The sequence below is a fragment of the Shewanella canadensis genome, assembly GCF_003966225.1.
Lineage (GTDB): Bacteria > Pseudomonadota > Gammaproteobacteria > Enterobacterales > Shewanellaceae > Shewanella > Shewanella canadensis.
The window spans coordinates 288,358-346,028 of the sequence record NZ_RXNU01000006.1; the positions used below are offsets into that span (position 1 = coordinate 288,358).

At 44.9% G+C, this 57,671-nt stretch carries 46 protein-coding genes, 3 tRNA genes and 1 other RNA gene (1 of these 50 running past the window's edge); 27 read left to right on the plus strand and 23 right to left on the minus strand.

Translation table 11 applies throughout. From position 1 onward, the window contains the following. The 4 genes from EKG38_RS13705 to EKG38_RS13720 all read right to left on the minus strand — a co-directional run. A protein-coding gene (locus tag EKG38_RS13705) for an OmcA/MtrC family decaheme c-type cytochrome (protein ID WP_185826854.1) crosses the window boundary here: on the minus strand, positions 1–2,086 show its 5' portion. It extends 68 nt beyond the left edge of the window; 2,086 of the gene's 2,154 nt are visible here — the first part of the coding sequence; it begins with the start codon at positions 2,084–2,086; its stop codon lies off the left edge, out of view. Positions 2,087–2,167: 81 nt separating this feature from the next. Further along, positions 2,168–4,090, minus strand: coding sequence for an OmcA/MtrC family decaheme c-type cytochrome (locus EKG38_RS13710; protein WP_185826855.1), 1,923 nt, complete (start codon positions 4,088–4,090; stop codon positions 2,168–2,170). A 122-nt stretch (positions 4,091–4,212) separates the two neighbouring features. Then, positions 4,213–6,336, minus strand: coding sequence for an MtrB/PioB family decaheme-associated outer membrane protein (locus EKG38_RS13715; protein ID WP_126520799.1), 2,124 nt, complete (start codon positions 6,334–6,336; stop codon positions 4,213–4,215). Between the two features lie 15 nt (positions 6,337–6,351). Then, positions 6,352–7,317 carry a DmsE family decaheme c-type cytochrome gene (locus EKG38_RS13720; RefSeq protein WP_439332661.1) on the minus strand — a complete coding sequence of 322 codons (966 nt, stop codon included), beginning with the start codon at positions 7,315–7,317 and terminating at the stop codon, positions 6,352–6,354. A gap of 425 nt (positions 7,318–7,742) precedes the next feature. Between EKG38_RS13720 and EKG38_RS13725 the strand changes: the two genes are divergently transcribed. From EKG38_RS13725 to glnS, 3 genes are all read left to right on the plus strand, one after another. Then, positions 7,743–7,997, plus strand: a complete 255-nt coding sequence (locus EKG38_RS13725) for a FeoA family protein (protein WP_126520800.1) — start codon at positions 7,743–7,745, stop codon at positions 7,995–7,997. Further along, positions 7,990–10,284, plus strand: coding sequence for a Fe(2+) transporter permease subunit FeoB (gene feoB / locus EKG38_RS13730; RefSeq protein WP_126520801.1), 2,295 nt, complete (start codon positions 7,990–7,992; stop codon positions 10,282–10,284). The genes EKG38_RS13725 and feoB overlap by 8 nt, the downstream gene beginning before the upstream one ends. Before the next feature lie 162 nt (positions 10,285–10,446). After that, entirely contained in the window at positions 10,447–12,117 is a 1,671-nt protein-coding gene (gene glnS / locus EKG38_RS13735; protein WP_126520802.1) for a glutamine--tRNA ligase, read from the plus strand. 206 nt (positions 12,118–12,323) lie between these two features. Here glnS and EKG38_RS13740 read toward each other — a convergent pair whose 3' ends face one another. Continuing rightward, positions 12,324–12,920: a Yip1 family protein gene (locus EKG38_RS13740; RefSeq protein ID WP_126520803.1), complete on the minus strand. Its 597-nt coding sequence runs from the start codon at positions 12,918–12,920 to the stop codon at positions 12,324–12,326. A gap of 390 nt (positions 12,921–13,310) precedes the next feature. Here EKG38_RS13740 and miaE point away from each other — a divergent pair, with 390 nt between their 5' ends. After that, entirely contained in the window at positions 13,311–14,087 is a 777-nt protein-coding gene (miaE, locus tag EKG38_RS13745) for a tRNA isopentenyl-2-thiomethyl-A-37 hydroxylase MiaE (protein ID WP_126520804.1), read from the plus strand. 31 nt (positions 14,088–14,118) lie between these two features. On the opposite strand, the gene EKG38_RS13750 is transcribed toward miaE, so the two are convergent. Continuing rightward, on the minus strand, positions 14,119–14,847 hold the full coding sequence (locus EKG38_RS13750) for a UDP-2,3-diacylglucosamine diphosphatase (RefSeq protein ID WP_126520805.1): 729 nt from the start codon (positions 14,845–14,847) through the stop codon (positions 14,119–14,121). 9 nt (positions 14,848–14,856) lie between these two features. Further along, entirely contained in the window at positions 14,857–15,351 is a 495-nt protein-coding gene (locus EKG38_RS13755) for a peptidylprolyl isomerase (protein ID WP_126520806.1), read from the minus strand. A gap of 316 nt (positions 15,352–15,667) precedes the next feature. On the opposite strand from EKG38_RS13755, the gene cysS reads away from it, so the two are divergent. Beyond that, positions 15,668–17,047 (plus strand): cysteine--tRNA ligase, encoded by a 1,380-nt coding sequence (cysS, locus tag EKG38_RS13760; protein WP_126520807.1) that lies wholly within the window; start codon positions 15,668–15,670, stop codon positions 17,045–17,047. A gap of 147 nt (positions 17,048–17,194) precedes the next feature. Here cysS and folD read toward each other — a convergent pair whose 3' ends face one another. After that, positions 17,195–18,055: a bifunctional methylenetetrahydrofolate dehydrogenase/methenyltetrahydrofolate cyclohydrolase FolD gene (folD, locus tag EKG38_RS13765; RefSeq protein ID WP_126520808.1), complete on the minus strand. Its 861-nt coding sequence runs from the start codon at positions 18,053–18,055 to the stop codon at positions 17,195–17,197. A 546-nt stretch (positions 18,056–18,601) separates the two neighbouring features. Between folD and EKG38_RS13770 the strand changes: the two genes are divergently transcribed. The 9 genes from EKG38_RS13770 (at position 18,602) to EKG38_RS13810 (ending at position 27,665) form a co-directional block, all read left to right on the plus strand. Then, positions 18,602–18,678: transfer RNA gene (locus tag EKG38_RS13770), tRNA-Pro, on the plus strand. Between the two features lie 90 nt (positions 18,679–18,768). Next, positions 18,769–18,845, plus strand: a tRNA-Arg gene (locus EKG38_RS13775). Between the two features lie 8 nt (positions 18,846–18,853). Further along, positions 18,854–18,929, plus strand: a tRNA-His gene (locus EKG38_RS13780). Between the two features lie 253 nt (positions 18,930–19,182). Then, entirely contained in the window at positions 19,183–20,487 is a 1,305-nt protein-coding gene (tig, locus tag EKG38_RS13785) for a trigger factor (RefSeq protein WP_126520809.1), read from the plus strand. Between the two features lie 90 nt (positions 20,488–20,577). Continuing rightward, positions 20,578–21,189: an ATP-dependent Clp endopeptidase proteolytic subunit ClpP gene (gene clpP / locus EKG38_RS13790; RefSeq protein ID WP_126520810.1), complete on the plus strand. Its 612-nt coding sequence runs from the start codon at positions 20,578–20,580 to the stop codon at positions 21,187–21,189. A gap of 83 nt (positions 21,190–21,272) precedes the next feature. Beyond that, the gene (gene clpX, locus EKG38_RS13795; protein ID WP_126520811.1) at positions 21,273–22,550 is read left to right on the plus strand and encodes an ATP-dependent protease ATP-binding subunit ClpX; all 1,278 of its coding nucleotides are present in this window, start codon (positions 21,273–21,275) and stop codon (positions 22,548–22,550) included. A gap of 150 nt (positions 22,551–22,700) precedes the next feature. Further along, the gene (gene lon / locus EKG38_RS13800) at positions 22,701–25,046 is read left to right on the plus strand and encodes an endopeptidase La (RefSeq protein ID WP_126520812.1); all 2,346 of its coding nucleotides are present in this window, start codon (positions 22,701–22,703) and stop codon (positions 25,044–25,046) included. 272 nt (positions 25,047–25,318) lie between these two features. Beyond that, positions 25,319–25,591: a non-specific DNA-binding protein Hbs gene (hbs, locus tag EKG38_RS13805; protein WP_012141891.1), complete on the plus strand. Its 273-nt coding sequence runs from the start codon at positions 25,319–25,321 to the stop codon at positions 25,589–25,591. 208 nt (positions 25,592–25,799) lie between these two features. Further along, entirely contained in the window at positions 25,800–27,665 is a 1,866-nt protein-coding gene (locus tag EKG38_RS13810; protein WP_126520813.1) for a SurA N-terminal domain-containing protein, read from the plus strand. Between the two features lie 316 nt (positions 27,666–27,981). On the opposite strand, the gene EKG38_RS13815 is transcribed toward EKG38_RS13810, so the two are convergent. The 8 genes from EKG38_RS13815 to pspF form a co-directional block, all read right to left on the minus strand. After that, positions 27,982–28,191, minus strand: a complete 210-nt coding sequence (locus EKG38_RS13815) for a TOBE domain-containing protein (RefSeq protein ID WP_012141893.1) — start codon at positions 28,189–28,191, stop codon at positions 27,982–27,984. Between the two features lie 152 nt (positions 28,192–28,343). Continuing rightward, complete coding sequence (gene fabV, locus EKG38_RS13820; RefSeq protein WP_126520814.1) at positions 28,344–29,546, minus strand: enoyl-ACP reductase FabV; 1,203 nt, start codon at positions 29,544–29,546, stop codon at positions 28,344–28,346. 125 nt (positions 29,547–29,671) lie between these two features. Beyond that, complete coding sequence (locus EKG38_RS13825) at positions 29,672–30,457, minus strand: peptide ABC transporter ATP-binding protein (RefSeq protein WP_126520815.1); 786 nt, start codon at positions 30,455–30,457, stop codon at positions 29,672–29,674. Then, complete coding sequence (locus EKG38_RS13830) at positions 30,432–31,445, minus strand: peptide ABC transporter ATP-binding protein (RefSeq protein ID WP_126520816.1); 1,014 nt, start codon at positions 31,443–31,445, stop codon at positions 30,432–30,434. The genes EKG38_RS13825 and EKG38_RS13830 overlap by 26 nt, the downstream gene beginning before the upstream one ends. A 17-nt stretch (positions 31,446–31,462) precedes the next feature. Beyond that, a complete protein-coding gene (locus EKG38_RS13835; protein ID WP_012141897.1) occupies positions 31,463–32,353 on the minus strand; it encodes an ABC transporter permease subunit in 891 nt (296 codons plus the stop codon). Next, positions 32,340–33,371 carry an ABC transporter permease gene (locus EKG38_RS13840; protein WP_012141898.1) on the minus strand — a complete coding sequence of 344 codons (1,032 nt, stop codon included), beginning with the start codon at positions 33,369–33,371 and terminating at the stop codon, positions 32,340–32,342. The genes EKG38_RS13835 and EKG38_RS13840 overlap by 14 nt, the downstream gene beginning before the upstream one ends. Further along, positions 33,371–35,014 carry an ABC transporter substrate-binding protein gene (locus EKG38_RS13845; protein WP_126520817.1) on the minus strand — a complete coding sequence of 548 codons (1,644 nt, stop codon included), beginning with the start codon at positions 35,012–35,014 and terminating at the stop codon, positions 33,371–33,373. Before EKG38_RS13845 ends, EKG38_RS13840 begins: the two co-directional genes overlap by 1 nt. An 85-nt stretch (positions 35,015–35,099) precedes the next feature. Beyond that, positions 35,100–36,167, minus strand: a complete 1,068-nt coding sequence (pspF, locus tag EKG38_RS13850; protein WP_126520818.1) for a phage shock protein operon transcriptional activator — start codon at positions 36,165–36,167, stop codon at positions 35,100–35,102. Positions 36,168–36,344: 177 nt separating this feature from the next. Between pspF and pspA the strand changes: the two genes are divergently transcribed. The 6 genes from pspA (at position 36,345) to EKG38_RS13880 (ending at position 41,725) form a co-directional block, all read left to right on the plus strand. Then, entirely contained in the window at positions 36,345–37,028 is a 684-nt protein-coding gene (gene pspA, locus EKG38_RS13855) for a phage shock protein PspA (protein ID WP_126520819.1), read from the plus strand. Positions 37,029–37,048: 20 nt separating this feature from the next. After that, entirely contained in the window at positions 37,049–37,282 is a 234-nt protein-coding gene (gene pspB / locus EKG38_RS13860; protein WP_012141902.1) for an envelope stress response membrane protein PspB, read from the plus strand. Beyond that, positions 37,275–37,670, plus strand: a complete 396-nt coding sequence (pspC, locus tag EKG38_RS13865) for an envelope stress response membrane protein PspC (RefSeq protein ID WP_012141903.1) — start codon at positions 37,275–37,277, stop codon at positions 37,668–37,670. Before pspB ends, pspC begins: the two co-directional genes overlap by 8 nt. 49 nt (positions 37,671–37,719) lie before the next feature. Beyond that, entirely contained in the window at positions 37,720–39,174 is a 1,455-nt protein-coding gene (locus EKG38_RS13870; protein WP_126520820.1) for a YcjX family GTP-binding protein, read from the plus strand. 84 nt (positions 39,175–39,258) lie between these two features. Then, positions 39,259–40,365 (plus strand): TIGR01620 family protein, encoded by a 1,107-nt coding sequence (locus EKG38_RS13875; protein WP_126520821.1) that lies wholly within the window; start codon positions 39,259–39,261, stop codon positions 40,363–40,365. A 181-nt stretch (positions 40,366–40,546) separates the two neighbouring features. Then, positions 40,547–41,725, plus strand: a complete 1,179-nt coding sequence (locus EKG38_RS13880) for a trans-sulfuration enzyme family protein (RefSeq protein ID WP_126520822.1) — start codon at positions 40,547–40,549, stop codon at positions 41,723–41,725. A gap of 88 nt (positions 41,726–41,813) precedes the next feature. Here EKG38_RS13880 and EKG38_RS13885 read toward each other — a convergent pair whose 3' ends face one another. Next, entirely contained in the window at positions 41,814–43,211 is a 1,398-nt protein-coding gene (locus EKG38_RS13885) for an SLC13 family permease (protein WP_126520823.1), read from the minus strand. 397 nt (positions 43,212–43,608) lie between these two features. Here EKG38_RS13885 and EKG38_RS13890 point away from each other — a divergent pair, with 397 nt between their 5' ends. The 3 genes from EKG38_RS13890 (at position 43,609) to EKG38_RS13900 (ending at position 45,508) form a co-directional block, all read left to right on the plus strand. After that, entirely contained in the window at positions 43,609–43,920 is a 312-nt protein-coding gene (locus tag EKG38_RS13890; RefSeq protein ID WP_221767761.1) for a ComEA family DNA-binding protein, read from the plus strand. Between the two features lie 167 nt (positions 43,921–44,087). Then, positions 44,088–44,184, plus strand: an RNA gene (ffs, locus tag EKG38_RS13895) — signal recognition particle sRNA small type. Positions 44,185–44,257: 73 nt separating this feature from the next. After that, complete coding sequence (locus EKG38_RS13900; RefSeq protein ID WP_126520825.1) at positions 44,258–45,508, plus strand: site-specific integrase; 1,251 nt, start codon at positions 44,258–44,260, stop codon at positions 45,506–45,508. 202 nt (positions 45,509–45,710) lie between these two features. On the opposite strand, the gene EKG38_RS13905 is transcribed toward EKG38_RS13900, so the two are convergent. From EKG38_RS13905 to EKG38_RS13915, 3 genes are all read right to left on the minus strand, one after another. Beyond that, the gene (locus tag EKG38_RS13905) at positions 45,711–47,387 is read right to left on the minus strand and encodes an ATP-binding protein (protein ID WP_126520826.1); all 1,677 of its coding nucleotides are present in this window, start codon (positions 47,385–47,387) and stop codon (positions 45,711–45,713) included. 17 nt (positions 47,388–47,404) lie between these two features. Beyond that, positions 47,405–48,628, minus strand: a complete 1,224-nt coding sequence (locus EKG38_RS13910; RefSeq protein ID WP_126520827.1) for a DUF4297 family anti-phage-associated protein — start codon at positions 48,626–48,628, stop codon at positions 47,405–47,407. A 538-nt stretch (positions 48,629–49,166) separates the two neighbouring features. Then, positions 49,167–50,297, minus strand: a complete 1,131-nt coding sequence (locus tag EKG38_RS13915) for a GIY-YIG nuclease family protein (protein ID WP_126520828.1) — start codon at positions 50,295–50,297, stop codon at positions 49,167–49,169. 1,056 nt (positions 50,298–51,353) lie between these two features. Between EKG38_RS13915 and EKG38_RS13925 the strand changes: the two genes are divergently transcribed. The 3 genes from EKG38_RS13925 (at position 51,354) to EKG38_RS13935 (ending at position 52,880) form a co-directional block, all read left to right on the plus strand. Next, positions 51,354–51,794, plus strand: coding sequence for a hypothetical protein (locus tag EKG38_RS13925; RefSeq protein WP_126520829.1), 441 nt, complete (start codon positions 51,354–51,356; stop codon positions 51,792–51,794). An 8-nt stretch (positions 51,795–51,802) separates the two neighbouring features. Continuing rightward, complete coding sequence (locus EKG38_RS13930) at positions 51,803–52,030, plus strand: hypothetical protein (protein WP_126520830.1); 228 nt, start codon at positions 51,803–51,805, stop codon at positions 52,028–52,030. A 70-nt stretch (positions 52,031–52,100) separates the two neighbouring features. After that, positions 52,101–52,880, plus strand: coding sequence for a DNA methyltransferase family protein (locus EKG38_RS13935; RefSeq protein WP_126520831.1), 780 nt, complete (start codon positions 52,101–52,103; stop codon positions 52,878–52,880). 187 nt (positions 52,881–53,067) lie between these two features. Here the strand turns inward: EKG38_RS13935 and EKG38_RS13940 are convergent, their stop codons facing one another. The 3 genes from EKG38_RS13940 to EKG38_RS13950 all read right to left on the minus strand — a co-directional run bounded on the left by EKG38_RS13940 (position 53,068) and on the right by EKG38_RS13950 (position 56,818). After that, on the minus strand, positions 53,068–53,397 hold the full coding sequence (locus tag EKG38_RS13940; RefSeq protein ID WP_126520832.1) for a hypothetical protein: 330 nt from the start codon (positions 53,395–53,397) through the stop codon (positions 53,068–53,070). A 10-nt stretch (positions 53,398–53,407) separates the two neighbouring features. After that, the gene (locus EKG38_RS13945; RefSeq protein ID WP_126520833.1) at positions 53,408–56,191 is read right to left on the minus strand and encodes a DUF927 domain-containing protein; all 2,784 of its coding nucleotides are present in this window, start codon (positions 56,189–56,191) and stop codon (positions 53,408–53,410) included. Between the two features lie 96 nt (positions 56,192–56,287). After that, entirely contained in the window at positions 56,288–56,818 is a 531-nt protein-coding gene (locus EKG38_RS13950) for a hypothetical protein (RefSeq protein WP_126520834.1), read from the minus strand. A 132-nt stretch (positions 56,819–56,950) separates the two neighbouring features. Between EKG38_RS13950 and EKG38_RS13955 the strand changes: the two genes are divergently transcribed. Beyond that, a complete protein-coding gene (locus EKG38_RS13955; RefSeq protein WP_126520835.1) occupies positions 56,951–57,625 on the plus strand; it encodes a hypothetical protein in 675 nt (224 codons plus the stop codon). Positions 57,626–57,671 lie beyond the last annotated feature (46 nt).

Sequence of the window (57,671 nt, forward strand, 5' to 3'; positions counted from 1 at the left end):
TTTGAACATCCTCTTCACTAGTACCATCTAAAATACCGCCGTTAGTGACGATATGGCTGGCCCCGGCATCACTGAGGTACTTTTGATGACAGGAGAGACAGGTTCCCGCATCCGATGAGACCCAGATGTCTTCACCTGTGACTTTATGGCCAAAGCGCCAAACTCTATCGCTCACGCGACCCAATTTTATACCGTCATCTGTGTGACAGGTCAGACAATCCGTTTTTAGCACGGTCCCGGATTCGACGCCTGCATATTTGAGGTAGTGTCCCTCTGCTGCGTGAGCCTTATAGGCGAAACTGGTCGGTTTCTTGCCGCCGGGGTAGCTCTCATCTGATTTAGTGGTTTTGTCCGATGTATGACAGGTCTGACAGTTGACGCCGTTATCGTAATGGAACACCTCTTGATTATGACAAGCCTGACACTTAGTCGTATCTATGATATTGCGCCTTGTGGCGGCCTGAGCGTCGGGATCCATACCCGTACCGGACCATACAAAGTGATAGGGTTCCTCTTTAACCTCGATAGAACGCGTATTGTCGGAACACTCTGTCATCACCACTTCTGCCACGCCATAGCCTCCCTTGTTAAAGCAGACTTCGACGGCAGACCAGAGCTCGAAGGTTTTGCCATCGGCATAGCTCGGCATATCGAAGTTATTGCCTGTGATGGTGAAGGTCTTTGTGTTGGCATCATATGTGCCTTCGCTGAGTTTGATGCGGCGATTGCTGTAGGAGGCATCCATGTACGCCGGATAGTCTTTGTCACTGTCCCATGCTACGACGACTCGAGTCCCTTGGTTGATAAATTCGCCCGCAATAGCGGTGCCAGCAGCATCGAAAATTTGCAGATCAAATTTGATTTTTCCATCGGCAGTTAAACCTATATTACTGAATGCGGCGCCCATCGCGCTGGCATCGTTGTAGGCTTTCATTATATCGCCGTGACGTTTCTCTGCATTGCCGGTTCCGGGGTAAGTATCGGTTGAGTTGTGGCAACCCATGCAGTTAGTACTGCTATGATTTTGCGACGGCTTTTCGGTGTGGCAACCCACGCAAGCGGTATTGCTAAGATCGGCCTTAAACAGAGCCGCATCGGCTGGTGCGCCTTCTCCCTCCACGTGACAGGTGCTGCAATCGGCAGCGGGGCCTTGTGGGAACATCACCTTGCCATAATCATGTATTCCGCCGCCATAACCTATTATTTTATATGGGGCAGGGACCATACCATCGGCTGTGCTGGTCATCCTCTCATTTCCTTTATGAATCGCATGGATCATATAGGTAAATTCGACACTGTTTCCACTCTCCGGATCGCCAGAGGTCGAGGTGTGACAAGATGCGCAGTTTTCAATCGCGATTCTTCGTCCACCGTGAAGCGCCAGGCTTTCGACTTGATGACAGGTATAACAGGCTTCGATGGAGACGACATTTCGGGTTTGAATGCCTTCGCTAGACTCTGACGAGGGTTGCCAATCCAGGAAGGCATTGGCCGTTACCTGAGGAAGCTCAAGTTCCAGTGTCGCCCTTTGAGTCGAGTCGGCGCTGTAAGTAATCGTTAAAGGCTCTGTCACCTCAGCAATATTGACCTGATATGTGTAGGCGTAGCTACCGTCACCATTATCGAGGAAACACTCATCGCAATCGGCAGCTTTCTCAACATTGGCCTGGTATTGGTTCGAGGGATTGATGTGCGATTCACCTTCGGGGATCCAATCCGGGTTAGGTGTCTTCTCGGCATTGATATAGGCCTGCCAATGAAATCCTCTGTCGACCTCTGTTTCACCCATGGTTTCACTGATTCGGGTGAGCTGGGCAATACCAAAGCGCAGGTCATGGTCTTTGGTTAGACCCAGTATCGCGACGCCATTGGCATTAGTCAGGTCAAAATTAATGGTAACCGTGCCATCGGTGACCATGGCTGTAGTGATATTGGCAGACAGTGTCGCCGTGGAATCGATATTGACACCGATCACGCCATCTTTTCCATCTTCCCCGTCTTTACCGTCGCTTCCACAACCCAATAGCAGGGCAGAGCAAGTTAGCGCAATCAGACTAAGCGTCGAACCTTTTCTTTTTATATCCATAATTTTGCGTTCCATTTTTGCATCATCAAGGGGGAGGGCACTCACCAACTCATTGCATAAGTGCCTAATAGTTGATTCTTATTAGTTAATGGGGTGCACTTTTAATATATCTGCCGGAGCACCTACGCCATGACAAGTCGTACAACTTTCTGTACCCGCTGTCACATCGGCCTCACTGCCCATAAATACGGCGCCTTGCTGAGTCATATGACTTTGGGCTGTATCACTGAAGTGACAATCGCTGCAGATGGCTGCGGTTGCGCTCGTAAAGGTGCCGTTATTTATGGCTAATGGTTTAACACCCGAATATAGGGGGAGCGCCGCGCTGAGAAGTCCTGTGTCATTACTGGCGTGGCATTGCGCACAGTTTCCGATCTGTCCCGGATAATTGAGCGTTTCATAACCCTCGCGTTGTGCACTGTGGAGTGAATGGATCAGATGCTTGTAGTCTGCCGTGGAAATTGACGGATTTGATGCAGTAGCGTCTGCCGTCATATTGGGGTTATGACAAAGCTGGCATTGACCTTCTAAATCATTGCGCGAACCGTGGAAGTTCAACTCTTGTACGCCATGACAACTTCCACAAGTCTCGTTGGTCACAACGATTCTTCTTCCTGTGTCCGTTAACTCTGCGGCAGAGAAGAACTGATGACTCGATTTAATGTTTACTGTCGAGAACGTATCCTCTTCGCAATCACCTAGCTCACCTTCCGATGAGCAGAGTTTGCCCTGGATAGCTAAGACTCCCTTGTCTGACTCGGTTCCGGCAGGAATGGTCAAGCCACTAATTGCATAGGTGTAAGTGCCGTTACTTCCTGAAATGGGTGAAGTGTCTTGTAGTTTGATCGATTTAGCAGAAGGCGCATAATCGAAGCTGGTGCCCCAATTACCATAAACGCGAAGATCGTCGATAAAGTCGAGCATATCGGCGCTATCAACATAAACCGTGTTTGTGGCAGGATTGGTTAGCGTAATGCTAAAGGTCACAGTGTTGTCTGTAAGGCTCGCACTCACTATGTTAGCGTTAAATTGTCCCAGCGCCTCATCGTCACCTCCATCATTGTGGACGCTCGCCGTCCAGTCTGAGTTATGACAGGCGACACAGTTACTGTTATCCGTTTGCGCCGGATGTCCCTCGCCTGCGGGGAAATCAATATTGGTATGACAAGAACCACAAGCTTCCATTCCCGGAACTCGTGCCCAATTCATGTTTTCGGTTAAGGTTTCATCTGCTACGTGGCAGGTTTGGCAATCAGCTAATTCTCCGGGGAAACCGATCAGATGTTTAGTGTGGATCATCTGCGGGAAAATATTGTCGGGGTTACTCACCTTGTCGGTGTTGTGACAGGTTACACAGGTCTCTATCTTGTTGTACTTGCTACCGTGAAAAGCCAAGTCGTTATGGCAGGTGTTACATGTCTCTATGGTGATAAGATCACGGGTATAGGCGGGCTCGCCGCTGTCGCTCCAGTCGAAGTGTTGGTTCGTGATTGGCAGTGGAGTGCCATCGGGCAGGGCGTCTCCGCCAATTTTTATGATCACCCTCTGAGTCGATCCAGGCATATAGCTGACATCATTTAAGCCGTCAAATTCGGTGCTGAACGTATAGCTGTAGCTGCCGTTTTTATGATCGACCTGTTCACCGGTGCAAGTCGATGTACAGCTTTCAGAGGTAAAGTACTGCCATTGGCTGGCGTTACCGGCATTGGTGTAGCCTTGGGGGAGCAGTTGAGCGGCAATGTACGTGGCTGTGCTGATCCCCACTACCGGTTCATCATCTTGATTGCTGACACGATAGATTACCGTTGCGATACCCGCATCGGTTGTAACATCAGTGATCTCAACCATTAATGTGGAAATATCACTCGCCGGTGGGCCGCCAGGTTCGCCGGGATTCCCCGGCGCGCCATCATCCCCGCCACCGCATGCCGCAAGAAACATTGTTAAGGTTAATGGTATTAATCTGTACAGGCTCACCATGTTTGATTTTGTGCTTTTATTCATCATATCTTCCTTGGGATCTGTGCTAATTCTGCTCTTGCTAAATCTTATGTTTCCAAATCTTATATTTCCAAAAGAATGCTCTTATCCACTCCCCCAGGTTATCCAGGGGCCAAAACTTTATTTTAAAGGTGATAACTTAACGTCAACCCAAGATAGTGGGCACTATAATCGTGACTGAGAGAGCCGAAGGTCAGTACATTAGGTATGGCGTCTAAGGCTATCCCCTGATTACTCCAGTCGGCGTCTTCATAATGCTCGAATATCCAATCGACACGAATTGCCATATTTTCACTGAACTGATAGTCGGCAAATGCATTGATATTGTGTTTGGTCGAGAAGTAATCACCAAAGGGAGATGTGAGGCCTTGAGTTAACTCGGTGTCGCTCTGGCCATCGGAATAGTTGTAATCGAGACCGAGAGAGAGTCTGTTGTCCATCAGATTTTGATACTGCATTCCAGCACCAACCAGCGTGGAGCGTTCATCTGAATTGGCATACCAGTTTGCACTGCCGAAGTTACTGCTACCGGCCTGCTTGCTATCGCGCCAGTCTTGATTAAAAAATGCATTTAAGCTTAAGTCGTCATCGATCAGATACTGAGCCGAGATGTCATAACCTGATGTGTTAACGTCGGTAAGCCCTATGTTTGTATCGGTATAATCATCCTGACTGGCGTGCAGGTTGGCGCTGGCAGATAATGCCGCCGAGCCATTATAATCGGCCTGTAAACGGTATTCCTGATGCTCTCTATCGGCGAGATAAGATTTTCTCATCAGTGGATTGCTCATGCTCGATGTGGTTGTGACGATTCTGTATTCGCTACCACTTCTATCCTTAACTTCTGCTTTTAGGCCAAAAGACCAGGCTTGGGAGGGGCGGTAATTCAGCCGTCCATACACACCGGATTCATGCAGTGTCTCTCGGTCGAGATCGCTGTACTTATTGTGATCGTACCGATAACCCGTATCCAGGTAGGTGTTGCGGCTGAATCGATACTTAGCCGCGAAGGTGGCTTTCTGTCTGGTTCGGTCATATTCAGGGTTGGTAGCCGTACCGGCATAATAGCTGTCAGTGATCACCTGGGGCATATTCAGAACCCGGGTCTTATTGTCCCTGTCCTTGTAGTCGTATGCTGCACGCACACTGAGTTCACGTGTAATTCGTCCGGAATATTTGAGCGTCATCTCTATCAGGTCTATCTGCCCATCTAAACTGGAGGCCGGGAGGGCTGGAGATGGACCATTGATGGTTGCCGGGAGGAAGGTTTCATCTTGGCTGAAACGGCTAAAGCCGGTATGCATCAGTACCTGGTGTCCATTGCTGCCCAGCTGCGCATTGGCCGCGATACGGTAGGCTCTGTTATCGGCGGGTGACGCACTCTGTCCTCTATATGCCGCACCGAAAGTGGGAGTGAACGCTGACTGCCAGTTGATGGCTTCATGGTCATTGTTGTAATGACTTAACATGGCATCGACACCCGCTAGCCAGTTGGCGCCATTAAAGTAAATTTTTGCCCCTAAATTATCGGTCGAATCGTCGATGGGTTGGGCCAGCATGACACTGTTGGTCAGCAAGTTACCGCTGAATGTTCGCTTACCTGTACGATCTTCATGCTGATAATCCAGCGCTGCCTTATAGAAGCTACCGGTATAATCTGCGCCGAGGTTAAATCTATCGCGTTGAGTCTTGAGTGCAATCGGGGCTGCACTGCCTGACAGTTCTGTCATCTGCCCCGTTGTAGCGCCTGTTGTCCAATTGTCCGGCAAATTCATCTTATCGCCATCAATCATATAGGGCGTCAATGCACTGCTTGTATCGTAGTTAGCGATTCCCCGATAGCCTAAGATAATTTCATATTGTCCGGGAGTACCGGTAGACACTTGGGCGCTGCCATTATCATAACCAAGCTTGTCGGCTTCGATTCGGGTCTGATATCCGGATTCATTTTTTAATAGAATATCGGCTTCCAGATGGCCAACTGTGCCGTCTTCATCGGTGCCGCTGGTATTCCCGAAACGGATATCGCTTCCATCGTTATAGGCGATTCCAGCACCTATAGTCCCCTTGTTATCGCTTGATATAGCGCAGCGTTTACACTGCCATTTATCCAGTTTTACGGTTGCACGATTAGCCTGAGATAAACCATAACCATCGGCGTATACCGGTGACCATAAGCTGCCTATCACCATGGCGATTAAACTCAGCCTTGTTGGCAGCTGTGCGGGATTATAAATTCGTTTATTCATCTCTATCACTCCCTATTAGCGCTGCAGCAGCTTGCCGGATGGATGGTTAGAGCCATGGATCTGGCTGTGGCAGTTCATGCAACTTTGCCCTGCATTAAAGGCATTATTTGAATTGGCAAAAACGGCATTTGAAGCATGACCATCTGAGGCATGGCATTGTTGACACAGTTGAGGGGGCTTACTTATCAACATGCTTTCATTGACGCTGCCATGTGGGTTATGACAATTAGCGCAGTTATCACTTACCGGAGAATGCTCCCACAGTTTGGGGCCCCGTTTTTCGGCGTGACAGGAGTAGCAGTTCTCGTTAATACTCATCTGCTTAAGGTTCGAGTCACTTAAACTTCCATGGGGATTATGGCAATCACTGCAGACCATCTGTTGCCACTTCAAGGGATGGGCTGAGCGTTTCTGGATATCGGCTTTTTGTTGGGTGTGACATGAGCTGCAAACTTCGACTTCTCTCTTGCGGTCACGGATCGGATCTTTACCTGTATGAACTAAATGACAACCGCTACAGCTAACATCGGCATTGTCATGGTGATTGCCACTCCATGCCATGCGTTGCTCATCATTATGGCAACTGAGGCAGACACTATTTTGTTTTTGAGCGGGGACGGGAGAGTTGGCTCCGAATGTGATCATGGGTTCTTTGCCGCCGCGATTGTGCTTGCCCAGAGGTCCGTGACAAGCTTCACATTGAAGATCGGCCATGGGAGAGCCGCTAATGTCAGGATTTCCGTGAACACCATCAAACAGCGCCATCACCTCGCTACTCTTTCTGTGACACATAAGGCAAGAGTCTGCACCCTTCGGGGAGTATTTCCCTTCGACAAACTTACTGTCGAGAATCGCTTCTACTTCGGCAGGGTCTCTATCATCCCATGGTGTGGCGAATGTATTGAAACTTAATGTTGTTAAAGCTAATAAAAGAAAGACAACGACCTTTTGTTTGAATCGAGCTGATTCCATATTCATCATCACACATCCCGAGCGCTTAAAATGCTAATAATAGATACATTAGTAATTGCGTTAATTACTAATGTTGAATGGTAGAGCATTTTTGCTACAAGTGAGTAACATTTTTGTGCGATAACCCAGCTAAAGAGTGCTGATTTAGAAGGTAAAAATAAAAACGTGATCTTGATCACGTTTGTCTGGTGTCAGTTTACCTACCATTTGCATGGTAGTGATAATCATTCTCACGTATAATTGAGAACAAGAATGAATTGTTTTTAAAAGTGTATTAGTTGAGACTTTTGTCACATAATAGATAATACAATTGAAAACTATTCTCGTTTTCACTACCAAACATTGATCTAGGTAAAGTTATTCTGGTTTTGCCTCCGTTAGAATTGATCCGAGTTTAAGAATTATTGAGACCTGTCGAAAGGTAATTGAGCATAATGAAATTAAGCGATTTAAATCCCGGCGAACACGCCACTATTTCAGAGGTAGGCCAATTAAGTTTGCCTTCCGTTGTTAAACGCAAACTACTTTCTATGGGGATCACGCCAAACACCTCCTTCTTGATGATCCGAAAAGCGCCGATGGGCTCAGGGCTCGAACTCGATATCAGAGGAAGCAAGTTGTGTATGCGTCGTGATTTAGCTGACGTAATTGATGTAGAAAGAGTAGAGGTGGAAAAAGCAGATGCCTAAGCAATTTCATTGTGTGACCGTCGGTAACCCTAATGCGGGAAAATCGACACTGTTTAATGCGCTGACCGGCGCTAACCAGCAAGTGGGTAACTGGTCTGGTGTAACCGTCGAAAAGAAAACAGGTTTATTTACGCTTAATGGCGCGGATGTCTACCTTACCGATCTTCCGGGGATCTATGACCTTCTTCCGGCGGGCAGCAGCTGCGATTGTTCGTTAGATGAGCAAATTGCTCAACAGTACCTTGCCGAGCAACGAGTGGATGGCATCATCAACCTCGTCGATGCGACGAACATCGAAAGACATCTCTACTTAACTGTACAGCTTCGCGAACTTGGGATCCCAATGGTCGTGGTGCTCAATAAAATCGATGCCGCGAAGAAGCATGGTATTGAGGTTGATGCAGAACAGATGGCCCGTACATTAGGTTGCCCGGTTGTCAGTGTCTGTTCTCGCGATGAGGGCGACATCGAAAAAGTTAAAGCACAAGTAGTCGATCTGCTTGAGGGTAAAGTGTCTGAAGCCCCTTTAGTGCTGGACTATGATCCTCGCATTGAAACGGGTGTAAATTCATTATTGAGTAATGATGACAATCTAAGCCGCGGACGTGCCCTTGCCATGTTAGGTAACGGCTTAGGCTGTGGTAAGTGTAAAAACGGTCAAATGTTAGAAGAAGTTAACCAATGCTCCGAGTCTTTATCCAGTCAAGGAAAAGATATCGAGATCATGGTTGCGACAACCCGATTCGATTTTGTTCAGAATGTTTACACTTCATCGGTAAACGCCAATGGCGCAGAAACCCTCAGTGATAAGTTGGATAAGGTCATCCTTCACCCCGTCGCTGGCGTGCCTGTCTTTTTGTTTGTGATGTATCTGATGTTTATGTTCAGCATCAATGTGGGTAGTTCATTTATCGATTTCTTCGATATGACGGCCGGTGCTATTTTTGTCGACCACTTAGGCGCTCTGATGTTAGGTATGGGGTCTCCCACCTGGTTAGTGACTATTATTGCCGGTGGTGTCGGACAAGGTATTCAAACTGTTGCGACATTTATTCCTGTCATCGCAGCACTGTTCCTTGCGCTTTCGGTTCTGGAAGGGTCTGGGTATATGGCGCGTGCGGCGTTTGTTGTAGATGGCTTGATGCGCAGAATTGGCCTTCCCGGTAAAGCCTTCGTTCCTATGATTGTAGGCTTTGGCTGCTCGGTTCCTGCCATTATGGCAACCAGAACCTTAGGTAGTGAGCGTGAGCGTATTGTAACCGGCATGATGGCCCCCTTTATGTCATGTGGTGCTCGCCTGCCTGTTTACGCACTTTTCGCGGCCGCTTTCTTCCCAGAGTCTGGTCAGAACCTGGTATTCTTACTTTACATCATAGGTGTGTTAGCCGCCGTGGGAACAGGCTTATTACTTCGCTCGACTCTGTTACCGGGAAGTAGTAGTGCCGTTGTTATGGAGCTGCCTAGCTACGAGAAGCCAAAGTTCAAGACAGTGATGAACCGAACTGGCAAGCGTACCAAGAGCTTTATAATGGGCGCGGGTAAAACCATTGTTATCGTTGTGACGCTATTGAACTTCGTCAATGCTATCGGTATCGACGGTTCATTTGGTCACGAAGATAGTTCTGAGTCAGTCTTGAGTGTCGCGAGTCAAAAGGTTACGCCTCTGTTTGCACCAATGGGTGTTGAGCAAGATAACTGGCCGGCAACCGTTGGTATCATTACCGGTATTTTCGCAAAAGAGGCCGTTGTCGGTACGTTAAACAGCTTATATAGCACGCCAAGTACGGGTGAAGAAGAGTTGGCGCCTTTGTCTGATACCTTCAGTGAAGCACTGGCTACGATTCCAGAGAACCTGTTTGGTATCGCTCTAGATGATCCGCTGTCAATCTCTGTTGGTGATGTATCATCGATAGAAGTGGCTTCTGAAGAGCTTGAAGTCGATACCTCTACTTTTAGTGCGCTACAAGCTGGTTTCTCTGGTGTGACAGCAGCCTTTGCATACTTGTTGTTTATCTTGTTATACACACCTTGTGTTGCCGCTATGGGAGCCCTGGTTGGTGAGTTTGGCGGACGCTGGGCTGCCTTCGCCGGAACCTGGACGTTTGGCTTAGCCTACGGAACGGCAACTATCTTCTATCAGGCTGCGACCTTTAGCGCACATCCGCTACAGTCGAGCCTCTGGATTGGCTTCTTTGTAACCGCCTTAGTTGTTTTCTATGTGTGGTTAAAGCAAAAAGCAAAGCGTAGTCAGACGATCATTCCAGGTATAAAGATCATTACCGAATAAGCGTTAAGATGTTCATGGTTTAAAAAGCAGCGATTTTTCGCTGCTTTTTTGTTTTATCATGTTTTGTTTGTTATTTTTATACATCAGCCGTTGTATCTCGCCCTGAGATATAGGATCATCTTTTTAATTACATCAATATCATCGTTCTTTAAGAGGAATCACATGAGTCATGTGGACAGCGAAGTTCGTCCAAGTAACTTCATTCGTAACATCATAGATGAAGATCTTGAAAGCGGTAAACACACAAGTGTACATACCCGTTTTCCACCAGAGCCAAATGGCTATCTTCATATTGGTCACGCTAAATCTATCTGCCTGAATTTTGGTATAGCGCAAGATTATAAAGGCCTATGTAATTTACGTTTCGATGATACCAATCCTGAAAAGGAAGATATCGATTATGTACATTCGATTCAAGATGATGTGAAGTGGCTGGGTTTTCAGTGGGATGGTGAGATCCGTTATTCATCGAACTACTTCGACAAGCTACATCAATATGCCATTGAGTTGATCGATAAAGGGTTAGCGTACGTCTGTTTCCTCAATAGCGAAGAGACCCGCGAATACCGTGGCACACTAAAAGAGCCTGGTAAGAACAGCCCTTATCGTGAAACTTCAGTTCAGGAAAATCTTGAGCTGTTTGAAAAAATGCGTAACGGTGAGTTCAAAGAGGGTGAGTGTGCACTTAGGGCCAAAATTGATATGGCTTCTTCTTTTATGTGCATGCGCGATCCTGTTATTTATCGTATTCGTTTTGCTCACCATCACCAGAGTGGTGATAAATGGTGCATCTATCCGATGTACGATTTTACCCATTGTATCTCTGATGCGATTGAAAACATCAGTCATTCATTGTGTACATTAGAATTTCAGGACAATCGCCGTCTTTATGATTGGGTACTCGATCAGCTGGATGATTTTAAAGCGCCGAACAGAACCCGTCAGTATGAATTCTCCAGACTGAATTTAGAATACACCCTGATGTCAAAGCGTAAGCTTAACGACCTTGTGGTTAGTGACGTCGTTCATGGTTGGGATGACCCGCGTATGCCAACTATTGCAGGCCTGCGTCGCCGTGGTTATACCGCAGCTTCAATTCGTGAGTTTTGTAAGCGCATTGGTGTGACCAAGCAAGAGAACATGATCGAAGTCGGCATGTTAGATGCGTGTATTCGTGAAGAGCTTAATGAGCATGCACCGCGTGCTATGGCAGTCATTAATCCAGTTAAAGTGATTATTGAAAACTACCCTCAAGGGCAGATTGAAACCATCAATGCTCCTGTTCATCCAAACAATGAAGAGATGGGTAAACGTGAGTTGGCATTTGGTCGTGAACTGTTTATCGATGCCGCTGATTTCCGTGAAGAAGCAAATAAAAAGTACAAGCGTCTGGTACAAGGTAAGGAAGTTCGTCTTCGTAACGCCTATGTGATTAAAGCCGAGCGATGCGACAAGGATGCTGAGGGTAATATTACCACCATATATTGTACTTATGACGATGAGACTCTGGGCAAAAACCCGAGTGATGGACGTAAAGTCAAAGGCGTTATTCACTGGGTAGAATCCAGCACGGCAAAGCCGGCTGAATTCCGTCTCTATGATCGTCTATTTACCGATGCGAACCCTGCTGCAGCTGAAACTATAGCTGAAGTATTGAATCCTGACTCATTAGTTGTGACTCATGGATTAGTCGAAGCGGGTCTTATTACTGCCGAAGCTGAAAAGGCTTATCAGTTTGAGCGTGAAGGCTATTTCTGTGCAGATAACAAAGATTCTACGCCAGAGAATTTGGTCTTTAACCTGACTGTAGCGCTAAGAGATTCATCTCAGTAATTATATCGTGATATAAAACATTTCCAGATTAAAAAGGCTTTAGGGGGAGATCCTAAAGCCTTTTTTGTTCTGATAGTTTCTAGTTTCTAGTTTCTAGTTTCTAGTTTCTAGTTTCTAGTTTCTAGTTTCTAGTTTCTAGTTTCTAGTTTCTAGTTTCTAGTTTCTAGTTTCTAGTTCCTAGATTCTAGATTCTAGATTCTAGGATCCTATTGATACATAGGTCCAAATCCAAAACTCCACAGAATAACGCTCGATGCCATCAGCGCTACCAGTAGTACTAAACCTGCAGTGACTACCGAACTGGCGTAGATAAACCCTTTCTCTTCAGGAATGTTCATAATGATAGGCACGCCCGTATAAAGTAGGTAGACGGAATAGGCTAACCCTATTAAACCTACGACCATCATAAACCAGAGTGCAGGGTACAAAGATGCGAGCCCCACCATAAATAGCGGTGTTGCTGTATAGGCCGCAAGTTCAAGAGCTTGGGTATAGCTGGGTTTAGCATCGAAAGTTTTGGCCATCCAGAATGCGAGGTACGCTAAGGCAAAAACGCCGGCAATTAAGCCGAAATACATGCCCGCAGACATGAGTAATGCACTCTGTTGGGTTAGAAATAGCGGTTCACCTACCCCTAGGTTCCAACCAATCTGGGTGGCGGCGATAAATGTGCAGATCACTGGAATGAGTGCAACCAGTAAGACATGGCTAAGACTACTTTTTAGTGCTTCATGGCTTTTTTCAATGGTATGCCATTCTTGTTTAGGATGAGTGTATAGCCCCATTAAGTGATTTAATATCATTATAATTATCCTTGTTCAGCTGTAACTTATGCTCGCCAAACTTCAGACGAACCTATATGCCTTTTGGCCTATTTCCCAAAGACCTTTCGGCTCACGATACCCAATGCATACTCAGTCGGTTTAAAAATACGTCAGGCGTATGTTTATTTATTGAACATAAACGGCTAAGAGTCAAGTTACCATTGATTTTGATTTTATTTATGGTAGGAGATTTTGTTTGTGGTAGGAAGTCGCCGGGCAAAGCTGATAAAATATGTAGCGGGCTTTGTACTGAGTTTACGCCGTATGGCGAAAATGGATTAGTTGCTTCTTCAATATTAATTGCTTCTTCAGTATGAACCGAGCCTCACGGTCAATAGTATTGGTTGAAATTAACGATTAGAGAGAGATATGCAGCAGTTATTAGCCCCGATAGATGCTTTTTTAAAGTGTGCGACTCCCGATAGTTGGATTCAAGAAGCGATAAAGCCAGAGAATCTTGCCACGTTACTTATCGATCATTGTAATTGTGAGCTTAAGGCTGCTCAAACGGGGATGTTTTTCGTGCGTAAATATGCTCTGGACAGAGAGAGTGGACTGCAGATGCTTGACTGGGCAAAGCCCTATGAGCAATTTGTTTATTGTAAAGAGCGAGATATCACTGAATTTTTAAATCGCGATAGCAAGAAAAATGACTTCACGGGTGGATTTACCGCTAAAAATGGTTTCGAACACGGGCCCGTATTGATCGCAAAAATGGTGCGATTAATAAAAGAGGAGTTTCACCATTTTGAGCAGGTATTGGAGATCATGCATGAAAGGGAGATCCCCTATCAAAACATGAGAGCGGGCCGCTATGCTAAGGGGATGATGAAAATGGTTCGCACCCATGAGCCCGCCGCATTAATCGATAAATTGATCATAGGTGCATTTATCGAGGCGCGCTCATGTGAGCGATTTGCAAAGTTGGCGCCCCATTTAGACGACGTGTTGAACAAATTTTATGTGTCACTGTTACGCTCTGAGGCGAGACACTATCAAGACTACCTGCAACTGGCTGGGACTTTTGCCGGTGGAGATATCAGTGATCGTATCGAGATTATTGCAGAGGGCGAGGCTCATCTAATCTCTTCAATTGATGATGAGTTTAACTTTCATAGCGGCGTTCCGGCCTTGGCGGGTGCTTAACCTGAGATAATGGACTGAAACTTCAATAGGGCTATTTCTCGAAAGGAATCGCAGTTAGATCTAATTTATCTGCAGATACGCTTAATACACTGGCTTGTTCATACCAATCACCAACGACGATACGTTTGAGTGTGATTCCTGAGCTCGATTTCATCTCGTGTATATCGGGTCTGTGAGTGTGTCCGTGGATCATCTGTACCGTCTGTGTGCTATCCAGAAGCGCTGCTACCGCATCTAGCTCGACATCCATGATAGAAACACTCTTTTGCATATTGCTTTTAGTACTTTTACTTCTGATATTGCGAGCAATATTTTGTCTGGTGTTACGGGGGAGGTGAGCATAGATCCATTTTGCCAGCTTGAGGTTTCTGAATCGTCTGAACCTTTGATAGGCCCTATCTAAGGTACATAGGCTATCACCATGGAGAATAACCGTTGGCACGCCGTACAGGTCGATACAATAGATTTCCGGCAACAAGGTTATACCGGCTTTTTTTGCGTAATCTTGGCCGAGAAGGAAGTCGCGATTTCCATGAATGTAGTAGACGGGCATACGCTTGGATAAGCGATATAGCTTTTTAGCTAAATTGATAGCGAAAGGTTCGGCCAAATCATCACCAATCCAGACTTCGAACAGGTCGCCTAAAATGTAGAGGGCTTGAACGTCATCAAGTTGGCTATCGAGAAAATCGTTAAATGCACGAGTAATATCAGGGCGATCAGCACTTAAGTGCAGATCGCCAATAAAAAGTGTTCGCATTAAACTGACTTATTCAGCAATGGTTACTTTTTCAATGATAACCGCTTCAAGAGGAACATCTTGATGCATACCACGGTTGCCAGTGCTTACAGCCTTGATCTTATTAACCACATCCATGCCTGCTGACACTTTAGCGAATACACAGTAACCCCAGCCTTGAGCCGATTCAGATTTGAAATCGAGGAAAGTGTTGTCGTTGATGTTAATAAAGAACTGAGCCGTAGCCGAATGTGGATCTGAGGTTCTCGCCATTGCAACAGTACCAGTCACATTAGAAAGGCCATTACTCGCTTCGTTCTTGATGGTTTCATTGCAACGCTTTTGAGCCATATCTTCAGTGAAACCGCCGCCTTGAACCATGAAACCGTCGATTACACGATGAAATACAGTACCGTCGTAAAAGCCATCTTTTACGTAATTGATAAAGTTTTCAGCAGTAATTGGTGCCTTTTCTGTTTCCAGTTCAAGAGTTATGTCACCGTGGTTGGTGTGAAGAGTGATCATGTTTTGATTCTCAGTAAGTTTAGCAATAATAAATTGTGGTTGGATTCTAACGCAATTGCCATATTGCATAAAGAGCCAGACACAATTATGAGCCTGAAAATGCCACCGAACTGTCATTAATCTCGACGGTAGCGGCTCTATTTTGTCTGTTTAACTAAATCAGCGCTCAATCATTCACATCTGGCTAAAACTGTTGGAAGCAATACTTTGCAATGATAGACTTACCGGCTAATTTAATTGTTATACCCAAACAACCTCGAAATGCAGGATTCAGCATTTTGAAGTGGCTTGGGTATATTTGCTGAAGAGAATATCGATGTTGAAGTTATACAACAGTCTGACCCGCCAAAAAGAGGAATTCAAACCATTACAGCCAGGAAAAGTTGGCATGTATGTGTGTGGGATAACCATCTATGACCTTTGTCATATCGGTCACGGTCGTACTTTTGTCTCTTTCGACATGATTGTCAGATACCTGCGTTACTCCGGGTATGATGTCAACTTTCTGCGCAACATTACCGATGTTGACGACAAGATCATTAAGCGTGCTAACGAAAATAAAGAAAGCTGTGAGTCATTGACCGAACGTTTGATTGGCGAGATGCATCGTGATTTTGATGCACTAAACATGAAGCGCCCCGACTTTGAGCCAAGAGCGACGCTACACATACCAGAGATTATCGATATGGTTGAAAAACTTATCGAAAAAGAACATGCCTATGTGTCAGGTAATGGTGATGTACTGTTCAGCGTCTCCTCTTTTCCTGAATATGGACGTCTGTCCGGACAAAACTTAGACCAGTTACAAGCCGGTGCCCGTGTCGAAGTGGAAGACACTAAACGCGATCCAATGGATTTCGTGCTGTGGAAAATGTCAAAGCCTGGAGAGCCTACCTGGGAGTCGCCTTGGGGACCGGGTCGTCCTGGTTGGCACATTGAATGTTCAGCAATGAACTCTAAGCACTTAGGTCAACATTTCGATATTCATGGAGGCGGCTCAGATCTTCAATTCCCTCATCATGAGAATGAAATTGCTCAGTCTTGCTGTGCTCACAACACGCCGTACGTCAATTACTGGATGCATACCGGTATGGTGATGGTCGATAAAGAGAAGATGTCAAAGTCGTTAAACAACTTCTTCACCATCAGAGATGTTTTAGAGCACTACGATGCGGCAACCGTGAGGTATTTCCTTTTATCTGGTCATTACCGTAGCCAACTAAACTACTCAGAAGATAATCTCAAGCAGGCAAAGTCAGCGCTTGAGCGTCTCTATACATCACTCAAAGGTTTAGACCTGTCGGTTGAAGCTGCACCCGCCGATGAGTATGTCGCTAAGTTTAAGGTCGCAATGGACGATGATTTCAATACGCCTGAAGCTTACTCTGTACTATTTGAGATGGTTCGAGAGATAAACCGTCTAAAAGAATCTGATAATGCTAAAGCATCCTCACTGGGTGTAAAACTTAAAGAGCTTGCCGATGTATTAGGTATTTTGGACCAGGATGTTGATACTTTCTTTAAAGGTGAAGGCAGTACAGACGAAGTGGCGGAGATCGAAGCCCTGATTGCCGAGCGTAACAGAGCGAGAGTCGAAAAGGATTGGCCCGCTGCCGATGTTGCCCGTGATGGCTTGAATGCACTTGGCGTTATCTTAGAAGATGGACCAGAAGGTACAACCTGGCGTAAGAAGTAAAACATTTTCAAACCCAATAAAAAAGCCTGCATCAGCAGGCTTTTTTGTGTCTGGCCATAAATGTTCCATTCATTTATTGGCATTTCCGCCATCCTTGGCAGTCAGAACATTTATGCTTTTTAGAACCTAGAACCTAGAACCTAGAACCTAGGTTTTATCGTGATACTGCTCAGCCGCATAAAGGGTATTTTCGAGCAGGCTGGCAATGGTCATGGGTCCTACGCCACCAGGGACAGGGGTGATGAAACTGGCATTTTCTGATGCGGAATCAAATTGCACATCACCGGCTAAACTGCCATCTTCGAGGCGGTTGATGCCTACATCTATGACGATAGCACCAGGCTTAATCCACTCTCCGGGAATGAAACCGGGCTTACCCACGGCAACAACCAGCAGATCGGCCTGTCTGACTTTCTGTTCAAGGTTTCGGGTGAAACGGTGACACGTTGTTGTCGTACAGCCTGCGAGGAGCAGTTCGAGACTCATAGGGCGACCTACGATGTTCGAAGCACCCACGATGACAGCATCTAAACCATAAGTATCAATACCCGTCGTCTTAATCAAAGTCATGATACCCATCGGCGTGCATGAGCGAAGCACTGGAATACGTTGTGCGAGTCTGCCTACATTATAGGGATGAAATCCGTCGACATCTTTATCGGGTCTGATCCGTTCGATCACTTTCGATTCTTCAATATGTTCCGGAAGAGGCAGCTGAACTAAGATACCGTCTATAGCAGGGTCTTCGTTGCATTGGTCGATAATCGCAAGCAGTTCTGCTTCAGATGTCGTGGTATCCAAATCATAAGAGCGGGATAAAAATCCGACCTCTTCACAAGCACGTCGCTTACTGCCGACATAAACTTGTGAAGCGGGATCTGCACCGACTAGAATCACGGCTAAACCAGGAACCCTCTGTCCTGCCTCTTTGCGGGCGGTAACTTTGTCTTTTAGCTGTGTTCGAATGGATTGAGCGATCGCTTTGCCATCGATTCTTTGAGCTGTCATTGGGGTGAATATCCTTTATGGGGCGCGATAAAAAAATCGGCGCCATTTTAACAGGCCAAGCTCTAAGTGTCATTTATTAAGCGGCATAACAATCAGTTCTAATATACGGATAATTTAATTTGCCGGATTTGGCTTTTCTCTGCTCTCCTCATCGACAGATTTTATCTAATTCACCTGAAGTCAGAAAAGGTTGGACTCATGAAGTGTCTATTACGATTAGTTATCTTTAGCGTGTGGAAAGAGGCGAGTAAAATCAGATATACACCTTTGACTCAGGGATTCATCTGTTCATATTTCGGTTATAAACACGACTGATTTTTACTGTATATACCGTTATCGCGCAAAAGATAGACCTTTTATTTGCGTTTAGTTTGTTAATTAGCCAAGCGAACTTTCTTTATAAAAAAACCGTTGACGCATTTCAAATGAGGGGATAAGATGCGCTCCGTTCTCAACGAGAAGCCTTGCAGCTTAAGTTGTGAAGGAGATAAGATGATTCATCCCATAATTGAATCTCATAAACTGTCTCATAAGGTATTAAAAATTCGGTGATTAGCGCAGCCCGGTAGCGCATCTGGTTTGGGACCAGAGGGTCAGAGGTTCGAATCCTCTATCACCGACCAAATTTAAATTTATCTGTTCACCAAGGCAGGTAAAATAGAAAGATTCGTCTTTCAACGCTAATTCAGGATGTGAGTTTACTCACTTTCGAAGCGCCCGTAGCTCAGTTGGATAGAGCACCCGCCTTCTAAGCGGGTGGCCGCAGGTTCGAATCCTGCCGGGCGTACCATATCAGTGGTGATTGTAGCTCAGTTGGTAGAGCCCCGGATTGTGATTCCGGTTGTCGTGGGTTCGAGCCCCATCAGTCACCCCATTTCTTTATGAAGAAAGTTAAAAAAGCGACCCTAGGTCGCTTTTTTTACGCCTGAAATTCACGTTTTGAGGTCGACTCTGCTGTAAAGCGTGGCTATAATGTCGCGTCTTGATAAATATCAATTATAACGACTAGGGCCAGAATTCAGTTTTACTGGGCATTCTAGTCAAATTTTAAGATCAAGAAACGAATAACTTAATAGTTGATATTTCGACTATTAGAAAAGACGTTAGACTTATTTTGAGGTAAAAAAATGCAAGTTTCTGTTGAAACAACACAAGGCCTAGAGCGCCGTCTGACCATTTCTGTTCCTGCTGAGCAGATTGAAAAAGCGGTTACAGATAGTTTAAAGAACGAAGCTAAGCGTGCTCGTATCCCAGGTTTCCGTCCTGGCAAGGTACCAGTAAGTGTCATCAACAAGCGTTATGGCAAGGCAATTCGTCAAGACATCACTGGTGAAGTGATGCAGCGCAATTTCATCGAAGCTATTATTGCTGAGAAATTGAACCCAGCGGGCGCACCAACATTTGTTGCTGGTGACACTGATACTGAAAGCTTCAACTTTGTTGCTACTTTCGAAATCTACCCAGAAGTAGAGCTAACAGGTCTAGATGCAATCACTGTTGAGCAGCCTACTTCAGAAGTGACTGACGCTGACGTCGATACAATGATCGAGACTCTACGTAAGCAACACGCGACTTTCGAAGCGGTTGAGCGCGAAGCTGCAGTCGGCGATAAAGCTAAGATCAACTTCGTTGGTTCAATCGACGGTGAAGAGTTTGAAGGCGGAAAAGCTGAAGATTTCGAACTAGAACTTGGTAGCGGTCGCATGATCCCTGGTTTTGAATCAGGTGTTGAAGGTCATAAAGCGGGTGAAGAGTTCACTATCGAAGTGACTTTCCCAGAAGATTACCATGCAGAAAATCTAAAAGGTAAAGTTGCAAGCTTCGTTATCACATTAAACGAAGTACTAGCAGCTAACCTTCCTGAAGTTAACGACGAATTTGCTAAACTATTCGGCGTAACAGATGGTGGTTTAGAAGCACTTAAAGCTGAGATCCGTAAGAACATGGGTCGTGAACTTGAACAGGCGCTTAAAGCGAATGTTAAAGAGCAGGTTCTTAATGGTTTGCTTGAGCAAAACAACATTGAACTTCCTAAGCCTCTTATTGAAGGTGAAGTTGAAGTGCTGCGTAAGCAAGCAATGCAACGTTTCGGTGATCAAGCCGCTAACATGCCTGAGCTACCAGCTGACCTGTTCACTGAACAAGCAGAGCGTCGTGTAAAAGTCGGTCTGTTACTAGGTGAAGTCATTAAGACTAATGAGCTGAAAGCTGAAGATGATCGTGTTCAATCACTTATCGCTTCTATGGCTTCTGCTTATGAAGATCCAAGTGAAGTTGTTGCTTATTACAATGGCAATGAAGAGATGTTACAGAACATGCGTAACGTCGCTCTTGAAGAGCAAGCGGTTGAAGCTTTGTTAAAAACTGCAAAATTAACTGAAAAAGCAGTCAATTTTGAAGAATTTATGAACAAGGCTACTCAACAAGGCTAAGCTTAGCTTGACTTAAATGGTTGTTCACCATTTATAATGGCTCGTATGAGGTTCCTCATGCGAGCCGTTTTTATTTAGGGATTATTAATAATGCAAAATGCACCAGAATCAGTACTCAATGCACTTGTTCCTATGGTGGTTGAACAAACCGCGAAAGGCGAACGTTCATACGATATCTATTCTCGACTATTAAAAGAGCGTGTGATTTTTTTGGTTGGGCAAGTTGAAGAGCACATGGCTAACCTTATCGTTGCACAGTTACTGTTTTTGGAATCAGAGAGCCCTGATAAGGATATCTACCTCTATATCAACTCTCCGGGCGGTTCTGTTACCGCTGGTATGGCTATTTACGATACAATGCAGTTTATTAAGCCAAACGTGAGTACGGTTTGTATCGGTCAAGCTGCCAGCATGGGCGCTTTTTTACTCGCCGGTGGCGCCGAAGGTAAACGTCATTGTCTACCAAATTCAAGGGTGATGATTCATCAGCCTTTGGGTGGTTTCCAGGGTCAGGCATCTGACATTGCGATCCATGCCCAAGAGATCTTAGGTATCAAGAATAAATTAAACCAGATGCTAGCCGAGCACACGGGCCAGCCAATGGAAGTTATTGAACGCGATACCGATAGAGATAACTTTATGAGCGCAGCCGAAGCGGCTGAGTATGGACTTGTTGACTCAGTGTTGAGTAAACGAGGCTGATTTTTGCCTTTGCCTGAGCTATGCTGAGTTTAGGGCAATAAGATGATTTAGGCAGTAGTGCAGACTGTTCAAGAGGTAGTGTAATGGGCGACAACAAAAGCAACGGTGATAGCGGGAAACTGCTGTACTGCTCTTTTTGTGGAAAGAGTCAACATGAGGTTCGTAAACTCATCGCTGGCCCTTCAGTATATGTTTGTGATGAGTGCGTTGAGCTCTGCAACGATATTATCAGGGAAGAGATCAAAGAGATTTCACCGAAACAAGATCAAGACAAGTTACCGACTCCAAAAGAGCTGAGAGCGCATTTGGATGATTATGTCATTGGGCAGGATAAGGCTAAGAAAGTCCTTTCTGTAGCCGTATATAATCACTACAAGCGCTTAAAGAATGCCACTCCTAAAGATGGTGTAGAGCTTGGCAAGAGTAACATTTTGCTGATTGGTCCAACCGGTAGTGGTAAAACATTGCTTGCCGAGACCTTAGCTCGTTTCTTGAATGTTCCTTTCACTATGGCCGATGCCACGACATTAACCGAAGCTGGTTATGTTGGTGAAGATGTCGAGAATATCATTCAGAAGCTGCTGCAGAAGTGTGACTATGATGTTGAAAAAGCGCAGCGAGGCATCGTTTATATCGACGAAATTGATAAAATCAGTCGTAAGTCTGATAACCCGTCGATTACTCGTGATGTTTCCGGTGAAGGCGTTCAACAGGCATTACTTAAGCTGATTGAGGGCACGGTTGCAGCTGTTCCACCACAAGGTGGCCGTAAACACCCTCAGCAAGAGTTTTTGCAAGTTGATACATCTAAGATTCTATTCGTCTGTGGTGGTGCATTCTCAGGTCTTGAGAAGGTCATTGAGCAACGTTCTCATACCGGAACCGGAATTGGTTTTGGTGCTGAGGTCAAAGGCGAAGATGACAAGGCGTCAATCTCAGATATCTTGATGCAGGTTGAACCTGAAGATTTGGTTAAATACGGTCTGATCCCAGAGTTTATCGGTCGTTTACCTGTCTTAGCTACTTTGGCAGAACTTGATGATGCTGCACTTATCCAAATTCTATCAGAACCTAAAAATGCGATAACAAAGCAGTTTGCTGCCTTGTTTGACATGGAAGGTGTTGAGTTAGAGTTTAGAGAAGATGCGCTCAAAGCGATTGCACTGAAAGCACAGACTCGTAAAACGGGTGCTCGTGGTCTACGTTCAATTGTTGAAGGCATTTTGCTTGATATCATGTATGACCTACCATCGACTGAAAATGTGGCCAAGGTGGTCATCGATGAATCAGTGGTAAAAGGGGAGTCTACTCCTATACTCATCTATGAAAATAGCGAGTCTCAAGCAGCCGGCGCTGAGTAATAATTCAGCTTACGACTAAGATGTAAATTGAAGAGGAGCCTATATGGCTCCTTTTTTATACTCTCGGCTTATATAATTACGAATCACCATTGAAAACAACGAACTCATCCCAATATACTGATTAGTATTATCATCAAACGGAATCGAGCTATGACACAAGAGCGTGAAGCGCGAATCGAACTACCCGTACTGCCACTGAGAGATGTGGTGGTTTATCCTCATATGGTAATTCCATTATTCGTCGGACGGGAAAAATCGATCCGTTGTCTGGAAACGGCGATGGAGCAAGATAAGCAGATTATTTTAGTTGCTCAGCGTGATGCTGAGCTCGACGACCCGAGCAGTGATGACATTTTTGAGGTCGGCACTGTCGCCTCAATTTTACAGTTATTAAAATTACCAGATGGTACTGTCAAGGTTTTAGTCGAAGGGGGACAACGTGCCCGCATCGAGAAGTATACGAGTGAAACAGAATTCTTTGTTGCGACGGCTCAATACCTTGAATCTGAGCCCATGGCCGAGAAAGAGGAAGAGGTCCTCGTTCGCTCGGCTGTCGGACAATTTGAAGGTTACATCAAGCTCAATAAGAAGATCCCACCTGAAGTATTAACCTCTTTGTCGGGCATCGACGAGGCTCCTCGATTAGCCGATACCATGGCTGCTCATATGCCGCTGAAACTCGAAGATAAGCAATCAGTGCTTGAGATGGTAGATGTCGCAGAGCGACTCGAATATCTGATGGCGATGATGGAATCAGAAATCGACATTCTTCAGGTTGAAAAGCGCATTCGTTCTCGCGTGAAAAAGCAGATGGAGAAGAGCCAGCGAGAGTATTATCTGAATGAGCAGATGAAGGCGATTCAGAAAGAGCTGGGGGATATCGATGAGTCTCATGATGAATTCGAAAGCTTAGCTAAGAAGATTGAAGCAGCTAAGATGCCCGAAGAGGCTAAAGATAAAGCCACTGCTGAGCTGAACAAATTAAAGATGATGTCACCTATGTCGGCAGAGGCTACTGTGGTACGCAGCTATGTTGATTGGATGATCTCTGTACCTTGGTATCAGCGTTCTAAAATCAAACGTGATTTGGCTAAGGCGCAAGATGTACTGGATACGGACCACTTTGGTCTTGAGAAGGTTAAAGAGCGCATCCTGGAGTATCTTGCGGTGCAGAGTCGTGTTAAGCAACTCAAAGGCCCGATCCTCTGCTTAGTCGGACCACCGGGTGTGGGTAAAACCTCATTAGGTCAGTCAATTGCTAAAGCAACAGGACGTAAATATGTCCGTGTTGCCTTAGGTGGTGTGCGTGACGAAGCCGAAATTCGCGGTCATAGACGTACCTATATCGGTTCAATGCCGGGTAAAGTCATCCAGAAGATGTCGAAAGTCGGTGTGAAAAACCCGTTATTCCTGCTCGATGAGATCGATAAGATGAGCTCTGATATGCGTGGCGATCCTGCATCGGCATTGCTGGAAGTACTCGATCCTGAACAGAACTCTACCTTTAGCGACCATTACTTAGAGGTGGATTACGATCTGTCTGATGTGATGTTTGTGGCAACGTCTAATTCGATGAACATTCCTGGGCCGTTACTGGACCGTATGGAAGTGATCCGTCTTTCTGGTTACACAGAAGATGAGAAGTTAAATATTGCTAAACAGCATCTGCTGCAGAAGCAGATTGAGCGTAATGGACTTAAGCCAAAAGAGGTAACGGTTCACGATAGTGCCATTATCGGTATTATTCGTTATTACACTCGTGAAGCGGGCGTGCGTGCTCTTGAGCGTGAACTTTCGAAGATCTGTCGTAAAGTGGTTAAGCAGATCTTGCTTGATAAGAGTGTGAAGCATGTTGAAGTGACTCAAGATAACCTTAAGTCATTCCTGGGTGTTCAACGTTGTGACTACGGTAAAGCTGAGTCAAATAACCAAATTGGCCAGGTGACCGGCCTTGCCTGGACGGAAGTCGGCGGCGATCTTCTGACTATCGAGGCGACCTCTGTCCCGGGTAAAGGTAAATTAACTTATACTGGTTCGCTTGGCGATGTGATGCAGGAGTCAATTAAAGCTGCAATGACGGTTGTTCGTGCTCGTACCGAACAGTTAGGTATCAACCCTGACTTCTACGAGAAACGTGATATTCATGTTCACGTACCTGAAGGCGCAACACCGAAGGATGGTCCATCTGCCGGTGCAGCTATGTGCACGGCGTTAGTATCGAGCTTAACAGGCAATCCTGTACGCGCCGATGTGGCAATGACAGGTGAAATTACCTTGCGTGGTGAGGTACTTCCTATTGGTGGCCTTAAAGAAAAACTCTTGGCCGCGCATCGTGGTGGAATAAAAGTTGTATTGATTCCAAAGGAAAATGAGCGAGATTTGGAAGAGATCCCGGCAAATGTTGTTGCCGACCTGAAGATTTATCCTGTTCGTTGGGTGGATGAAGTACTTAAATTGGCGCTAGAACGACCAGTTGAAGGTTTCGAAGTCGTCTAAAGTTTGGGCTAACGCAAGAAAATGCAGAATTGCTTTAAAAAAAATGCAAAAAGGGGCTTTTTAAAGTCTCTACCTGTGGTAGCCTAGGTCCGTGGAGAGCTCAATCCCCTCAAGCCCTTGTGGTAACTGGTTTTGAGCTATTTCCAATTTAATTTATTTGCTTTTCCTATAGATCTTGAACTTTAGATTCAAGCTTGTTATAAAAGCCTCCGCAGACCGCTCTAGAGACGGATTTGGTTGCGGCGCAAAAAAATCACATTCAAGGGGATGACATGAACAAATCTGAACTAATCGAGAAAATCGCTTCTGGTGCTGACATTTCTAAAGCCGCTGCTGGCCGTGCATTAGATTCTTTCATTGGAGCTGTAACTGACGGCTTAAAAGAAGGCGATAAGATTTCTCTTGTTGGTTTTGGTACTTTCGAAGTGCGTCAACGCGCTGAGCGTACAGGTCGCAACCCACAGACGGGTAAAGAGATCAAAATCGCAGCAGCTAACATTCCTGCATTCAAAGCAGGTAAAGCTCTGAAAGACGCTGTAAACTAAATCAGTTTTACCGCACTTTGTGAAGCTTCATGCATTCATAAAGCGCTTCGTAATGATAAGCACTGCTTTAGCGGTGCTTTTTACGAATAATGAGACAAGGTAGGCACTTAGCAACACCTAAATGCTAACCACCTAAAGTTTACGAAAAGGCGCATCTCCCAAAGTGATGCGCCTTTTTATTTATTAATCGCAACGAGCGAGATATCAGATGTTAGAAAAGATTCGCGAAGGCTCACAGGGCGTGATTGCAAAAAGCATTCTGGTTCTAGTAATACTTTCCTTTGCATTTACTGGCGTGAGTAGTTACCTAGGATCATCTACAGAGGCAGCGGCTGCCACTGTCAATGGTGAAGAGATCAGTGAATCAGCCTTAGAACAAGCCTATCAAAACGAGCGCGCTCGTTTAGAGCAACAGCTAGGCGAGATGTTCGCAGCGTTATCGGCTGATGAACGGTATCTATCGAGTGTAAAGCAAAGCGTTTTAGAGCGCCTTGTTGCAGAGAAATTATTAGATCAGACCGCTACTGACCTAGGTCTGCGAGTATCTGATGCACAGATCAAAAGTGCCATCATGACAGAGCCGGCATTTCAAACTGATGGCCAGTTCGATAATGATAGATATCAGGCTATCTTGCGTCAGCTAGGCTATCAAGCAAACTCGTTCAGAGATATGATGCGCACCGATATGACACGTCGTCAGCTTGTTGCTTCTTTAGTGGGCTCTGAATTTGTTCTTCCCGGTGAAGCAAACTATCTTGCCGATATTCAAGGTCAGACTCGTGATATTCGTTACCATTGGGTTGATGCGGCGCCTTTCATCGCCGAAGCCGTTGTTACCGATGAACAGTCAAAATCATATTACGATGCAAATTTGGCCCAGTTTATGAGTCCTGAAACATTGAGCCTTGAATATATTGAACTCAATGCAAAGGATATGGCTGCCGGAGTGACAGTTTCTGATGAAGAAGCTAAGACTTATTATGATGAAAATAAGCAGCAGTACCTAAAAGCTGAGAAGCGTTTAGCTGCGCATATTCTCGTTAGTCTTGGTGATGATGACTCTGCAGCTAAGGCAAAGGCCGACGCCATTTACGCTAAATTACAAGCGGGTGAAGGTTTCGCTGAATTAGCTAAAGCTGAATCTGAAGATACTTTCAGTGGTGAGCAAGGCGGTCAGTTAGATTGGTTTGAGCCTGGCGTCATGGAGCCGGCGTTTGACGAGGTGCTTTATTCACTGTCTAAAGGTGACTATTCAGCTGTCGTTAAAACCAGCTTTGGTTATCACATCATCAAGCTACTCGATGTTCAGCCTGCTGCAGAAGCGGCATTTGAAGGTGTGAAGAGTAAGATCCTTGCCCAGCTTAAAGAGAAGCAGGCCGTCGATCAGTATTTTGGTCTACAGCAGACTCTTGCCGATGTGACTTATGAAGTTCCTGATACGTTAAGCGAAGCGGCGACAGAGTTAGGCATTGAAGTTAAATCTACGCCTGTATTTTCTAGAAATAACGCACCTGCGCCATTTGATAATCCTGAGGTATTGAAGGCTGCATTCTCGACTAACGTGTTGCTCGATCGCATGAACAGTGATGTTATTGAGATTGAAGCTAACCACGCGATGGTTGTTCGCATCAAGTCTCATACCGCAGCTGGTACCGTTGATTTTGCTAAGGTTAAGTCAGCGATTGTTGAACGTCTGCAACAGGAGCAAGCTAATGAGGTTGCACGGGCTAAGGCTCAAGAGTTAATGACATCATTCAGTTCAGACTCTGCAGGCTCTGACTATATCACCAAGACTAAACTGGGTCGTTTCGACCAAGAGATCGATGGTGCTATCGTAGGTAAGGCTTTCCAGATGGCTCAGCCGGCTACTAGTGCAGTGGTTGATACCGTTGCGCTTGCTTCTGGCTATGCGGTAGTCGTGCTCGATAAGGTTAATGCAGCAGAAGCTATCGATGACAATATGTTGAGCTCTTTGAAGCAAAGATTAAGCTCGCAGTATAGTGAAGGTGACTACAGATCACTTATCGCAACACTGAAAGCGAACGGAGAAGTGCTTTACTCTTCGGCGCAATAACTAAAAGTCGTTAGTTAAATGAATAAAAGGCCAGCATCTGCTGGCTTTTTTTATGTCTGCGATTCTTTAAATGATGAAATGCTTGAGGGCTTGAGGGCTTGAGGGCTTGAGGGCTTGAGGGCTTGAGGGCTTGAGGGCTTGAGGTTTCAATATGGCTGGAGATAAATATACTTCATGTAGGAGCGGCTTTAGCCGCGAATGTTTTGGGGCTTTAATACAAACAGGAGGGATTTGAAGGCTTAAAAAGAGAATAGGGTACCAATGCAACATATCTTCGATATATTGCATTTAAGAGCGATACAGTGACTTGTAGTGATTAATCTACGGCAACCATAACATTACTCGCCTTAATTACCGCGTATGCACTACCGCCGACTTTAAGACCTAAGTGTTCACATGATGCCTTAGTTACCACTGAAGTGATCTCCACACCAGGAGCCAGTTCGATAACAACCTCATTATTTACTGAGCCTTCTTGGATAGATTTAATCTTACCGTTAAGTGAATTACGCGCGCTGATTTTCATTGTAGTTTCCTCTACTATAAAGATGGCTCAAGTGTAATTGAATGTATCGACGTATTGGAGTTTTAAACAAAAAAAATGCGTCACATTTAGAAGTGACGCACATTTAATAAATATTGTTTAATAACAGCTGATTAAAAAATATTTAATGGGGTTTAAAATTGTTCTACATCGAAATTAACCTCAGGGTTAACATCGTCTTCGTAGTTAACATTTTCGATTCCGAAACCAAACAGCTTCAAGAACTCTTCTTTATATTCACGATAATCGGTCAGCTCGCTCAGGTTTTCGGTTGTCACGAGTGGCCACAGGTTGCGACAATGCTGCTGGATCTCTTCACGCAGTTCCCAATCATCCAGGCGAAGGCGGTTGGTGTCATCGACTTGAGGTGCTTGACCGTCTTCACGGTATAAGCGTTCTGCAAACATGCGGTTGATCTGTTCCATACAACCTTCGTGTAAGCCTTCTTCACGCATCTTCTTAAAGACCATGGCAATATACAAAGGCATCACCGGAATGGCTGAGCTGGCTTGAGTCACTACACTCTTAAGTACGGCGACATTAGCGCTACCACCTTTTGTAGATAGTTTCTCATCCAAAGCTTTAGCTGCACGGTCTAAGTCCATCTTGGCTTTACCTAGTGCACCATTCCAGTAGATAGGCCAAGTCAGCTCGGTTCCGATATAGCTGTAAGCAACAGTCTTACAGCCATCGGCGAGTACGCCTGCATCTGAAAGGGCCGCTAGCCAAAGTTCCCAATCTTCACCGCCCATGACGGTTACTGTATCTTGGATCTCTTGTTCCGTTGCAGGTTCTACGCTTGTGGCAATGATTAAGTCTTTATTGGTATCAACAGCCGTTGCCGTATAAGTTTCACCAATAGGCTTAAGTGATGAGCGAATAAGCTCACCGGAATCGGGCAACTTTCGAACCGGAGAGGCGAGAGAGTAGACAACCATATCAATCTGGCCTAAATCGGCTTTGATTATATCGATCGCCTTTTGCTTCGCTTCATGGCTGAATGCATCGCCATTGATACTCTTAGAGTATAGGCCTTCGGCTTTAGCAAACTTATCGAATGCGGCTGAGTTGTACCAACCAGCTGTACCAGGTTTTCGCTCTGTTCCCGGCTTTTCAAAAAATACACCCAGAGTTGCAGCGCCACTACCAAATGCGGCAGCGATACGTGAAGATAGACCATATCCACTAGAAGAACCGATGACTAATACTTTTTTGGGGCCATTAGTGAGTACACCTTTAGCTTTAGTGGTATTGATCTGTTCGAGTACATTAGCTTCACAACCAACAGGGTGAGTGGTGGTACAGATAAAGCCACGTGTTTTAGGTTTGATTATCATTTTTCTGCTTCTCTTAAAAAAGTGACGATAGGATAATTAATCGAACGTGAAATGGCACTTGTTTTTCGTCAAATTTGATAAATTATCCAGTGGTTGGAGCAGTTCAACGTCCTGTTTGAACCTTTTTAGCGTTTGGGATTTAACAATGCCTGCTCTTGAATTAACCTTTGAGTATACTCATGTTGAGGAGAGTTAAATAAATTTTCTGTTGTGGCCTTTTCCACCATTTGTCCATTATGCAAGACCATAATCTTATCACTAAAATGGCGAATGATATTGAGGTTGTGTGAGACAAAAATATAGGAGAGTCCCATCTCTTTCTGCAGTTTAAGCAGTAAGTTAAGGATCTGCGAACGTACCGATAAGTCCAGTGCCGTTAACGCCTCGTCGGCAATGATGATTTTTGGATTTAGCATTAAAGCGCGGGCAACGGCTACGCGCTGCTTCATTCCTTCAGATATCATATGAGGATAAAATTCAGCATGTTCTGGCAGCAGGCCGACTTTTCTTAGTTTGTCGACCACTTGCTCTTTTCTCTCTTTTTCATTGAGAGTCGTATTGAACTTGAGTGGCTCATCTAAAAGATCGCCAATCGTTAATCTCGGATTGAGTGAAGTGTTAGGATCTTGAAAAATCATCCTGATTAATTTACAACGTTGCTTCAGATTTCGGGTCTCTAGTGCATCGCCCTCGAAATAGATCTCTCCGCCACTGCGAGTCTCAGCGCCAACAAGAATGCGTGCAAGTGTACTCTTGCCTGAACCCGCCTCACCGACAATAGCCAAGGTCTCACCCGTGTTCAGCTCAAATGAAACAGGTTCCAGTGCTTGGGTATAAGTACGTCTAAATCTCTTGTAACCGGTAAAAAAGCGCTTACTGAGATTATTAACTTGTAGTAGTGGCGTCGTCATTACATGGCTCTTCATGGTATGGAAAATGGCACGCAAAATAGCGGTTCTTCTTATGGCACAGTTTGGGCTGATTAACACATTTCTTCTGCGCTTCAGGACAGCGTGGACCTAAGCGACAGCCAATGGGAAGGTGTTGCAATGCCGGAGCCGAACCTGGCAAGGTTTTCATCATCGACTTGTGTTGTACCAGACCCGAGTAGTCAGGAATATTGTTCAATAGGGCTTTAGTATAGGGATGAAATGGTTGATTGATAATTTCAGATGTAGGACCGGACTCCATTATCTGGCCACAATACATGACGGAAAGTTGGTCGCACCAAATTGATAAGGTTTCCAGTTCATGACTGATGAGTAATATCGAAACATTGTGTAATTGATTTAATTTGGTCAACAGCCTGAATATCTGGGCCTGAGTTTTAGCTTCCATGGAATTGGTGGGTTCATCGGCGATCAGAAGGCGTGGCTGGTTTGCAACCGCAATCGCAATCATGACTTTCTGACATTCGCCCTCAGAGAGCTCCCACGCATAGCTGGACATGACTTTCTGCGTGTCCTTGATGCCAACCTTATGTAGCCATTTTTCTGCCGTACGCTTCTGGTCTTTCGCTCGCTGCCAAAAATGAAGCTTCTTGTTTTCGGGCATGGCTTCAATAAGCTGATCCCCTACGACAATAACCGGGTCTAAGCTACTGGAGGGATCTTGAAATATCATGGCTATTTCACTGCCCATTAAGTTGCGTCGTTGTTTTGGACTCATCTCTAACAGGTTGTGACCATCCCACATCATACGATCGGCCTGTATGCGCCAGTTATGACCGGGGATCCCTAAAATCGCTCTTGCAAGCAGGCTGCGACCCGAGCCGGATTCACCAACCAGACCGTGTATCTCGGCAGGATTAATCGTCAGGCTGACTCTTTCGAGTGCTTTGACTCGTCCGTGGGGCGTGTCAAGTTCGATGGTAAGGTTTCGAATATCAAGTAATGGCATAACGGGTAACTACACGTCTAGTTATTGATAGGCGATAACGCCGATCGCAAGCCGTCGCCGACTAAGTTAATGGCAAGTACACTGCATAAAATGGCAATGCCGGGAATGGTGACCGTCCAAGGTGCAGTTAATAAATTATCCATACCTTGTGAGACCATAGCGCCCCATTCCGGACTTGGGGCCTGTGCACCTAGATTCAAAAAACCTAAAGCCGCAATATCCAGAATAGCTGCAGATATGCCTAGGGTGGTTTGAATAATCACAGTATCCCAAACATTAGGCATAATAACATACCAAAATACCTGAAACGGATTAGCACCATCGAGTTTCGCCGCTGTCACATACTCTTTCTGTAACTCTTCATGAATGGCTTGGTGTATTGAGCGAACAAACTGTGGGGTGAGAGCGAGTCCGACGGCCCAAAATACATTATTAAGCCCCGGGCCCATTACCGCGACAACGAGAATCGCCATCAGAAGTGACGGAATTGACAGAAGTGCATCGAGCAGATGGCTTAAAATGCTCGACTTCAATCCTTTCATCATTCCCGCTACCGCACCGATAACGAAGCCTAAAGTCAGTGCGGTTACGACTATGCCCAATGCCATTCCGAATGTCAGATGTGCCCCATGTAGTAAGCGGCTAAAGATATCTCTGCCCAGATCATCGGTTCCAAGAAAATGCTCAACGGTACCCGCGGGATCCCAAGAGGGCGCAAGCAGTAATGCGTGAGGGTCTTGTTGCTCGGGCGCATAGGGGGCAATGAGAGGGCCAAATATTGAGAGTAACAAGATGCCAATAACAGCCCATAAGCCAGCAAATGCAAATGGGTTATCAGAAAAAGAGTGCCAGATCTTCTTCATGGGAGATGGGATCTCATCTTCCTGATAGATCTTAATTTGAGGCATAAAGTTCTTTCCTACTGAGAGGGTTGATGGCCGTATAAAGTACTTCAATCATGATACTGATAAAGATGATGATCAATGCGACAGCCAAGACCCCACCCTGAATAACGGTGTAATCGCGTTGATATATTCCCGATACAAGCCAGGCACCGACACCGGGCCAGGCGAAAATAACCTCCACGACCATGGCGTAACTGGCGAATGGGCCTAACATTAATCCCAGGTTTTTTAAGACCGGAATTAGGGCATTAGGTAATGCATGACGTAATACTACCCGCGAGGTATGAAGCCCTCGGGCCTCAGCAGCCTTAATATAGGTTTGATCCATAATCGTGATGATCGCCGCTCGTGTAATTCTGACCACAACGGTGAAGGGTAAAACTGCCAGCGTGATCGCCGGTAGAATGATATGGAGTAAGGCATCGATAAATGCCGAGGTACTGTAGGGCGAATCTGATAACAGGGTGTCTATCAATACAAATCCGGTGACCGGTTCTATCTCATAGAGCAGGTTTAACTGGCCTGAAATCGGGAGCCAGCCGAGCTGAACGCCAAACCACAGAGAGAGTGTCAGGCCCAACCAAAATACCGGAATTGAGTATCCGGTTAAGGTTATTGCCATAATCGTGTGTTGGGTAATTTTATGCCTGCTCAAGGAGGCAAGCACCCCGAGCGGGATCCCTAATGTTAATGCCAGCATGGCTGAAACGGCTGCCAGTTCAAATGATGCCGGAAGTACCGATGCCAGCTCCTCGATAACGGGTCGTTGAGAGGTGGCGGAGATACCTAAATCCCCACTCAATCTTTGCTGCAGATAGGAGAAGAACTGACTGAATTGTCCATCATTTAGGCTGTAATTCTTCTCTATCTGTTCTATTTGCTGTGCATTGGGTGAGTGTAATCCGGTTAGCGCAAAACTTTTTTCAACCGGAAAGTGGCTGGTTACAATGAACAGCACGATAAACAGCACAAAAGAGGTGGCAAGAAAAAGGTTCAGCCTGCGAAGAAGGTAACGTGCCATTAGTGCTTAACCTCAATATTAACATCGCTGATATCACCGTTATCATTACCACTAAATGATATCCCTCCGAAAGGAGTCAATCGGCTTTGTTTAACATCTTTGTGTTTAAATGCGAGTCGGGTGGCATGAGCGAACGGTAGCATAGGTAGCTTATCTGCAAACATCGCTTCCGCTTGTTGATAGAGAATTTTTCGTTCAGCCCGAGAGGTCGTTGCTCTCGCCTTGGCAAGAATACGATCGAATTCAGGGCTGCACCAACGTGAACGGTTACTGTTCGAGGCGACAGATGAACAGCTGAGAATAGGAGTGAAAAAGTTATCTGGATCGCTATTATCGGCATTCCAACCAATTAAAACCGAGTCATAACTTCGCTGGCTTAACTTCTGATTGAAAACACTCCAGTCATAACTGATGATATTGACTTTTACCCCGATATTAGCCAGATCAGCCTGGATAAGCTCGGCTGTCTTATGGGCATTAGGATTGTAGATCCTGGCAACGGGCATGGCCCAAATATCGACAGTTAAGTTTTCGACACCAGCTTGCTCTAAAAGCTGTTTAGCTTTTTGAGGATTGAATTCGATAATGCTCTTATTCTCTGAATATGCCCAAGACATCGGAGGCAACATGCCTGTCGCAGCAACGGCGGTTTTTTGATAAACGGCTCTGAGAATATTGTCTCTGTCTACGGCGTGCGCTAAAGCTCTCCTTACTCTGACATCATCGAATGGAGGCTTTTGAGTATTAAATGCCCAGAAAGCCACATTAAAACCAGGCTGTGAATCAATTTCCAACTCTTCATGTTCAAGTACAACCGGCAATTCTCCGGCCTTGGGAAGTGCGGAAACCGTGCAGTCTCCGGTGATCAATTTGGCCAGGCGGGATGTGCTCTTGGGTGTGATATCGAAGACAAGGAGTTCGGCTTGCGGAAGCGAACGCCAATAGGTTTCATTCCGGTGATAGCGAATATATTCATTTTTCACATATTGGACAAATTTAAACGGCCCCGTGCCTATTGGCAGTCTGTCTATGGTCTCTTCACTGGATTGTTTAATGAGGAGTTGGCCATACTCTTCAGATAAAATAATGGCAAAGCCGGCTGCTAAGTTTGAAAGAAAAGACGCGTCTTTATTATTAAGGTGAAAGGCGACTTCATAGTCTGATATTTTTTCAATCTTGTTTATCAGTTTATCGAAACCAATACTTTGAAAGAATGGATAACCGGTTTTGGAGACGGCATGATACGGGTGGCTGGTATCGATAATTCTGTTGAATGAGAACAGTACATCATCGGCATTAAAGGCTCTTGATGGAGTGAATCGAACCGAGTCATGAAACTTAACCCCTTTTCTCAATTGAAAGGTGTAGGTGAGTTCATCATCACTTATCTGCCACTGTGTTGCCAGAGAGGGAATGATCTGCCCTGAAGTGGCATTATAGTCGACTAAACCATTATAAATCTGCTGTGAGGTCGCATCGACTGTGGTACCTGAAGTTACAAGTTGAGGGTTGAAAGACTCGGGGTTACCCTCGGAGCAATAAACCAATCCCGGTGGGACATACTGCGGCCCACAGCCGGTAAGCAAGCAGAAGATGCATGCAGCTGTGGAGTAAGCAGACAGACGCTTTATCAGCACTCTCATCAAAAAATCATTTGTTCAGAACTTTGTCAGCCATTTTAGCAGTGCAAATAACCTATGAGCAATGAGCATATCTTATTAATGAGTGTTAAGTTTTATCGAGAAGGTTGTATTTTTTTAGGATCCCGCGCAGTTGATGGTAACTTAAGCCTAATAGTTCGGCGGTTTTCTTTTGATTAAATTGACCCGCTTCTAATGCTTGTTTTAGTAGATTAACTTCAAGACCTTCACAATGTTCTTTGAAATCAATCGGGAAATTAATGACTTCCGAAGAAGGCTTCTGAATCTCTGAATTGGCGTTATGTACTGGCGTTGCTTCTGCCGATGGCATCGGTTGTTGGCGTTCCAGGGTCTTGACTCTTTGTGTCGGTCGATAAGGTGAGGCAAAAGGATCCAGAATAATATTGGTGATCGGTGCCTGCGTTTCCGCATTACGATAAACGCTGCGTTCAACCACGTTCTTTATTTCACGAATATTACCTGGCCATGAATATTCCATGAGTTGCTGCATCGCCCTTGGACTAAAACCTTCAAACAGTTCCATTTTCAGTTGCCTTGCCATACCGACCGCAAAATATTCGGCCAGAGGCATGATATCTTCTGTTCTATGGCGTAGAGGTGGCAAGGTGATCACATCGAAGGCCAGCCTATCGAGCAGGTCGGCGCGAAACTCTCCGGCATCCGCTAATGAGGGGAGATCTTCATTGGCTGCACAGACGAGTCTCACATCGGTTTGGACAGTTTTACTGCCACCGACACGCTCAAACTCACCATATTCGATGACTCTGAGTAACTTCTCCTGAATCAAGCCTGAAGTATTTGCTAACTCATCGAGAAAAAGTGTACCACCGTGAGCTCGTTCGAACCGTCCTTCATGCTTCTTACTCGCACCGGTAAAGGCCCCTGCATCGTGGCCAAACAATTCACTTTCGAGTAAATTCTCACTAAGAGATGAGCAGTTAAGCTTAATAAAACTTTGATCCCATCGCGTAGACAGATAGTGTAAGCGTTCAGCAATTAACTCTTTACCTGTACCTCGTTCGCCAATGATCAGTACCGGCTTAGAAAGAGGCGCAACTTGAGATACGTGCTCCAGCACTTCTAACAGTGCATTAGATTGTCCGATGAGATTATCTTGCTGAAATTGATTTGGCACAGTAAGTTTTAGTCTTTAACGCTAATAATTGGTTAAATTAATAATAAGTGTCTCTGTTAATAAAAGAAAGAAAAAGTTAATATATTGGTTAAGTAACTGTATTATATGAAATATGAAAAGTTGGCACAGAAAGTGGATTAATATCTTCGAAACCAACGTTAATTAAAGGACAGCATCATGGGAATTTTCTCTCGCTTCGCAGATATCATTAATTCAAACATCAGTGCACTACTGGATAAAGCCGAAGACCCAGAAAAAATGGTACGCTTGATAATTCAAGAGATGGAAGACACCTTAGTTGAGGTTCGTTCAACATCGGCTAAAGTATTAGCCGAGAAGAAAGAGCTACTACGTCGTATCTCCAAAGTGCAGACTCAAGTTCAGGATTGGCAGGATAAAGCGGAATTAGCCTTATCTAAAGACCGCGAAGACCTTGCTAAAGCGGCTTTAATTGAGAAGCAGAAGGCCGCTGAACTCGCTGCCACATTAGAGCAAGAGTTAGTCATGGTTGAAGAGCAGATCGCTCGTCTTAAAGAGGAAGTTAACCTTCTTCAAGAGAAGCTTGCCGACGCAAAGGCGCGTCAGAAGACGATTATTATGCGTAAGCAGACAGCTTCTTCTCGATTAGATGTTAAGCGTCAACTCGATTCTAGCAAGATTGATAACGCGATGACTAAGTTTGAGCAATATGAACGTCGTGTTGAGGGGCTAGAGTCACAGGTCGAAGCTTATGACCTGGGCAATAAAAAGAGTTTAAGTGATGAGTTTGCAGCGCTCGAAGCAGAAGATTCAGTGACCGCTGAGCTTGAAGCGCTTAAGGCAAAAGTCAAAGGTAATAAGACTAAAACTAAGTCTAAGTAATCACAATTCAGAGGTGAGCTATGAACGCGGATATTTTAATGGCCCCAATTATTATTTTTTTAATAATAGTGGCTCCCATATGGCTGATTCTTCACTATCGCAGTAAGCGTCAAGTGAGCCAGGGACTTACTGATGAAGAGTATTCTCAGCTTAATGAACTAATCACCAGAGCCGACAAAATGGCTCAACGTATTGATACATTGGAATCGATTTTAGACACCGAGTCGCCACAATGGAGGAGCCGTGATGAGTGAAGCTAATGGGCGTACCTTATACCGAATTCCTCAATCAGGTAAAATTGCTGGAGTATGTGCAGGGATAGCCGATTACTTTAACTTTGAAACTTGGCTTGTCAGAGTCCTAGCGGCATCAATTTTTCTTTTAGGTGGTTCAGGTATTGTTTTAGTTATCTATGTTTTGTTATGGATGATATTGGATATTAAGCCTGGAACTGCAAAAGATAAAACAGCGCATAAAGATATCGAGATAAAGAAGAAAATTTGGCAAGCGGGTGAGCCTGCCAAGATGGCACTCAGGGATGTGAACACACAATTTCGGAGTTTGGAAATAAGGCTTCAAAAATTAGAGCGCCATGTCACATCAGATAGCTTCGATCTTAAACAAGAGATCAATAATCTTTAATCCTTCCAATGGGCGGTCTAACCGCCCGAATAACTTTTAAGTGCAGGCTATGGGTAGTATAAACCGCTCTTTTTCTAAGTTAGGTAAAAAAGTTAGCCAAAAGACACAAGCATTTGCGCACCGAACTTCCGACAAACATATTCGATTAGCCGTGACCGGACTCTCCGGGGCGGGTAAAACCGCCTTTATTACGGGTTTAGTGAATCAACTTCTCAACGCGGGTTTAATGGGGAAGAGTAATAATCTGCCTCTTTGGCAAGTGACCCGAGAGGAGCGCCTATATGGAGTGAAGCGGGACCTTCAGCCAGACTTAACCGTTACCAGTTTCGATTATGAGCAGGCGATGGCTTCGCTCAAGCAAAGCCCTTCTCAGTGGCCTGCTTCTACGCGGAGCATCAGTGAGCTGAGATTAGCGATTAGGTACCAACCTCAAAAGGGACTGTTAGCAAAGCTGACTGATAGTGCGACACTCTATCTCGACATTATCGATTACCCGGGGGAGTGGTTACTCGACCTGCCCATGCTGAAGCAGAGCTTTAGTCAGTGGTCGATGAGTCAGACCAGGCGTGAGCATATCTTCAAGAAGTCCGATTGTTATGGCCCTTTTAATGAGGCCGTATCTCAATTAGACCTCTTTGGCGAGGCCGATGCCGCGCAACTGAAACAGATTGCCGATCTCTATCAGCAACTTTTACTCGATTGCGTCAATGGACATGGTTTTTATTATGCTCAACCCGGTCGATTATTATTGCCTGGTGAGCTTGTCGATACACCGGTTTTAGCCCTGTTTCCTCTGCTGGGTTTATCTGTTGAAACAGTCACTCAGTTGGATGCGGGCGCGTCAAATACCGCCTATCAAGTATTGAAGACGCGATACAAACAATATCAGAGCAAAGTGATCATGCCTTTTTATAGGGAGTACTTTGCTAAATTTGACCGACAGTTACTCTTGGTGGATTGTTTTACTCCGCTCAATAGTGGTAAAGATCAGTTTGATGACATGACTCAAGCCCTCAATGGAATCATGGAGAGCTTTAAATTTGGTCAATCAAATATTCTTAAACGATTATTTTCCCCAAGAATTGACAAGTTACTGTTCGCCGCGAGTAAGGTGGATCACATAACTCGAGATCAGCAGGGCAATGTTCTTTCGCTATTGACTCAACTCGTGAAACAGAGTCAGAAACAGGCGAAATTTGAAGGCTGTGAAGTCGAAGTGATGGCGATCAGCGCAATTAAAGCAACCAAACATGCCATGGTCAGATCGGGTAGTGCGGAAGTGGAGGTGGTACATGGCGTCGACCTGTCACAGCGCAAAACGGTGACAGTCTTTCCCGGAGAAGTCCCTAAGACGCTTCCTCAAGCTTCATTTTGGGATTCGCAAGGCTTCGAGTTCACGCATTTTGCGCCACCGCAAGTCACTCCCTCAACACAAGGCGCCGACTTTGAGCACATACGATTAGATCACCTGCTTCAATACCTGCTCGGTGATAAACTTAAATAGTGATACCCAAACGACCTCGAAATGCAGGACTCAGCATTTTGAAGTGACTTGGGTATACAGTAAAACTTCCATGATGGTGGAACAATGATGCATGAAACTGAAAATGGTCTGAAAAAAAAGCAGGTGTTCGAGCCCGTTATCGAAGCTGCATCTCCCACTCTTAAAGGCGCTCAACATTACGATGAACAGCCGCTTGAATTCACCACAGAACCACTAGCCGAGCAAGGTGATAGCATAGACGGCGATATTGATGCCGCGTTCGATGCGACCTTCGATGCAGAAAGTAAAAGGGGGAAGTCCCCCCGTCAGCGACGTTGGTCAGTACTTGCTAAGCTCTCTTTGGTGGGCGTGCTTGGTCTGGTAGTGACTGAAACTCTGTTAGGGTTACAGAGCGCCTGGATTGAGAGCCCCTGGTTGTTTGGGCTCTATGTCTCTGTCACTTCAATTATCTCTTTATGGGCCGGCACAATCACGGTGAGCGAGTGGCGTAAGTTGGTAAGACTTAAATCGGTTGAAGAGGCGCAACAAACCGGTGACCGACTGTCGCAAAGTATGCAGGTTGGCGAAGCGGATAAGTTTATCAATAAATTGCTTTCTCAATTGCCGAAAGATGTGGATTTGAGTCGCTACCTATCCTCTATCAATGATGAGCATAATGATGCCGAGAAGCTTATTTTATTCGATGAGCTGGTATTGAGTGAAAGGGACCTTATTGCCAAAAAATATGTAAGAAGATTTTCTCAAGAGTCGGCGCTTCTGTTAGCTGCCAGCCCGTTAGCCTTGTTAGATATGGCGATCATTCTTTGGCGTAACCAACGTATGATTTATAAAATTGCAGAATGCTATGGTATTGAGCTGGGTTATTGGAGCCGTATTAAATTGATACGGGGAATTATTACCAACATTGTTTACGCCGGTACGAGTGAAATTATCACAGATCTGGGGACACAACTATTATCTGTCGAAATGTCGGGCAAACTCTCCGCCAGATTAGGGCAAGGGCTTGGCGGTGGTTTGCTGACAGCCAGATTGGGTTATCAGGCAATGGCGTTGTGTAGGCCCATCTCGTTTCAGGACAAGTCACGTCCTAAGTTGTCTGGTATCCATAAAGAATTACTCCTGGATCTTAAAGATTTCTCTTCGGCGGTTTTAACCAAAAGCGTATCTCGTAACAAAGATTTTACATCTTAAGTCAGTTAAATTTTTGATGATTGTTTGCTCGGGCAGTGAATAGCGGTCAAGGTAAGTTATCACTGACATTTAATGCATACATAATAATTCTAACCGTCGGTGATGCTCTATTCAAATACTGCTCGAATAGCGACTCGCTTATTCTGGTGGTGGTTTGGATATCAGACCTTGGAGAGATTTTATGCAGGATAAATGGAAGCCCGCCACGAAAGTGATACATGCCGGACACATCAAAGACAGCTCTGGAGCCTTAGTCTCGCCTCTATGTCAGAGTGCCACCTTTGTCTTTGATAATGCCGAGCAGGGGGCATCGAGATTTGCAGGCGATGAAGCGGGTTATATTTATACTCGTCTGGGAAACCCGACGACAGCCGAACTTGAGCGAAAGATGGCTGTTTTGGAGGGGGCAGAGGCCGCCACGGCAACCGCGTCGGGCATGGCGGCGGTATCATCGGCTCTATTGACTAATTTGAGTCAAGGGGACCACCTTGTCGCGTCTAAAGCCGTTTACGGTTGTACTTTCTCCTTGATGACTTCACAGCTGGTCAAGTTTGGTATTCGAGTGACTTTGGTCGATTTTAATGATCTGAGCGCGGTTGCTGATGCCATAAGCTCTGACACCAAAGTCATATTCTGTGAAACCCCGGTCAACCCTCACCTCGATGTATTCGACCTCGATGGAATTGCTGAGATCGCGAAGCAACATGGACTGGTCAGCATTGTCGATAATACCTTTATGACTCCGTTGCTTCAGCAACCACTGAGTCACGGTATCGATATCGTTATTCATAGTGCGACTAAATATTTGAACGGCCATGGTGATGTCATCGCCGGCATTATCTGTGGTTCTAATGAGCAGATTGAAAAGATTAAATATGAGACGCTCAAAGACTTAGGCGGAGTTCTCTCTCCCCATGATGCCTGGTTGATCTTAAGGGGACTTAAGACATTAGATGTACGGCTCGAGCGGCATTGTGATAATGCAGAGGTGATCGCTCAATATTTACTGAATCACAATAGGGTCACCAAGGTTTATTACCCGGGGATCAAGGGACATAGCGGCCACCAATTCATAGGGCGACAGATGAAAAGAGCCGGTGGAGTCATTGCCTTCGAGCTTGATGCTAGTTTGGATCAGAGCATCAAATTTATTAATGGCTTACACCTTTTTGCTATTGCCGTGAGCCTAGGTGATGCCGAATCACTTATCCAACATCCTGCATCCATGACGCATTCTCCATACTCAGATGAAGAGAGGGAGGCTGCGGGGATTGGCGCGAGTCTGTTGAGGATCTCCGTCGGTCTTGAATCGGTTGAAGATCTGATTGTCGACCTGGAGCAGGCCCTTATCCAGATTTAATGCCTCAGGTTTAATAGTCCAGGTTTACCAAAACAAACGCCGCGCTTTCCAGCGTGGCGTTTTTTTATGGGAGCTTTAAATTCGAGAGTTAAATATTCCAGAACGTATGGGCGATGATATACAGCACAAACATACTGATAAAGTTAATGATGACACCCGCTCGCATCATCTCCGATTGTTTGATAAACCCTGAGCCATAAACAATGGCGTTAGGTGGCGTTGCGACGGGCAGCATAAAGGCGCAAGAGGCCGCAATACCAATTAATACCGATAACATGACCGGTGATAGCCCGAGTGCCTCTGCGATTGCAGCGAACACTGGTACGAGTAGAGCGGCACTGGCCGTATTACTGGCAAATTCGGTTAACATGACAACAAAGAAGATCACCGCAAAGGTGAAGAGTGCCATATGAGTGTTACCAAAGATATCGGTAACCCAATGTGCCAGGAAGACACTGGTTCCCGTGGCTTTCAATATTGCGCTTAAGGTTAAACCGCCACCAAACAGGATGAGTACGCCCCAGTCGGTAGTGCGTTCAATTCTCTTCCAGTCGACTAATCCAAGGCCAGCTAAGGTAACAACTGCACTTAGGGCTACTATCGTATCGAATTTTGAGATCCCGCCGAGTGCCTGTGAAATGGGTTTACTGAATATCCAACAACACACAGTTGTAATGAAGACCAGTAGGGTTAGCTTGCCTTGAAAATTTAATTTGGTCTCTGAAGTCGATAATTTACAGATGACTGAAAGATCCGGTTTTAAGAATAGGTACAGGGCAATAAGCATGGTCGGCAGCATTAAGGCTACAGTGATAAGACCAAACTCTAACCAATCACTGAAGCTTAGGCCGACTTGGGCTGCAGCGATTGCATTTGGAGGGCTACCCACTAAGGTACCAATACCACCTATGTTAGCGGAATACGCTATGCCCAGAAGCATAAACAGGTAGGTTTTTTTATGCTCTTTAAAGTCGAGTTGCTGCAAAATGCCCAATGCGAGTGGCAGCATCATAGCAGCCGTTGCCGTATTGCTTATCCACATGGATAGCAGAGCCGTTATGCCGAATAAAAACATGCAGGCAAGGCTGAGCTTGCCTTTTGAAGCGGTAAGCACTCTATGGGCTATGAGTTTATCTATTCCCTGTTGATTTAGTGCTGCAGCAAGAACGAAACCACCAAAAAAGAGGTAGATTATCGGATTGGCAAAATTACTCATTGCCGTTTTCGTTTCAAATACACCTAATACCACGGCCAGGATAGGAATAAGTATGGCGGTGATACTGATGTGGATAGCCTCTGTCAGCCAAAGGATCGCGGCAAAGATGAGAATGGAAAGCCCAGTGTTAATGCCTTCTTCGAAAGGAAGAAAATTATAAAGCATTATAAATAGAGCTATATCGGCAAATAAAATAAGATAGTTTCTCTGCGCTTTGCTCTCTGAGAGGCTTGGTTCAGTTAAATATCCTTCGGTTTGTTCCATAGACATTCGAATGTCCTTTATCGTTATTATCAGGATGGAACACACTAGCTCAGCCGCTCAGTTACACAAAATAAATTTGATTGTGTCTTTATTACGGCTACCTCAAAAGAAATAGGTGAAGTAGATCTGTTTTTGTCATATTTCGTGACTTGATAAACGCTTTGATGATCTAAAAAATTCTGATTGAATTTCAAAACAGGGCTTTGTTGAGTCAGTATCTGTGAATGTGAAACTTACCAATAAATCGGAAAGTGTGATCTGGGTTTTGTTTTTGTTTGCGCCAATGATGCAGGAATCAATTGTTGGCAAGAAGTGAGCTATTGATCTACATTTGTAAAGTGGCCAGGGATTAATGGACTGATGGCCATAAATGAATGGACTACTTACAAGAAGGAATAGAATTATGAAACACACAGTGATTACTGCGTTATTTGCTGCTGCACTCCTGTCGCTTAATATCAACATTGCCGAGGCTACGACCAAAAGCCCTCAGGTCGATGTCGTTCAATCACAAAACCAACATCATAGTATCAACATCAATACCGCTCCCGTTCAAGAGTTAGTCTTGCTTAATGGGGTCGGTGAGTCCAAGGCAAAAGCGATAATTGATTATCGCACAAGCCATGGGCAGTTCGATTCAATTAACGATCTTGCCAAAGTGAAGGGCATTGGAACAAAATTGATTGAAAAGAATAAGGGAGTGATCACTTTGTAGTCGAACAGAACCATCAAAGAGCGCTGTTTACCTATATTTGCTTATAGAATCAGCAGTCGGTGCAGTTCTCTGGATATGTTTAGTGTAAAGGCTTGATTGCTGGGCGAGCATAGTAGATAATGCTCGCCGTTCTCTGAGGTGTTTATCTCGAGAAAGCAATGGTGACCCTAGGGTCCCCCCGCAATGATAACTTGTGAACTCGGCCAGGCCTGGAAGGGAGCAACCGCAGCAAGTGACTCATGTGCCGGGGTGCGGCTCTAGGGGAACCTCCAATCTCCTAGTACATCAATAACTTAGCTCAGAATTACCTCAGGTGGTACACTTGGTGGTACATACTGTGAGCAAACATCTACCCGATTCTCCCCCTTATTTATTTCAATCTCGTCATGGCATCTGGTATGCGCGAATAGTCGTACCTGTAGATCTGCGTTCTAGTATTGGCAAGCGCGAGCTGAGAAAGTCATTAGCCACTAGAGACCGATTTGAAGCTGCTCGTAAGTCTTGGCTGGTGTTAAGTCAACTTAGATGTGTTGCCGATGGTGATACTCAGGGCACTACTGAGACGGTCGATACTCAAGCCTGCACGCAAGAGGCCCCAAGACCTACCAAGGTTTCAGCTCCCACTATTACGACTCAAAGCAACAACAGTCATTCTAAGCTCCCAAGACTTAGTCAAGTTGTAGAAGAGTTTTGCCAAGAGAAGAGTAAGCAAGGCGCATGGTCACCACACAGTGAACAGGTTAACCGTCAGACCTATAAAGATATGATTGCTCTTCTAGGCGATATAGGTCTTGAAAAGTTCACACTGGCTAAGGCATTAGAATACAAACGACACTTCTCATCTAAAGCTGACCTTGCAGTATCTACTGTCAACAAGCGACTGACCCGAGTCTCTGCACTATTACAGTGGGCAAGTCTTCATTACGGCATTAACAATCCGATGGTAGGCTTAACTATTAAAGTGTCGGCAAAGGTTAAAGCTTCTAAGGCGCGTGATGCCTTGAGCGAGACCAAAATCAAACAGCTATTTAGGGAAATCCCATCAACAACTGAGCATAAGATGCCTTATCGTGCATGGTTACCAAGGCTTGCTGCTTATACTGGCGCGAGGCTAGGGGAGTTAGCTCAACTATATATAGATGACTTTACTGTCATTGATGGTTATCCCTGCATCCACATTAGAGCGACACATCCAGATCAGTCTATCAAGACCGCGACCAGTGAACGTGTCATCCCTATTCACCCTAAGTTAATCGCTATGGGCTTCCTTCAGTTTGTTGATAAGCAACAGGCTAGCGGCCATGAGCGACTATTCCCAGAACTTAGGAAGATATCGACTCGTGGTTATTCACATCAGGTCTCTAAATGGTTCTACACCTTTAAGCCTAAGTTAGGTTGGGGGGAGCGAGACACCTTACATGGCATTCGTCATGCAGTGGCTACTCAGCTTAAGCATAAGGAGTTTAGCTCGGACATGGTCGCAGGGTTACTAGGGCATTCTCATGGCTCTATAACCTTTGACCGCTATGGTAAAGAGTACAAGATTGAAAACATGTTAAAGCTAGTTAAGGCTTTGGAGTGGGATTAAGGCCTTGCTGTTGTGGTTTAAGTAGCATAGTTAACTTGGGCAAATAATGTGTTTCCCAGGCTAGCTTAAATATGGACAGTAGTTCGTTAGAGTTTATGCTCAAAGTCATCTACCTAGGATTAGCTGTAATTGGCCTAAATGAAGTAAACGACTTTGATTTTTGAGAGTATTGATTGCTGACGCAACAACAAAAATATGATGCTTACTTATACCACTCTGACTTAATTGCACTGATATCCAAGTCTTTCCATTCTTCTTTCCAAAGCTGCCAGTAAGGGATGTCGTTGGAAGAAGGTGCATTTGTACATGGATCAATCTGGACGATTGATGGAAGAATAATTGATTCCCCCACCAACAAAGCTTCACCTTGACGAAATGAAGTCATTTTGTCGATTAACGAACCAAGAGAGTCCGGAAGTAACTTCTTCACATATCCTTGGTCAGCAGGATTGGTCAGACGCATTGCAATGAAGTTACTACACTGGGAAAAAATTGTTTCTGATATCTCAGATGGACGCTGGCTCGCCAATAGTAGCGTCACTCCGTATTTTCGACCTTCTTTTGCTATTCGCTCAATTGAGGCCTTAGACGAACGGTACTTAGAAAGGTCACTGTTCGGGACGTACTTATGCGCTTCCTCATAAACCAGCAAGATGGGAGTATCATTATTGATTTTTTCATCTGGTTGCTTAGTGCATCTAATGCGTTTATAGATGTATCCATACTCGAACACCAAACGAGATATGAGTGAGACTGTGATGCTTAACACTTCAAATGGAACGCCGCTGAGATCAATGACAGTCACGTTCGACTTGTTGCTCGATGAATATCCCAGTAGAGCCTGAAGGGTTTCCTCGAAAGTAACGTCCTTCGATTTATCACCAAGGAAAAAATCGAGCCTGCTGTCGCTGAGCTTATTTTCCAATCGGTTCACGAAATTAGTAAGTTTCCCAAAGAGACTTCCCTGTGTGAACTTTGGTTGACCTTTTTTCGCGCCGGACGCATAGACCTCGCCCGAGTCTATGACTTCACTGTTTTTCTCTACAACATATTCAAGTACTTTACGGATATCAAACTGAAGGGGGGTGTCTAAGTGAATTTTCTTCTTATCATCCGGCGAACCATTAAATTTTGCTCGACGCTCTCTGATTATTGCTTCCTTGAATATATTCCTTTGATTGTGATCGTTACCTTCAGTGTCGAGGAAAAACTCTTCCAACTCCTCACTGTTCAGCATCCAATAAGGCAAAACGAGATTGGAGATATCTATGTGGTTAGCTGAAGGGAAAGCGGATTTATACTCAGAATGAATGTCGAAAATAATCACGTGTGAGTTATTAAGTGAAAAGTCACCATCCTTTTCTGCCACTGCCTTCTGGATGATACTTGCTAAGGTATGTGACTTGCCAGAGCCGGTGGAACCAACTACAGCGATATGTTTATTAAAGAACTTGTTGCCGTTGACAGGCACGGGAACATCCCTATTTGACGCCAGCGTTGCAAAACAGAACCGCTCCACTTCAGGAACCGAATCGCCGTAAATCTTCATAATATCCGTTATAGTTGCTGGCTTGACTTCTTTGGGCGGTATTGCGAGTGAATCGCCACCACGTTCGAATTTTCCATCCCTTAGTATGCCTAGCGGGAAAGCTTCGATAATGTGCTCTCGCTTACCGACTGCACTGACAGAGATCTGGAAATTCTCAATAATTGCAATAAGGATTGCGTTCTCGTTATCAGCTATCTTTACATAAGAACCGACCTTCAGTGATTCTTCCGCTATCTTGAAGTCTTCAAGGTCGTCCACGACGATTCGTACTTTATCAGGAAATACGGCGATGACTTGGGCGTTAATTTGTTCTTGTTGTGCGTTTATCATACTCTAGTGCCTACTATTTAGATTATGGATTGGATGTCCGATAGCTTTTCAACCTGAATCTTGACATGCCTGATTGCCGGATCTTCGTGATCGAAATAGCTGTTGCCTAAATAAAACTGGTAGATGCGTCGGGTTGTAAAGATTGCACCAACAGTTTGCTCGATATTTGGAAGTGTGTTCAGTACCTTAATCTTTATCTTATTGCCATATGTGGCCTTCTGTGCGATAGAACGATGGCTGAAGTCCGCTCCTTGAAAATCATGACCATCTATGATCTTAAAATCTTCCAAGATGAGCTCTGTTTTCAACGCAATGAGTTCGTCACTAGGCACGCCGTGTACATAGATGTATGGACAAAAGGGAGAAGGTTCTCGTGCAGACAGCTTTGCCCATTTTTTGGAAAGCTGAAAAAAAATATCTTTAAGATCGCTACGGACATAACCGTTTGGGTCCACTTCTATTAAAAAAAATCGCTCATATGGAGATATATTTAACTCGGTGAAATACTCCTTACGGAGAGCCGAAAGATGAGCCTTCTTACCCTTCTTCTCTATAAACCATTCATTGAATAGGACGGTTGATGTGTTAACCCTTTCTAGAAACTTCTTTTTGGTGATAGTTCTGTCAGCCGGAACCGATTTGATCGATAGCTGGCGAATAACGGCAAGCGCGTTATTGTAGTAGAAGTATTCTGCGGCGAATGTTGTGGATACAAAGCTCTTTTGGATAGCATCGAGTATCTCGCGGTATTGTTCATCAAATTCCCTTGCCCAGACGTCTATAGTAAGGCGTTTCAGGAATTCTTTAAGATCAGCATCAGAAAGACCAAGCTCAGTATGATGGTAGTGCGTAACTTTGGAAGAGCCCCTTCCTTTTGAGTACGTTAGGAAATTATCTTTCAGAAAAGCAACATCGACACCGTCGTCCAATTTTTCTTGGCCTGAGGCATAATATCCCTTGATAGCGTAGGATACTTTGGGTTTTGTCCCTAGTAAGGTTTCCCTAAAGTGAGAAACCATGTGCTTTACTGCATCTTTGATTACCGAGTGGTTGTATTCCGTCTTCGCATAATACTTGCACTGCGTAGCTGTAACTTCAGTCGCAGTTCGGATGTCTATATCCTCAATGCACTCTACCTCAACGGAGTCATCTAGTGACTCCAATTGCAAGATGCTAAGGATAGATAGATCGAATTGGTAAAAATACCCTCGTATAGTGTCAACAGCACTTCTATTGCTCATCTTTCGTCCTACGCTAAAATCAGTGGAGCCAGAGTAAACTTTTTAAGAGAGTTGATTGGCTTCTTCTTCCCTAAATGGCGTGCTCGATGATTGAGTTCGAGTTTGCCCAACTCTGTCCTTAGGTGGTCATACTTTAATGTCATTTACAGGTTAAATTCAATGCGTTACTTCACATTTCTTTGTTGATTTTTTGTGTGAAATTAACAACTCGTATTGATGTGCAACCAACGCGGCTCAAGCAAACACTAAAACATGCTAAACCCTCATTACAAAAGCCAACAAACTTTGGGGCATTGCTAAGTTGACCCATATAACTTAATTGGACAGAAGCTTCTTGTTAAGCTTTTCTTTGCAGGATTTCCAAAATAAATGCAATCAAAGTATGGGCCGCATTCATAGTCAACCGCACTTGTTCTCTTACTATGCAAGGAGGATTAGATCCAAGAGCATATGCAGAGCCTATATGAGATCTGAATGCTCCGATACCATCAATGATCGATGTTATGAACTCCTTTTTAATGCAAACTATTAATTGATATTACTCGACTCTCGTGTAAGTTTGCCCGTCTAAAACTCGTAGCACTTGCCCTACATCCTTTGCACCTATGCGACTATAAATGTCTTCTGCCGTATATTCATTGGCGAGTTGACGGATTGCGCGAACCTGCTCCGCCGACAACCGACCATCTTGGCCGCAGATCTGTGCTATCGCCCAATCATTATCTCGCCATTTCTCAGCAACCCATGGCGCTGGTAAACCTTTACGAGGGTGCTTTTTAAACCATGTATTCAGAATTGGATCTCGCTCATCCGGTATTGGCACAACCGATTTAGCAATTAGCCCATTTTCCCGTAGGTATCGTAGCCCCGATTTACCCCCTGGGATCATATTGAGTCGGCGTTCATCCAGCCAGTGACCTTCAACCAAAAACTCTTCTGCTTCATACAATGCATCGATGCTATCTGTTATGCCCATCACCTTATGATTCAAATAAGAGATACCGCCATTCTGACTCTCTTCCCGAAATTTCCGATGAAATAGCAAGGGACTACCATTTTTGATAGCTCTCTGATGTTCGGACCAACGCTTCTGCCAATTCCGCGTCGTAACACCAACATAAAAGTATCCGTCGTTTGGGTATGAATTACCGCGCCCGAAGATATGTTGGTACAGCACATAGGATGTTAAAGGGGAATGTTGAGGTGATAACAAGTAGTGTGCAGGAATGGTAAACAATAAACTTGGCCGAATAATTTTACTTTCATCTATCGATGACCTCCCCTTACGAGTCGCATCTATAAGCAGTGTATCTGTGACTAAATCAACGCTAATTAAAGGCACCATGACAAGTTCATCATCTTCAAGCACTTTGCCTGACTCGAACTCAGTTTGTGCCGAAACTGTACGGTGGCCTTTCTGCAAACATTCAAACTTGGCAATAACACCAGGAGCGTCCCCTACAAAGTTGAGTTTTAAAACAGGAATACATTGATCACGCTTACACCTAATGACACCCTCAGGTTTTCTTGCTGCACTAAACCAAAAATTGCCGTAGTCAGTCTTAATGAATCGATTAAGCAGTCTTTCTACTTCTTTATGACGCTTAACCAGTGCTTTAGGAGCTAAATGTTCCCACCATAGTTTGTTAATCTTCGCGCTTCCTTGCATGGTTTTACCACCTTGTAGCATTACTAAAATTTGGTCAACTTGGTAGTGCCAGATTTCACATCATAGAGCACTTCTAGCACGGAGTGGTCGGATAAGCGGCACCTGTTGCCAGGTGCTGCTCTCCTAAGAACCGTACGTGCAACTTTCACTGCATACGGCTCAAGCCTCCACTAAGGCGTACTATGTTACCCGGTAACCACAGGGGTTACCTTTGCAATACTCACTTGAAGCTTTGATACTTTCTGCTCTGTGACTTTCCTATCAAAGGATTGTCATTGAGCAAAGCAAGGAGAGGCACTAACTTCATTTGAAGTCATCATTTGCGTTTCTCCATCAACAAAGTTCTTCAAACTTTCTTGCAACGGGAGACCAGCTGGAAGTGGGCTCACTTTTGTGCCAGACACAAGGTCTGTATCTGCATCATTACAATGCAACATTAGCTTTCTCCAGCCTCCTTTACCTGCACCACTATCGGCTATCTTCACAGATAACTTTCCCAATGGGAGTGATACAGGCTTACCGTGTTCCGTATGTCGCGCAATGTCAGGTTAGATGCCCACTCTAGTGCGGAGAGCTTTACAACCACGAAAGAGCATTGCCCAATCTCTTTCCTACTCTCGTTGCCATTTTGGCCACAGCGTATAAACCACTTCCGCTGCTTCACGTATAACGCACCTTAGGTGGATTCACATATGTTCATCATACTGACTCCCTAGCACTTACCCGACTTGTGGTTATCAGGAAGAACGTCCTCTCACGATTCTGTTCCCATTCGGTATAAAACCAAATTTCGTTACATTGTCTGGCTCGCTACTTTATTCAGAGCCATAGGGTCATCTGGTGATACAGATGGTTCACTCAAAAGCGGTGAACAGCGCTTCATACGACTTCACGTCGCACGAGCATAAACGTGTCCTGCGCATGTGAAAGATACTACTGAGGCTCACTTTACGCCATATATGGACGAAACTCTCCTGCAATAAAAAGAATCTTCAATTCAGGGGTTAAAAATCGTTATAAGAAACATAGAGTAAACCTCATCACAAAGGAAAATCTATGTTTCGAAACCTATTTAAAAAACTGCTGTCATGGCTTCGGGAGATCTGGAGTCTCTTCAAAGCCATTGACGGTGCAGTATCTAAAGAATCTCAAAGTAAATTTCATAGCTCAAGCAACAAACGTCCTAACGCACTAACACCTTCCTCCACTTCCAGCTTAAGTTATCAATCACCTGCTATTCGACATCGTTATGTTGAGCTAGAAGGTTATGCAGAGAACCTGCGTATAGATAGCAAAGGACGTTATGACCTTAGGCAGCTAGCACGGTTCGCCGAGAACTTCGTGTGGATAGGCCCTGACTCAATTGATGAGTTCATCACTGGTGGTATGGATTACGACACAGACTATATCGATGGTCAAAGAGTGCTCTGGCTTGATAAGACAGAATGTATCGAGTGGTCCTATCTGCAGTATTCAGCTTTGTCAGACTTGCTCTAGGGGCCGATATGAAAATTACTATTCAAACCAATCCTGCAGACGCTGAAAGACGTATTAGCCGAGCAGCTATCAGTAATCCAGATGTGAGCTTAATTGGTACTCATGTTCACTATAAAGGTAAGCGAGTGGCGAACTATAAAATTGTACCGAAAGGTATTGAAGTCGATGTGACGGATAAGCCCTGGTACATTACCGAAGCACTTATCGAATCACGCCTGCGGGCACTCTTTAGTTAAATCTTAGATCTAAACTATTCACACCATCAAGGCTCCTTCGGGGGCCTTTTTGCTATCTGGAGTTTATGAAATGTCACATTTACAACAAGCCGTTAAGTTAGTTCAAGAAGGCGACAGGTATAGCGGTTATGGTCGGTTCTTTTCGGAGTTCATCGATGACTGGGCATACCGTCAAACAGGGCTATATGATCCCTCAAAGCCTCTGAGTGAAGCGCAAAGTAAGATTGCCCATCAGTTGTCACATGTCATTCGAAGTGCCTGGGAAACGTGTCCTGGAGAGGATTTCATTGGGCATGTAATGGAGGAGTGTGGTGGTTCAGGGCACTTGTCGTTCTTTCGTACACCACCAGCTCTAAGTACGCTTATGGCGAAGATGATGGGCGGTAGTTCTGGGCTAGAGGATTTTGCTGATATTTGTTGCGGAAGCGGGTCGTTGACCTTAGCGCATATCCATCAGACCTTCCTTGACGGTGGTGCCAAAGCAGTTGCCCGTTTGAACATCATGGGCGAGGACCTATCGGGCAATAAGATAAAGGTCGCTATGCTGCAAATTGTGAACTTGCTGGATATTCTCGGTGGTGGCAAGCCGCTATATGTCCACAGTTTGCGATTAAGCGAGGTCAATAGCTTATCTCGGGAACTTGGGGTTGTTCAGTATGACTTTAGCGGTGCAAATAACCCACGATGCAAGCTAAATGAAAAGCAGAAAGCATTGGTTCATCAAGCGTTGTTAGCAGACATTGATATCGACGTCATTAGTGAACGGCTGCGGGTGCCAGTTAACTTGGTGCGAAAGCAAGCCATGCATCAACAGCAACGGATACCCTCTACATTATCTCTGATGACATAGTGGCGTGATGCTAGCGAGGTACTTTGTGGATGATAGAGCTGTGTTGAGCCGTTGATTAAATTGGTTATGTAACCGTGTAACCACATCGGTTAAAGATGGGTTACACGGGCACTTAAAAAATAGCAGAATATACTTGATACTTTTGCTGATACCAAAGTAACCAATGTAACCGCCAGTAACAGCGACTTTAGTCGGGTAGCAATTCGATAGAACTTAGCACCTTTAACTTACCGAAATATGCATCCATCAATGTGGATGACTGGTCAGGACTCGATTTGTCATCATAAAGAAAGATCCAATTTTCTTCGGTTGGAGATACTGCCAGCTTTTTTAGCTTTGCAATGTCACTAGGTCGAAGTTTTAACCTTGTGTGCTTTTCGACTTCACTCGTTAAAGTGAGTCTTTCAGTCGCAAACCCGATAGGGCTATATTCACGATTAAGTACACGAATGCAGTTGCCGCCGAGTAACTCTAAACAATAGGGTAGGGCAACTCTACCTAAAAGGTGTAGGCTCATTTTTACTCTCCTATACAGTATATTCATCAAACTGATTGTCAGATGACGGTTCAGGTTGCTCTGGCTCATCTTGAACAGCTTCATCATCTGCAAACAAGCTTGGTAAAATGTGGTAGCACCTTACTGGTCTGCCATCAATTCGCTTGGATTTTGTCAGTCGGCCTCCACTTGTCCCTAGGTGGCCACGATCATTCAGCAGTTTCGCGACATATTTCGGGTCCAGTCCGGCACAGATATGTTCTGAAAATGCCTTAGTAAAAACGTAGTATCCATCTGTCATTTGATTCCCCCAGACAGCACCATTCTGGGGGCGTCCGTCGTCATTGATGAACCTTGAGGTACCGTGTTCTAGCAGTCGGCCTTTAACCGTGTCCAATGCTTGTGTCTCTTCGTGGGACTCGCTACCTCCACGCTCTTCAAGCCAGGCACTAAAACAAACTGTAGATGACCAATTTGCCATACCTTCGTCCCAACCTGTCGTACCTAATAAGCTGGCAAGTTCGCCCGCTGCGGCAATAATGGCAAACCGTTGTGCTACACGCTGAACTTGAGGATCTGCGTTCGCCAGATCTAAGGAGGTGGTAAACGCTTCAACATTGGATACAAGCCACTCCTTATATCGCTCGTAGTTGGCGGCAATTTTCTGAATGAAATGCCTTGCCGCAACTCCGTAAAAACTTAATGAGTGTTCTTTGACTGCCATAGCAAAACGGTTGCCATCGGCAAAGTTATGAACGGTATCAAAGACTCCTAAGTTGTTCCCAGCATCCGCAGGCAAGTCAATGAATCGAACTTCTTGCCCCGCTCTTACTGTAAGTCCAGCTTGCTCTAGGGTCGCTTTTAAGGAAACTTCCCCAGCCGACAAGTACAAGAGTTGCCATGTTTGTCGATTACCAATGGAACCATCCCGTCTTGAGCGTTGTTTGCCTTCACCATTACCAAGCATGTAGATAGCTTCACCCGCCACTTTAGGGCTCACTTCTGCAAGCTGACTAAATTCGTCCAAGCATAGAAGTGAGTGATTATGTGTTGAGGCTAAACCTTCAAGCCCGTTGGCGGTTGCGCGCCATCGTGGAAGTCCATCAGGAGAGCCCCATACTGACTTCGCGATCATTAGAATCGTCGTCTTGCCACGACTACTGCCACAACGAAAATGAAACCCACCTGATTCACCATCTAGCATTGGAAGTAATGCTGTTGCAAAAGCAACACAAACCCCAAATGTTAGCCGACTATTACCTACACAAAGAGATGCAACATGTTCTTGCCATTGCTCAATCGTGCCTGATACTTCAAACCCTTTTGGTAGCGATGAAGGTGATTGGTAGATGATCGTTTCCTCTGCTTCGCCTATTACATCATTCGGCAGCACAAAGATGTTATCGAACCAGCCTGTCTTATCAACACATCGTGCTCGATTTATTGGATTTGCTTGAGACAGATAATAGTGAAGGTCATTCCTTTGCTCATGGCTGTATGTCAGTCCCCTATCTACCAATGGCTTTAGGTAATCAGTAGGCTGACCTGTCAACATTGTCATCGGCAAGGCAAAGCGATGAGTGGTAGCGTCTTTATCGATAAGCTCAATCAATCGCCCCCAACTTTCACCATTGATGTCACGGGTTAGTGCTGTGATTTTCAAGGGCGAGCACACCCAGTTATCAAAAGTAGAGCCGTCTTTGGTCGTTACTTCATGGTAGATCCCCGTTGGATTTAAGGAAAAACCTGGAGGTATTCGTAGCCTAGCCTGCTCGATAATATCGTCTAACTGCTGAACAACAACGCCATCTCCTTCGAGTTGTGCTAAGTCGTTAAAGTCAGTTGGTTCACTCGACAGGTCTTCGAATTGAGGTAGTATGAAGGGAATACCTAAGGTGTCTGAGATTAGTTTGCCTGTTTTAGCTCCCTTATTCTGGGACTTGAATTGATCGTTGTCACAACAGACTACAATAGCTGAATTGGAGTACCTTTCTTTTATTGCCTTAGCTACTGGTACAAGGTTGCCCGCATCGATGCCCATGATGCAGGTATACCCGGTTGCCTCGAACAGTGAAGCTGCAGTGGCATAGCCTTCTGCTATCAAAATGACACGACTATCACCAGCAATCTTAAGAAAGCCACCCGTTTTCCCACATCCAGCCCAAATACGTTTAGTGCCATCAGGCTTGATCCGCTGTACAGTAACAAAGTTATCATCAATATCGTGAAATGGAACATAAAGCTCATCGTTTGCCCCCTGATATAGGTCATACGAAGCCACCCCTTTGTCACTAAGGTATGGATGACACGTTGCTTTTGAGCAGTTAACCAATATTGACTGAAGCTTTTCTCGAGCTTCAGACATGGCTGACTCTCTCTCTTCTGCTAGCATTGCTCGGCGTTCATCCATTTGGGTATTGAACTTTGACTTTTCATCATCAGTTAAAGCGTCGTAGCCAGTTGATTCCCAGAACTGATGTTCATCTTCGGCTCTGTGAGTGCCGAACATCGCCTTCGTAAGCTCACCGTCTTCAGAGTAAAATGGCATACACCAACCCGTATTTTTACCCTGTGCGTCTTCAGGATCATCAAAACGCCAAAAGCCGCTACTATTGACAGTAGCTTCAGCGCCTTCAGCCATAGAGCCTTTACTAACCATGTAGGAATACAACTCTTCCTCATGGTTAGTGTTTGAGATGGTTACATCGGTAACATTGGTTACATCCTCTACAAGCCTTAGTGGACAAGGGTTTGAGTCTACACTTGATGTAACCATAGCCGTTTCAGCTTCGGTTACGGTGGTTTCAGTATTCATTTAAATCTCCAATTGATGATGGCAGCTAATTGAGCTGCCACTAGATTGTTTGAGCTATCAGTAAGGCTTTCACCGTTGCAGGAAACAGCCTGCAAGTCAGTGAAGTTGTGGATAATGGAAAAAACCATTATCACAGGGAGATATTTCTAGATCACCCAGCTTTATATCGATGGATTTTCTCTCGACTTCTACCTGCCACCATTCAAGTGCGTTAATAGCACTTTGTCTCATTTGCGAGGCCGTATTTAGATTCCAGTCATTTAAGTCGGTAAGCTGAAAGTGGAAGTCTGTAAGACACTCTAATGGTTCAGACCAATCCCAATGTTCTGTATTCCAGAATTCACTGTGGCAAACGAAGTTAACCTCCATAGATTGAGTTACATGGATGGCTATGAGAGAAGCGCTTGACTGGTACAGCACGAAATAGTCAGGACCTAATTGACCCTCCCATAGGTGCTTGCTTCTTACCGAGGTTGTTATAGCTGCTCCAGGTAAGTAACTATCCAAATACCTTTGAGCAATTTGCTCGTCTAGTTTTACTTCTGCAGGAGAGCAGTCTAGGAAGAAGGGGAGGAAGGATTCACCTTCCAGACTTGTAGTTATTGCTATCGGGTTAATAGTTTTCATGATTTAAACCTCGTAGTATGACCGCAAATCCAGTACTTGCGGTTCAAGTTCGACATATGTTGAATGAACGAGGTATTAGTAAAAAGGAAACAAAAATGTAATTTCGTTTCCCTACTTTATAGGAGGTGCATTTTGCCTGAAATTAATACACAAAATGAGTTTGACAGGGAAATACTGCTAAGGTTACACACCTATAATCGTGGTCAAAGGCTCGAGGTACAATACCAAAGTCGTGGGGTGAAAAGAGCTACATTTGAACAGAGAGATACTCACGAAAAGCATATAGCCTTATTCAATAGCATACTTGTGACTGCGCTAAATGGAAGGGCTCAAGGATACGAACTTCCTGGAGAGTTAACCGATATTCTATTGGAGTATATGGTTGGTCAAGCTGCAGGAGAAATGGAAGAGCAGGTTATCGTAGAGCTTAGGAAAATAAACTTCGCTAAAATAGCTTTTTTCGAGGGGGATGAATATCGACGTGCGACATTTTTCTTTCTTAAAGGGCACAGAATTGGTCGAGAACAGTTATCTATACAATCAAGTATGAATAAAGAAAGCTGGCTCCTCAAATATGCTAAAGAACTGAAAGCTGCAGATGAGAAAGATCTGTTAAGAATGTTCTCAGGCTATAAGGATGCATTAACAGGGAAAAACCTTAAAGTTAAAGATGTCGATGATTTTTTATGTGAAGAGTTTCTACTTCAAGACAAATCAATTAAAAATCGAAAGAAAAATTATATGATAAATTCTATGATTCGCGAGTATCTTAATGAACTCAAAGCTGAATCAAATTCAACACCTTAAGCATCCCTTGTTATAAGTACTATGGGAGTGCACGCCCAACATGAAG

Bases quoted from the DNA above. Each gene is read 5' to 3' on its own strand.
- EKG38_RS13710 (WP_185826855.1), bottom strand. From the start codon at position 4,090: ATGAATAAAAGCACAAAATCAAACATGGTGAGCCTGTACAGATTAATA.
- EKG38_RS13715 (WP_126520799.1), bottom strand. From the start codon at position 6,336: ATGAATAAACGAATTTATAATCCCGCACAGCTGCCAACAAGGCTGAGT.
- EKG38_RS13720 (WP_439332661.1), bottom strand. From the start codon at position 7,317: ATGATGAATATGGAATCAGCTCGATTCAAACAAAAGGTCGTTGTCTTT.
- EKG38_RS13725 (WP_126520800.1), top strand. From the start codon at position 7,743: ATGAAATTAAGCGATTTAAATCCCGGCGAACACGCCACTATTTCAGAG.
- feoB (WP_126520801.1), top strand. From the start codon at position 7,990: ATGCCTAAGCAATTTCATTGTGTGACCGTCGGTAACCCTAATGCGGGA.
- glnS (WP_126520802.1), top strand. From the start codon at position 10,447: ATGAGTCATGTGGACAGCGAAGTTCGTCCAAGTAACTTCATTCGTAAC.
- EKG38_RS13740 (WP_126520803.1), bottom strand. From the start codon at position 12,920: ATGATATTAAATCACTTAATGGGGCTATACACTCATCCTAAACAAGAA.
- miaE (WP_126520804.1), top strand. From the start codon at position 13,311: ATGCAGCAGTTATTAGCCCCGATAGATGCTTTTTTAAAGTGTGCGACT.
- EKG38_RS13750 (WP_126520805.1), bottom strand. From the start codon at position 14,847: ATGCGAACACTTTTTATTGGCGATCTGCACTTAAGTGCTGATCGCCCT.
- EKG38_RS13755 (WP_126520806.1), bottom strand. From the start codon at position 15,351: ATGATCACTCTTCACACCAACCACGGTGACATAACTCTTGAACTGGAA.
- cysS (WP_126520807.1), top strand. From the start codon at position 15,668: ATGTTGAAGTTATACAACAGTCTGACCCGCCAAAAAGAGGAATTCAAA.
- folD (WP_126520808.1), bottom strand. From the start codon at position 18,055: ATGACAGCTCAAAGAATCGATGGCAAAGCGATCGCTCAATCCATTCGA.
- tig (WP_126520809.1), top strand. From the start codon at position 19,183: ATGCAAGTTTCTGTTGAAACAACACAAGGCCTAGAGCGCCGTCTGACC.
- clpP (WP_126520810.1), top strand. From the start codon at position 20,578: ATGCAAAATGCACCAGAATCAGTACTCAATGCACTTGTTCCTATGGTG.
- clpX (WP_126520811.1), top strand. From the start codon at position 21,273: ATGGGCGACAACAAAAGCAACGGTGATAGCGGGAAACTGCTGTACTGC.
- lon (WP_126520812.1), top strand. From the start codon at position 22,701: ATGACACAAGAGCGTGAAGCGCGAATCGAACTACCCGTACTGCCACTG.
- hbs (WP_012141891.1), top strand. From the start codon at position 25,319: ATGAACAAATCTGAACTAATCGAGAAAATCGCTTCTGGTGCTGACATT.
- EKG38_RS13810 (WP_126520813.1), top strand. From the start codon at position 25,800: ATGTTAGAAAAGATTCGCGAAGGCTCACAGGGCGTGATTGCAAAAAGC.
- EKG38_RS13815 (WP_012141893.1), bottom strand. From the start codon at position 28,191: ATGAAAATCAGCGCGCGTAATTCACTTAACGGTAAGATTAAATCTATC.
- fabV (WP_126520814.1), bottom strand. From the start codon at position 29,546: ATGATAATCAAACCTAAAACACGTGGCTTTATCTGTACCACCACTCAC.
- EKG38_RS13825 (WP_126520815.1), bottom strand. From the start codon at position 30,457: ATGACGACGCCACTACTACAAGTTAATAATCTCAGTAAGCGCTTTTTT.
- EKG38_RS13830 (WP_126520816.1), bottom strand. From the start codon at position 31,445: ATGCCATTACTTGATATTCGAAACCTTACCATCGAACTTGACACGCCC.
- EKG38_RS13835 (WP_012141897.1), bottom strand. From the start codon at position 32,353: ATGCCTCAAATTAAGATCTATCAGGAAGATGAGATCCCATCTCCCATG.
- EKG38_RS13840 (WP_012141898.1), bottom strand. From the start codon at position 33,371: ATGGCACGTTACCTTCTTCGCAGGCTGAACCTTTTTCTTGCCACCTCT.
- EKG38_RS13845 (WP_126520817.1), bottom strand. From the start codon at position 35,014: ATGAGAGTGCTGATAAAGCGTCTGTCTGCTTACTCCACAGCTGCATGC.
- pspA (WP_126520819.1), top strand. From the start codon at position 36,345: ATGGGAATTTTCTCTCGCTTCGCAGATATCATTAATTCAAACATCAGT.
- pspB (WP_012141902.1), top strand. From the start codon at position 37,049: ATGAACGCGGATATTTTAATGGCCCCAATTATTATTTTTTTAATAATA.
- pspC (WP_012141903.1), top strand. From the start codon at position 37,275: ATGAGTGAAGCTAATGGGCGTACCTTATACCGAATTCCTCAATCAGGT.
- EKG38_RS13870 (WP_126520820.1), top strand. From the start codon at position 37,720: ATGGGTAGTATAAACCGCTCTTTTTCTAAGTTAGGTAAAAAAGTTAGC.
- EKG38_RS13875 (WP_126520821.1), top strand. From the start codon at position 39,259: ATGATGCATGAAACTGAAAATGGTCTGAAAAAAAAGCAGGTGTTCGAG.
- EKG38_RS13880 (WP_126520822.1), top strand. From the start codon at position 40,547: ATGCAGGATAAATGGAAGCCCGCCACGAAAGTGATACATGCCGGACAC.
- EKG38_RS13885 (WP_126520823.1), bottom strand. From the start codon at position 43,211: ATGTCTATGGAACAAACCGAAGGATATTTAACTGAACCAAGCCTCTCA.
- EKG38_RS13890 (WP_221767761.1), top strand. From the start codon at position 43,609: ATGAAACACACAGTGATTACTGCGTTATTTGCTGCTGCACTCCTGTCG.
- EKG38_RS13905 (WP_126520826.1), bottom strand. From the start codon at position 47,387: ATGATAAACGCACAACAAGAACAAATTAACGCCCAAGTCATCGCCGTA.
- EKG38_RS13910 (WP_126520827.1), bottom strand. From the start codon at position 48,628: ATGAGCAATAGAAGTGCTGTTGACACTATACGAGGGTATTTTTACCAA.
- EKG38_RS13915 (WP_126520828.1), bottom strand. From the start codon at position 50,297: ATGCAAGGAAGCGCGAAGATTAACAAACTATGGTGGGAACATTTAGCT.
- EKG38_RS13925 (WP_126520829.1), top strand. From the start codon at position 51,354: ATGTTTCGAAACCTATTTAAAAAACTGCTGTCATGGCTTCGGGAGATC.
- EKG38_RS13930 (WP_126520830.1), top strand. From the start codon at position 51,803: ATGAAAATTACTATTCAAACCAATCCTGCAGACGCTGAAAGACGTATT.
- EKG38_RS13935 (WP_126520831.1), top strand. From the start codon at position 52,101: ATGTCACATTTACAACAAGCCGTTAAGTTAGTTCAAGAAGGCGACAGG.
- EKG38_RS13940 (WP_126520832.1), bottom strand. From the start codon at position 53,397: ATGAGCCTACACCTTTTAGGTAGAGTTGCCCTACCCTATTGTTTAGAG.
- EKG38_RS13945 (WP_126520833.1), bottom strand. From the start codon at position 56,191: ATGAATACTGAAACCACCGTAACCGAAGCTGAAACGGCTATGGTTACA.
- EKG38_RS13950 (WP_126520834.1), bottom strand. From the start codon at position 56,818: ATGAAAACTATTAACCCGATAGCAATAACTACAAGTCTGGAAGGTGAA.